The organism is Taibaiella koreensis, from assembly GCF_003545715.1.
Classification (GTDB): Bacteria; Bacteroidota; Bacteroidia; order Chitinophagales; family Chitinophagaceae; genus Taibaiella; species Taibaiella koreensis.
In genome coordinates this window covers 461,372-519,042 of record NZ_QVNU01000002.1, presented here as the reverse complement: position 1 = coordinate 519,042, position 57,671 = coordinate 461,372, and the positions used below count along the sequence as shown (strand labels likewise).

The 57,671-nt window shown below is 48.1% G+C and carries 52 protein-coding genes (2 of these 52 running past the window's edge); 28 read left to right on the top strand and 24 right to left on the bottom strand.

Features of this window, described 5'->3' with window-relative positions:
* The 8 genes from DZK30_RS09330 to DZK30_RS09295 form a co-directional block, all read left to right on the top strand.
* Positions 1-191, top strand: the 3' portion of a protein-coding gene (locus tag DZK30_RS09330; protein WP_118973857.1) for a DnaJ domain-containing protein. 112 nt of this gene lie to the left of the window's left edge; 191 of the gene's 303 nt are visible here — the last part of the coding sequence; the start codon falls outside the window, past its left edge; it ends in the stop codon at positions 189-191.
* An 88-nt stretch (positions 192-279) separates the two neighbouring features.
* Positions 280-1,167 (top strand): hypothetical protein, encoded by an 888-nt coding sequence (locus DZK30_RS09325; protein ID WP_118973856.1) that lies wholly within the window; start codon positions 280-282, stop codon positions 1,165-1,167.
* A 9-nt stretch (positions 1,168-1,176) separates the two neighbouring features.
* The gene (locus DZK30_RS09320) at positions 1,177-2,220 is read left to right on the top strand and encodes a hypothetical protein (RefSeq protein ID WP_118973855.1); all 1,044 of its coding nucleotides are present in this window, start codon (positions 1,177-1,179) and stop codon (positions 2,218-2,220) included.
* A 5-nt stretch (positions 2,221-2,225) separates the two neighbouring features.
* A complete protein-coding gene (locus DZK30_RS09315; protein ID WP_118973854.1) occupies positions 2,226-3,086 on the top strand; it encodes a hypothetical protein in 861 nt (286 codons plus the stop codon).
* Entirely contained in the window at positions 3,083-5,893 is a 2,811-nt protein-coding gene (locus DZK30_RS09310; protein ID WP_118973853.1) for a tetratricopeptide repeat protein, read from the top strand. Before DZK30_RS09315 ends, DZK30_RS09310 begins: the two co-directional genes overlap by 4 nt.
* 11 nt (positions 5,894-5,904) lie before the next feature.
* Complete coding sequence (locus DZK30_RS09305; protein ID WP_118973852.1) at positions 5,905-6,972, top strand: PKD domain-containing protein; 1,068 nt, start codon at positions 5,905-5,907, stop codon at positions 6,970-6,972.
* 32 nt (positions 6,973-7,004) lie between these two features.
* On the top strand, positions 7,005-8,312 hold the full coding sequence (locus DZK30_RS09300; protein ID WP_118973851.1) for a Fic family protein: 1,308 nt from the start codon (positions 7,005-7,007) through the stop codon (positions 8,310-8,312).
* A 4-nt stretch (positions 8,313-8,316) separates the two neighbouring features.
* On the top strand, positions 8,317-8,577 hold the full coding sequence (locus DZK30_RS09295) for a hypothetical protein (RefSeq protein WP_118973850.1): 261 nt from the start codon (positions 8,317-8,319) through the stop codon (positions 8,575-8,577).
* A 114-nt stretch (positions 8,578-8,691) separates the two neighbouring features.
* On the opposite strand, the gene DZK30_RS09290 is transcribed toward DZK30_RS09295, so the two are convergent.
* Genes DZK30_RS09290 through DZK30_RS09285 form a run of 3 tightly spaced genes read right to left on the bottom strand, consistent with a single transcriptional unit; the run spans position 8,692 to position 10,152 of the window.
* A complete protein-coding gene (locus DZK30_RS09290; RefSeq protein ID WP_118973849.1) occupies positions 8,692-9,015 on the bottom strand; it encodes a hypothetical protein in 324 nt (107 codons plus the stop codon).
* Between the two features lie 44 nt (positions 9,016-9,059).
* On the bottom strand, positions 9,060-9,260 hold the full coding sequence (locus DZK30_RS25785) for a hypothetical protein (RefSeq protein ID WP_162902980.1): 201 nt from the start codon (positions 9,258-9,260) through the stop codon (positions 9,060-9,062).
* A 46-nt stretch (positions 9,261-9,306) separates the two neighbouring features.
* Positions 9,307-10,152, bottom strand: coding sequence for an alpha/beta hydrolase (locus DZK30_RS09285; RefSeq protein ID WP_118973848.1), 846 nt, complete (start codon positions 10,150-10,152; stop codon positions 9,307-9,309).
* Positions 10,153-10,681: 529 nt separating this feature from the next.
* Between DZK30_RS09285 and DZK30_RS09280 the strand changes: the two genes are divergently transcribed.
* The 3 genes from DZK30_RS09280 (at position 10,682) to DZK30_RS09270 (ending at position 19,184) form a co-directional block, all read left to right on the top strand.
* Positions 10,682-13,939 (top strand): LodA/GoxA family CTQ-dependent oxidase, encoded by a 3,258-nt coding sequence (locus DZK30_RS09280; RefSeq protein ID WP_205529399.1) that lies wholly within the window; start codon positions 10,682-10,684, stop codon positions 13,937-13,939.
* Positions 13,939-15,072, top strand: a complete 1,134-nt coding sequence (locus tag DZK30_RS09275; RefSeq protein ID WP_118973847.1) for a tryptophan 7-halogenase — start codon at positions 13,939-13,941, stop codon at positions 15,070-15,072. Before DZK30_RS09280 ends, DZK30_RS09275 begins: the two co-directional genes overlap by 1 nt.
* A gap of 176 nt (positions 15,073-15,248) precedes the next feature.
* The gene (locus DZK30_RS09270; RefSeq protein ID WP_162902978.1) at positions 15,249-19,184 is read left to right on the top strand and encodes a CHAT domain-containing protein; all 3,936 of its coding nucleotides are present in this window, start codon (positions 15,249-15,251) and stop codon (positions 19,182-19,184) included.
* A 142-nt stretch (positions 19,185-19,326) separates the two neighbouring features.
* Here the strand turns inward: DZK30_RS09270 and DZK30_RS09265 are convergent, their stop codons facing one another.
* The 3 genes from DZK30_RS09265 to DZK30_RS09255 form a co-directional block, all read right to left on the bottom strand.
* Complete coding sequence (locus DZK30_RS09265) at positions 19,327-21,672, bottom strand: T9SS type A sorting domain-containing protein (RefSeq protein WP_162902977.1); 2,346 nt, start codon at positions 21,670-21,672, stop codon at positions 19,327-19,329.
* A gap of 114 nt (positions 21,673-21,786) precedes the next feature.
* Positions 21,787-24,687, bottom strand: a complete 2,901-nt coding sequence (locus DZK30_RS09260) for a sensor histidine kinase (RefSeq protein WP_118973844.1) — start codon at positions 24,685-24,687, stop codon at positions 21,787-21,789.
* A complete protein-coding gene (locus DZK30_RS09255) occupies positions 24,684-25,424 on the bottom strand; it encodes a LytR/AlgR family response regulator transcription factor (protein ID WP_118973843.1) in 741 nt (246 codons plus the stop codon). Before DZK30_RS09255 ends, DZK30_RS09260 begins: the two co-directional genes overlap by 4 nt.
* A gap of 337 nt (positions 25,425-25,761) precedes the next feature.
* Between DZK30_RS09255 and DZK30_RS09250 the strand changes: the two genes are divergently transcribed.
* Complete coding sequence (locus DZK30_RS09250) at positions 25,762-26,538, top strand: acyl-CoA desaturase (RefSeq protein WP_118973842.1); 777 nt, start codon at positions 25,762-25,764, stop codon at positions 26,536-26,538.
* A 70-nt stretch (positions 26,539-26,608) separates the two neighbouring features.
* On the top strand, positions 26,609-26,803 hold the full coding sequence (locus tag DZK30_RS09245; RefSeq protein WP_118973841.1) for a cold-shock protein: 195 nt from the start codon (positions 26,609-26,611) through the stop codon (positions 26,801-26,803).
* Positions 26,804-27,017: 214 nt separating this feature from the next.
* Here the strand turns inward: DZK30_RS09245 and DZK30_RS09240 are convergent, their stop codons facing one another.
* Positions 27,018-27,467, bottom strand: a complete 450-nt coding sequence (locus tag DZK30_RS09240; protein WP_118973840.1) for a cold-shock protein — start codon at positions 27,465-27,467, stop codon at positions 27,018-27,020.
* A gap of 461 nt (positions 27,468-27,928) precedes the next feature.
* Between DZK30_RS09240 and map the strand changes: the two genes are divergently transcribed.
* Both map and DZK30_RS09230 read left to right on the top strand, forming a co-directional pair.
* Positions 27,929-28,693 carry a type I methionyl aminopeptidase gene (gene map / locus DZK30_RS09235; protein ID WP_118973839.1) on the top strand — a complete coding sequence of 255 codons (765 nt, stop codon included), beginning with the start codon at positions 27,929-27,931 and terminating at the stop codon, positions 28,691-28,693.
* A 114-nt stretch (positions 28,694-28,807) separates the two neighbouring features.
* On the top strand, positions 28,808-29,014 hold the full coding sequence (locus DZK30_RS09230; protein WP_118973838.1) for a hypothetical protein: 207 nt from the start codon (positions 28,808-28,810) through the stop codon (positions 29,012-29,014).
* 119 nt (positions 29,015-29,133) lie between these two features.
* Here the strand turns inward: DZK30_RS09230 and DZK30_RS09225 are convergent, their stop codons facing one another.
* From DZK30_RS09225 to DZK30_RS09190, 8 genes are all read right to left on the bottom strand, one after another.
* Complete coding sequence (locus DZK30_RS09225; protein ID WP_118973837.1) at positions 29,134-29,913, bottom strand: helix-turn-helix domain-containing protein; 780 nt, start codon at positions 29,911-29,913, stop codon at positions 29,134-29,136.
* 7 nt (positions 29,914-29,920) lie between these two features.
* Positions 29,921-31,051: an MBL fold metallo-hydrolase gene (locus DZK30_RS09220; RefSeq protein ID WP_118973836.1), complete on the bottom strand. Its 1,131-nt coding sequence runs from the start codon at positions 31,049-31,051 to the stop codon at positions 29,921-29,923.
* Entirely contained in the window at positions 31,048-31,704 is a 657-nt protein-coding gene (locus tag DZK30_RS09215; protein WP_205529398.1) for an NAD-dependent epimerase/dehydratase family protein, read from the bottom strand. Before DZK30_RS09215 ends, DZK30_RS09220 begins: the two co-directional genes overlap by 4 nt.
* Before the next feature lie 79 nt (positions 31,705-31,783).
* Entirely contained in the window at positions 31,784-32,812 is a 1,029-nt protein-coding gene (locus tag DZK30_RS09210) for an SDR family oxidoreductase (RefSeq protein WP_118973834.1), read from the bottom strand.
* 121 nt (positions 32,813-32,933) lie between these two features.
* Complete coding sequence (locus DZK30_RS09205) at positions 32,934-33,581, bottom strand: response regulator transcription factor (RefSeq protein ID WP_118973833.1); 648 nt, start codon at positions 33,579-33,581, stop codon at positions 32,934-32,936.
* A gap of 23 nt (positions 33,582-33,604) precedes the next feature.
* Positions 33,605-34,366, bottom strand: a complete 762-nt coding sequence (locus tag DZK30_RS09200) for a sensor histidine kinase (RefSeq protein WP_118973832.1) — start codon at positions 34,364-34,366, stop codon at positions 33,605-33,607.
* Positions 34,359-34,997 carry a hypothetical protein gene (locus tag DZK30_RS09195; protein WP_118973831.1) on the bottom strand — a complete coding sequence of 213 codons (639 nt, stop codon included), beginning with the start codon at positions 34,995-34,997 and terminating at the stop codon, positions 34,359-34,361. Before DZK30_RS09195 ends, DZK30_RS09200 begins: the two co-directional genes overlap by 8 nt.
* Before the next feature lie 20 nt (positions 34,998-35,017).
* Positions 35,018-35,557 carry a hypothetical protein gene (locus DZK30_RS09190; RefSeq protein ID WP_162902976.1) on the bottom strand — a complete coding sequence of 180 codons (540 nt, stop codon included), beginning with the start codon at positions 35,555-35,557 and terminating at the stop codon, positions 35,018-35,020.
* A gap of 301 nt (positions 35,558-35,858) precedes the next feature.
* Here DZK30_RS09190 and DZK30_RS09185 point away from each other — a divergent pair, with 301 nt between their 5' ends.
* The 4 genes from DZK30_RS09185 to DZK30_RS09170 all read left to right on the top strand — a co-directional run bounded on the left by DZK30_RS09185 (position 35,859) and on the right by DZK30_RS09170 (position 38,319).
* Positions 35,859-36,353 (top strand): hypothetical protein, encoded by a 495-nt coding sequence (locus DZK30_RS09185; RefSeq protein WP_118973829.1) that lies wholly within the window; start codon positions 35,859-35,861, stop codon positions 36,351-36,353.
* Positions 36,354-36,816: 463 nt separating this feature from the next.
* On the top strand, positions 36,817-37,029 hold the full coding sequence (locus DZK30_RS26570; protein WP_118973828.1) for a helix-turn-helix domain-containing protein: 213 nt from the start codon (positions 36,817-36,819) through the stop codon (positions 37,027-37,029).
* Positions 37,026-37,373, top strand: a complete 348-nt coding sequence (locus DZK30_RS09175; RefSeq protein ID WP_118973827.1) for a HipA N-terminal domain-containing protein — start codon at positions 37,026-37,028, stop codon at positions 37,371-37,373. The genes DZK30_RS26570 and DZK30_RS09175 overlap by 4 nt, the downstream gene beginning before the upstream one ends.
* Positions 37,342-38,319, top strand: coding sequence for a HipA domain-containing protein (locus tag DZK30_RS09170; protein WP_118973826.1), 978 nt, complete (start codon positions 37,342-37,344; stop codon positions 38,317-38,319). The genes DZK30_RS09175 and DZK30_RS09170 overlap by 32 nt, the downstream gene beginning before the upstream one ends.
* Positions 38,320-38,384: 65 nt before the next feature.
* Here DZK30_RS09170 and DZK30_RS09165 read toward each other — a convergent pair whose 3' ends face one another.
* A complete protein-coding gene (locus tag DZK30_RS09165) occupies positions 38,385-39,467 on the bottom strand; it encodes an NAD(P)-binding domain-containing protein (protein WP_118973825.1) in 1,083 nt (360 codons plus the stop codon).
* 13 nt (positions 39,468-39,480) lie between these two features.
* Positions 39,481-40,503 carry an LLM class flavin-dependent oxidoreductase gene (locus tag DZK30_RS09160; protein ID WP_118973824.1) on the bottom strand — a complete coding sequence of 341 codons (1,023 nt, stop codon included), beginning with the start codon at positions 40,501-40,503 and terminating at the stop codon, positions 39,481-39,483.
* Between the two features lie 388 nt (positions 40,504-40,891).
* Between DZK30_RS09160 and DZK30_RS25780 the strand changes: the two genes are divergently transcribed.
* The 4 genes from DZK30_RS25780 to DZK30_RS09140 all read left to right on the top strand — a co-directional run bounded on the left by DZK30_RS25780 (position 40,892) and on the right by DZK30_RS09140 (position 44,061).
* On the top strand, positions 40,892-41,368 hold the full coding sequence (locus DZK30_RS25780) for a hypothetical protein (protein WP_162902975.1): 477 nt from the start codon (positions 40,892-40,894) through the stop codon (positions 41,366-41,368).
* Between the two features lie 155 nt (positions 41,369-41,523).
* A complete protein-coding gene (locus DZK30_RS26410) occupies positions 41,524-41,919 on the top strand; it encodes a Crp/Fnr family transcriptional regulator (protein ID WP_240432891.1) in 396 nt (131 codons plus the stop codon).
* 339 nt (positions 41,920-42,258) lie between these two features.
* The gene (locus tag DZK30_RS09145; RefSeq protein ID WP_118973822.1) at positions 42,259-43,011 is read left to right on the top strand and encodes an SDR family oxidoreductase; all 753 of its coding nucleotides are present in this window, start codon (positions 42,259-42,261) and stop codon (positions 43,009-43,011) included.
* Between the two features lie 462 nt (positions 43,012-43,473).
* Positions 43,474-44,061 carry a YdeI/OmpD-associated family protein gene (locus tag DZK30_RS09140; protein WP_118973821.1) on the top strand — a complete coding sequence of 196 codons (588 nt, stop codon included), beginning with the start codon at positions 43,474-43,476 and terminating at the stop codon, positions 44,059-44,061.
* Between the two features lie 59 nt (positions 44,062-44,120).
* Here the strand turns inward: DZK30_RS09140 and DZK30_RS09135 are convergent, their stop codons facing one another.
* The 4 genes from DZK30_RS09135 to DZK30_RS09120 form a co-directional block, all read right to left on the bottom strand.
* Positions 44,121-44,762: a DNA alkylation repair protein gene (locus tag DZK30_RS09135; protein WP_118973820.1), complete on the bottom strand. Its 642-nt coding sequence runs from the start codon at positions 44,760-44,762 to the stop codon at positions 44,121-44,123.
* Positions 44,763-45,007: 245 nt separating this feature from the next.
* Positions 45,008-45,673: a ClpP family protease gene (locus DZK30_RS09130; protein WP_118973819.1), complete on the bottom strand. Its 666-nt coding sequence runs from the start codon at positions 45,671-45,673 to the stop codon at positions 45,008-45,010.
* On the bottom strand, positions 45,670-45,921 hold the full coding sequence (locus DZK30_RS09125) for a hypothetical protein (protein ID WP_118973818.1): 252 nt from the start codon (positions 45,919-45,921) through the stop codon (positions 45,670-45,672). Before DZK30_RS09125 ends, DZK30_RS09130 begins: the two co-directional genes overlap by 4 nt.
* Positions 45,911-46,417, bottom strand: a complete 507-nt coding sequence (locus DZK30_RS09120; RefSeq protein ID WP_118973817.1) for an RNA polymerase sigma factor — start codon at positions 46,415-46,417, stop codon at positions 45,911-45,913. Before DZK30_RS09120 ends, DZK30_RS09125 begins: the two co-directional genes overlap by 11 nt.
* 213 nt (positions 46,418-46,630) lie before the next feature.
* On the opposite strand from DZK30_RS09120, the gene DZK30_RS09115 reads away from it, so the two are divergent.
* Together DZK30_RS09115 and DZK30_RS09110 are read left to right on the top strand one after the other, a co-directional pair.
* Positions 46,631-47,428: a helix-turn-helix domain-containing protein gene (locus DZK30_RS09115; RefSeq protein WP_162902974.1), complete on the top strand. Its 798-nt coding sequence runs from the start codon at positions 46,631-46,633 to the stop codon at positions 47,426-47,428.
* A 207-nt stretch (positions 47,429-47,635) separates the two neighbouring features.
* Positions 47,636-49,309, top strand: coding sequence for a S41 family peptidase (locus tag DZK30_RS09110; protein ID WP_162902973.1), 1,674 nt, complete (start codon positions 47,636-47,638; stop codon positions 49,307-49,309).
* A gap of 114 nt (positions 49,310-49,423) precedes the next feature.
* On the opposite strand, the gene nadC is transcribed toward DZK30_RS09110, so the two are convergent.
* The 3 genes from nadC to DZK30_RS09095 all read right to left on the bottom strand — a co-directional run bounded on the left by nadC (position 49,424) and on the right by DZK30_RS09095 (position 54,605).
* Positions 49,424-50,263 carry a carboxylating nicotinate-nucleotide diphosphorylase gene (gene nadC, locus DZK30_RS09105; RefSeq protein ID WP_240432890.1) on the bottom strand — a complete coding sequence of 280 codons (840 nt, stop codon included), beginning with the start codon at positions 50,261-50,263 and terminating at the stop codon, positions 49,424-49,426.
* A gap of 402 nt (positions 50,264-50,665) precedes the next feature.
* Entirely contained in the window at positions 50,666-52,528 is a 1,863-nt protein-coding gene (locus tag DZK30_RS09100; RefSeq protein WP_118973813.1) for a hypothetical protein, read from the bottom strand.
* Between the two features lie 472 nt (positions 52,529-53,000).
* The gene (locus DZK30_RS09095) at positions 53,001-54,605 is read right to left on the bottom strand and encodes a hypothetical protein (RefSeq protein ID WP_118973812.1); all 1,605 of its coding nucleotides are present in this window, start codon (positions 54,603-54,605) and stop codon (positions 53,001-53,003) included.
* A 256-nt stretch (positions 54,606-54,861) separates the two neighbouring features.
* Between DZK30_RS09095 and DZK30_RS09090 the strand changes: the two genes are divergently transcribed.
* The 3 genes in view from DZK30_RS09090 to DZK30_RS09080 are tightly spaced (at most 14 nt apart) and all read left to right on the top strand, a layout consistent with a single transcriptional unit that may run on beyond the window.
* Positions 54,862-56,289, top strand: a complete 1,428-nt coding sequence (locus DZK30_RS09090; protein ID WP_162902972.1) for a hypothetical protein — start codon at positions 54,862-54,864, stop codon at positions 56,287-56,289.
* On the top strand, positions 56,276-57,376 hold the full coding sequence (locus tag DZK30_RS09085; protein ID WP_118973810.1) for a hypothetical protein: 1,101 nt from the start codon (positions 56,276-56,278) through the stop codon (positions 57,374-57,376). The genes DZK30_RS09090 and DZK30_RS09085 overlap by 14 nt, the downstream gene beginning before the upstream one ends.
* Before the next feature lie 14 nt (positions 57,377-57,390).
* Positions 57,391-57,671, top strand: partial view of an RHS repeat-associated core domain-containing protein gene (locus DZK30_RS09080; RefSeq protein WP_162902971.1) — the 5' end (the start) only. The gene runs 724 nt beyond the window's last position; only the first 281 of its 1,005 coding nucleotides appear in the window; it begins with the start codon at positions 57,391-57,393; the stop codon falls past the right edge of the window.

The window sequence follows — 57,671 nt, the reverse complement described above, 5'->3', positions numbered from 1 at the left end:
ACCCTGCTTTGGCTAATAAATTTAAAGAGGTCAATGAAGCGCATCACGTGCTGGGCGATAGTATAAAAAGAAAGGCTTACGACAGGCAGCTGAATAATGATAGGATACCGCCCGGAATGCAGGCAGGGTCCGACGATCAAAGGTCTGCCGTCAACGACCTGCTGAATACTTTCGACAAGTTTGATTTTTAGAATACTTAAATCTCGGTATGGGAAACATTGACCGGATTGTGGAACCAGGCACCAAAGACCACCTGCCGAAAACCAAAACGATATAACCATGAATCTTTCTTCCATCCGGATACTGGCGCCTGCCATTTTTATGTTTGTGCTACCCGCATCTGGTTATGCACAATCGAAGCACAGCTCTGCCGATACGACAATAAGAAGCAGGCTTAACGGGACATGGGTCCCGCAGCTGGGTGATGGCGAATACCCCAGGAGATCCAGGGGAAAAAGCACTATGATCGCCAATTACTTCTACCTGGAACTCTCTTACCCGATCACCAACAATAGTTTTAATAATCCTGCAGCCTCCGGTCAGATCGCGGCTATGCCTTTCTCCTTCAGCAGCCCTATCTCCCCCAATTTTAAGGGAGGCCTGGGTATTGGCAAGGTGGCCCATTTCCTCGATATCGCGACGCCAAGAGTACGCCTGGGTATCAATGTGGACTTCAGCGCTCAGGCCTTTGGCAAAGGGGACAATAGCAGCCATGACTCGGCGTATCAGGCAGAAAGTAAAGGAACATATATCGCTTCGCTGGGTGTTGGTCCCCAGGTTACCTTCAGGCCGATGCCTTTTATGCAAGTGGGTGTCTACGGGAGGATCGGTATCTCGGGGCTTTACAGCAATTACCAGAATACTGAATTCCTTAAAAATCCGAAGGGGGAGATACAACGTTACGATGCCGGTGTAAACATGTATAACTTCTCCATTAACCAGGATCTGGGTATCGACATCACCATCTATAAGCTTTTGGTGGGCCTCAAATGGACATTTCTCAAAAGCAGGCCAGGCAGCAATCAGTTCTATACCGAAAATGATACCGATAACCGCGTCCTCTTCTTCGCCGATAAGGAGGGTAAGAAAAACGTCGGTACCCCGGCCCCTATTGATCAGGCAGTAAGCTTCAATCGTATTTCCATTTTACTGGGTATTACCCTTTAGACCAAACCTATGCGCAAATTATTTCTTTCCTGTCTTTTGATCCTGTTCCTTACCCGCCTGCAGGCGCAGAATATAATCGGCGATACCATCAGGGTATTTGATCAGGCAGAAACAAGCATTTTGTTCCCTAAAGATGCCGTTATACGAGACATTCAGCTTACCGACAAGCAAGGTTTTTCCGTCAAGGTCAACCCCGGTAATAAGATCATGATTACGGCTGGCGCCGGCGCAGAGACATGTGGCATGTCGCTTGCCGAGGTGAAGAAAGGCACGCAAAAGAAGTTGAGACAGCATTATTTCCTGCTTGTGCATGAGCATGCACTCTGTACCAGGCCCGATGTGCTTTACCACGACTTGTCCACCACCGAAAAGATAAAAGCCAGGATAAGGGATATGCATGAATATGATGGCAGGCAAGTACAGCGGCCGGCCACGGCACGCCCTTCGGAGGCCAATGCGCCGCCGCCTACTGCTATTGCTGCCGGCAATAAACCTGTAATAGCAATCGCCGGACCGGAGCAGGAGGATACTTCTATGATCTCGCTTGGCGGGGATCTTCGAATCAGTAAAGAGGCCTTCCGGCAAAAGGCATTTATCAAAACGAAAAGACTAAGCACCTTTTTATCCTTTTTGTGTAATAAAGCGAATGCTCCTGATGCCTGTAACGAAGCTATTGAAAGCGCCCTGAGCCTGTTCATTAATGAAAATGTGCTGATAGAAGTTTCGTCCAAAACGACCGGGGAAACAGAACCCAAAAAAGTAAGGACCTACCTTAAAGATATGGTGGCGCTACGTTACAGCAAAGTCGAGCTTAGCTGGAGTAAGCTGCAATATGTAGGAAAGCTGGAGATGCAGCCCGACAGCACCTTGCGGGGCTTCGTGGAATTTGAGCAGCGGTTCAGTGGTTTCCTGGATCAGAAAATAGTCTATAGCGATGTCACCAGGAAAAGGGTAGAGGTTGTATTGAAATTAATGAAAGTAAAAGAAGGCGGCGATTATCGTTTGCTGTGGGATGTTCTTTTATCGGATATCGGCGTAGAGTCGACAAACTAAGTATAATGACGCTTCTGAGAATAATATTTTTCCTGTTGGTCCTTCTTTCCGGCACTGCTGCCCGTTGTCAGTATGTTACCGACGATGAAATAAGGGAAAAACTGTTTACCCTTGAGGTCAAACAGATTGATGAATTCCTGGAACGTTTTAACGACGAGCATTTCTCGTTCATCAGGGAGCAGGCCAATAAGATCGGGACCGGGCACACGCTATCAAGGCCGCTGCTTGTAGCCAAATTATTCAACCTCGATGCACAGTGGAATAAGGATACTGTGCTGGCGTTTCTGCATTTGGTTTTAAATCCTGAGAAACCCGTTCTATTATCTTTCACAGATAGCAATTGGTACGCTCAGGCCGAATGCCGGTTCTTGTATAAGGGAAAGAAAGTGAATGTACCGCTCTTTCTTCGGGTAAGTACGACCAACCCAACCGGCGCCCGTTGGGCGATTGCGGGCGTTGGCAACCCCAGCTTCTTCGGCCGGCTGCCGGCTGCTCCGCTCCCGGCCCCGTCGTCCGGCACTTATCACTTTATTCCATCCTCCAGCCACATCAACAGATTTTTGAGTCTTTACAGGGCCTTTGGCGATACAACAAACCTGGTGGAATACTTCGATCCCCTGGCCTTGACGGATAGCAGCGTCAATAAGTTGATCACCGGCCTGCACAGCAGGTCGTTGAAATTGATCGCGGTCAAGCAGGTTATGTTCCATTTCTTCCAGATTGATGGCTGGTTCTTTACGGTGGAACGGTTTGAACGGAATACAACGAACAAAGGATGGCTGATCAACAGGCTGATCAATATACCCGAATCAGAAAAAGGAAGGCTGTTGAGCGGTTTATTGCACCCAATTAAATTCAACAGATGAAGCGATTAAGACTTATTGTCCTTTTAATGATTACAGGTTCCTGGTATGCGCGGGCACAGGCCGACGGGCTCACGGCCAGGGATACCATGAACATCAACAGGCATGCGATCAATACGGTTTCGAGTCTGTCCGATTTCCTGAACTTTATCAGCACGCATTACGAAGAGGGGGATATAAATGCTACGTTAAAAAATGCATTCTCGGTCAATAAACTGTTCAGCGATAGCACAGCCATAATCGAAAGCAACTTGTTGCCCGAGTATGGCTTAGGCAATAGCGCTGTACTTGCTATTCCAAAGTATGTGAAGGATTTCAATATTCTATATGAAAAAAGCGATACCAGCTCTGTATCGATCATCATAAAGCAGATCTTACCTGTCAGGAAGGGAGCTTCGTACAAATACCTTCAGGTGATTTGCCAGGAAACATTTGTAAATAAATATAAACCGACCGGTGAATCCTATTCACCGGCCACTATTGTGATCGAGCTTAAAATTGAAAAGCCTGTAAGGACATGGGAAACGACGATTACCAGGATCGCTTTCTTTGACCCGGACAAGTATAATAAAGATACATTGAATAATATACCGGTGCTGCTGGCCGGGGATAATCTGCAGGAGACCGATTGGCAGGAAGATCCTACCGACTACAACCTGACCCTTAGCAGGGGTAATGCCTTTTACGATATCCATGATTTTACCTCGGCTTATCTCGAATACCGGCAGGCCAGGCTGCAAAGGCCATACGCTGCGGAACCGCTACGGAAAATGCAAAAGATAAGGGAAGTGATCAAAAGCAATGGCGACGACGCCAATGAATACCTCTATGAACAGCTCGTTTCAAGGGCGCTTATGTGCGAACGGCGGAGCAGCTTCGGGAAAGCAGTTGGCTATCTTGATCTCGCTAAAGAAGTGTTGCCGGATAGCGCCATCGTGCTTGACCGGTCAGCAGAAAGGATAAACGCCCGTGCGCAACGGATAAACATCTTGTCGGAGCAATACCGGTTGGGTCAGTTCCGGGATGCTATAGGCGTTTATGACGATGCGATCAAACAGTCGCCGCAGAATGGCGACTATTATTTGTTACGAGGCGAAGCCCTGGAACGATTGGGTAATCTTAAAAAAGCGCTTACAGATTACAATGCCAGCCTGCAATACGATGCAACCAACCTGGCAGCCCTTCTTAAAAGAGGTAAGCTGCACAGTAAGCGCAAAGAATACCTTGAAGCCAATCTTGATTACGATCAATATATCGCGATCGACAACCAGGATCCCGAAGCCTATATTCAGAAGGCGCTGAACTATGAGGTGAATAACAATACGGCAGAAGCCCTGGTAGAGCTGGATCGTGCGATAAAAATATTACCCAATGCAGCTTCGCTTTATTACGCCGGCGCAGATATCCTTTTCCGTAAAGGCGCTTATACTGCAGCCCTGGGTAAATATGAGCAAACGATACTCAGGGACCCCGATCATGATCAGGGACGCGCTTTTCTCAAGCAGGGCTTGTGTTTTCTGGAACTAGCCGATGTGGGTCATGCAGGCGCCGCTTTTCAGCAAGCGCTTAGTCATGGTATCGACAGGGCTGGTGTGGCGTTGATCAATGGTAAAGCAGAAGCGTACCGGGTGCATTTTTTGGAGATGTTGTCTCTTGTAAGACAAAATGCAAGCAAGGCAAATATCGACTCGGCCCTGGTTACAATAGACAATGCGCTAAAGATAATGCCGGCATCGCCGTTAAGTCATTACCTGAAAGGCATGCTGTATCATACCATTGGTAACTATCGGGGGGCCGTAGACGGCTACAGCAAGGCGTTGACCTACGACCGGAATTATGCGCCTGCTTATTATCAGCGGGGTGCCATCTACCTGCTATTGCAGCAAAACGAAGATGCAGCGACAGATCTCAGCCAGGTATTACAGATCAATGCACAGGCGTCGGCCGACAGTCCCGATGAGCTTGCTTTGTATTGCGACGCGGTGCACCTTAAGGCCCAGGCGCGTTATAACCAGGGTAGGTTCGCCGATGCTATTATGGATTGCAACAATACCCTTTCCAGGATCGGAACCGAGCGCCTGGCCATTGATCGGCATCATGAGGCCATGATCCGGAGCGTTCTGGCTAAAGCATACTATGCTGCGCGTAGAACAATAGAAGCACAGGCTCAGGTCGATAAAACCCTTGACCTGGATAAAAATTATGCCGAAGCTTACTATACTAGAGGGCTGATCCGTAAAGATCAACACAGCTATGATGATGCCGTGCGGGATTTGTTTAAGGCGCTGGAATCCGACAGGAATAATCCCGTTTGGAACTATGCATTGGGCGAGGTGTTTCGCTTGAATGATAACTACGCCGAGGGCAGGAAGGCCTATAATGTATGTTGCCGGTACGATACCCTGCTCAACTATCCCATGGCTTTTTATTACAGGGGCTACTGCTCTGGTCAGATGGGCAGCTACGTGGAAGCATTGACCGATTACCTGGCAGCTAAAGATCTTCACCTCGATGAAAAGACAGGCACATTTTATACGGAGCTGGGCGACGTTTACCTTAACCTGAACCGTTTCGATAGTGCTGCCGCGCAGTATACAATAGCTTATAGCCGCAACAATGCCGATGCCGGCGCCTGCTATGGCCTGGGCAAGGCCTGTTATTTTCAGAACAGGTCAAATGAAGCGCAAGGCTGGATGGAAAAAGCTTTTGCCGGCAGGTCAATTTCCCGCAGCAGGATAAAGAGCGATAAAATGATTGCCAATATGAGAGAAGAGCAGTGGTTTAAGAAACTCATGAAGAAATACTATTAACCAGGAAAGATATGCACCTATTCAACTTTTTCTTGTCGGAGCATCGTACCGGCCTTAATGGTAAGGGCTGGACGCTCGTCGTGCTGCTGGCGCTGGCGTCCGGCCTGGCGGGTTATCTCTTTATGAAGCCCCGTGCCTGCCCCGGCTTTGTTATATACTGCAATGACCGCCCGGTCGGAGATACCAATCTGTTTTATGTCAATGCTGCCGTCGCCTTCTCGGCCGGAGAAGGTGCAGGGAATAATATCAGCTGGGATTTTGGGGATCAGACGCCAAAGTCTATTGGCGCCAGGACAACACATTTCTTTACCGCTCCGGGACAATTTACCGTACGGGCCATTTACCAGGCAAAATGTATTACCGTCGTTCAGGTGATTATCCGTGACCAGGTAGCTGCCCTCGTCGCAGATAAAGCCGGCCGGACGGTGATCCAATCACCGGATGTGTTGCTGGCCGGGCAATCGTTGAACCTTGATGCGGCCTATGGTAAATGGCGGTTGATCAATGTAGCCGACTCACAGGTGCAGCAAGTAGAGCGCGGCAGGGTAACCTTTACCACACCGGGCACGCGTATCCTGGAACTGAGAACAGAAAAGGATTCGCCAAAAGTATACCGCAAAGAGATCCGTGTGGTTTCCCCTCCTGCTTCTGCTCCTGTAACCACCCATGCTCCGGCCCGGCCCGCTGCGACGCCGGTACCGAAGATAGAAAATACCTGGGATGAGGTGGAGCACGCCGCCCCGAAAGCCCCGCCGGCAGCCAATAGCCGGAAAGAGGTGAAGGTAGAACCCACAGCGAACAACACCGTATGGGTCATTGCCGACCAGGAGCTTAAGGATAAGCTTAACGACATTATCGCCAACCAGGAACACGCGCAGAACCTTGTGGCCTACCTGTGCGGGGGATTAGGTACCAGGGTGCTCGCCAATAAGCAATGGTCGGATATGCAATCGTTCTGCCGTATGGTGGAGAATAATAAGCGCTATGAAGTGACCGCCGTCGAGGCCGTAAGAGATAGTAGGGACAACTGCATCAACTATATCAAGATCACCTTCAAAAAAGCATTCCTTTCGCTTTAAAATAAGATAAGCCCCCCTGAAAACGATCTACCATGAAGCCCTTTCTGAAAAGCGGAGCAACAATCTTATTGACACCGGATCCCGGTTGGCACTGGGTGGGCTGGGATGGACGGCTTACGGTTTACTCAGCGATCAAGCCGCTGCATCTTTCCGGGGACAATATCATTATCGGTACCGATGTACCGCTGTTTACGCTTATCTCGATCCGTGCTTATGCTGCCGATTGGTTTTCGGATATACCGGGCACCATAGCCCTGGCGACATTTGCTGTGGATGAACCGACGTTATCCGACAAGATAAAAGTTAACCGGTCGGAGCCATTGCTGATCTCGACAACGGGTACCTTCAGTTGTAGCTTTACAACACCGTCCTTTAAAGTCGCGCATACCCTTGTCCCCGACACCCAATTCCTGAAGCATGGCACCTGGAAAGTGGTTGTGCCCAATCAGCAGGTGTTTTTCAGGAATCAGATTGGCCCTGAAATACCCCCTTGTGTAGAAGAAGAGGTGCCGAAAATGACGAATTGGCAAAAGCGAAAGGCCGCTATGATGCAGTCTCATGTAGGCAGGGCTGTAATGGAAGAGCTTAAAGAACTGGCAGAACCTGAAAATATAGCAATAGCCGTAGGCGTTGGACTTGCTGCTATTGCCCTTTTGCCAGCAGAAGGAGTAGCTGCTGTATTTGTTGCAGCCGGAGCACTATTCTCGGGAATTGAAATGGGCAAAGGCCTTGCCTATTTGGTAGATTTCAATAACAAAGCGGAAAACGCACAAACCTGTAGGGATATCAGCGAGGCTGCAGATAGTTTTAGTAAAGGCGCCGCACAATTGGGCATAGGTGGGATTGGAGCGATCTTATCGCTGGGTGGTCTAAAAATGATGCCGAAAATTCCCAAAACGGAAGCTATCTTTAATTCTGAATCCATAGAAGCAAGTGCTGCTGTGCTGGGAGAAGAGTCAATGGCGGTGGCGGCTGAGACTGAAGCTATTACCCCAGAAATGGGATTTGATGCTTCATCGTTTGCAGATGAAATAATTGCTTTTAATAAAACAACCGATGGTGGTGGCCATTTGATAAGCGGAACTCCTTCCTCTGCAATCGATTCTGCGATGTATTATGAAACCGCTCCAGAACAAGGAGCAGCAATATTCAGATCAATATCTAGGAATCATATGTTCATGAATGGGAATAAAAGAACTGCTGTCGCTGCGTTTCAGTCGTTTGCCAAGCAACACGGGTTGAATACTGTAGGACAGGAACAAATGATGGATATTGCAACACAAGTTATAAATGATAAGGTAACCGATGTATCTCAAATCGCAAAAATGTTAATCAAATAGAGATATGAACATTATTAAAAGAACAATAGAAAAGCCGAATCCTTCTTTTGAAGAATTAATTCTTTGCTTTGAAGAAATAAGGACAAATGGAGACGTTGCCGTAATAAAATTTGATGGGGAGAGGGATAAAGATGAATATACTGTGTTTGTTTCTTTCCCTCGAAATAAAAGAGAGATGATTCGTGTTGATGGGAGTGACTTAAAAGGAACTCTAAAAAAGATACTTGCTGAATATATAGAGGAAAATTCACGTGCTGCGACCTAGACCCTCAAGTATTGTAAAGAGTTAATTATGGTATTGTCTATCAGCAAATTGCTTTGCAAGTATTCATTCCTGATACCCTGCATCATAATATTTGCATTTGGAAGATCATCTCTCTCAATACTGATCATTTTGATAAGGCGCAAAATCTTCCAGCCGGGGCAGGGGCCTGATCAACACCTTTTTACTGGTATTGCTAAGCACCTTATCCGTCTCATAGTTCTCGACTTTTTGGATACGGGTACCGGTTGACAGGTTGAAATCGGTCGTATATAGTCTGCCTTGTCCGGAGGAGCTGGTCTCCGTATAGCCGATCAACTCAAAATGACCGTTCTGGTACCGGAATATATGAGTATAATAGCCGCGGAGCAATTGCTCGCTGATGCTTAGCACACCCTTGTCGATGCTCACCTCATCCAGCTCTTTGCCATCGCCGGCCACTGCTTTCCCGGGTTCTATAGCTTTAGTACTACTAACAACTAATTTCAGCTGGCCGTCCGGCTGGCTGAGATAGTGTAGGTTCCCGCACTGCTGCCGGCATCCTGCATTACCGTAACCAGGTCATCTTTCCCGTCTTTGTTCAGGTCGCCTTTGACCTTTTTTACGACTACATTAAAGGTCCCGGAGGATTGTCCCCAGGTGATAACGGCGGGCAACAACAATAATAGAAGTCCTGCTTTTTTCACGTTTTTTTTGTCAAAGGTAAACAGGCTACAGTAAACATCAGACGGGTCATTTGGATACCTGGCCCTGACCTGTGATGCCGGGATCAGTGTTTTCGGGATAGGAGACCGGCTGATCCTGGAAGTAATTCAGGATGATGCTGCTGATGGTATCTGCTTTGCTGAAGACCATCAGGTGCCCGCCGCCTTTGATGCTGTAGTCGGGATGTACGAGCCTGGAAGCGATTACCTTATCGGCCGTTCCGTGTATCTGGATCGTGTGCCCGGGCATTTCCCTGTTATCCCAGTGGGCAATGCTTTTAAGTCCCCAGCGGAACAGCGGAATATCGGTACCGCCCAGCAGGTGCGTGAGCGCCTTCTTATCCCTTTCGGTATGGGCGCCAAAATAACGATAGGTAAGAAAATTGGCATGCTTGATCATGAAGCCGGGGATGATCCGGTACATACCCAATCTCATAAAAAAACGGTTGAACGGGTTGAGCTCATCCCTGGTCCTCACCGAGGAGATCAGGACCATTTTCTTTACAGCTATTTGTTTGGAAACTTCTACAGCAACGATCCCACCGAAGGAGAGCCCTATGATATAGGGATCGGTTACCGTGATCTGGTTACTGATCCTCCCGGCATAATGCTCCAGGGATTCGTTGGCCAGGGGTGGGATCCAGGAAATGTATACCTTGTTATAGCCGGGGAGATGCAGGTTTACAAAAGGGCTTGAATCGGCCCCTAGCCCGCTGAAAAAATAAATAGTTCCCTTGTCCTTGCCGGTGGCATCGGTAGGGATTTTGGAAAAGGCAAAAGAGCCCGGCAAGAGCAGCAACGCAACCGGCAGGAATGCTTTCAAGCGCCGCACAGCAGCTGTTATTGTCCCGGTAAAATGAGTAAGGTACACCATTGCAAATTTAAGATCCGCTAACGCAGATTTTAGAAAAGGAGGCTGTGTCAAAAGGGATAATTTTTGCCTTGATGAGCGAAGCCGAAGCACGACAAAAACGACGTTTCCAGCTTGTTTACATTTCGAATCGCTCCATGTGAAAGGCTTGATACCTTTTGAGACAACCGCTCCTGCGCTGTAAAATAGCGCAATATTTCTTAGCGGTTAACTGAATAACAACATCGTCTTTCCTTTATGGTTGAGGGGTTAGTTCTCTTTATCAAACAAATGATGATATTTTCGACTTTAACATGCAGAGCCCGCCGCACTCCGGAGGGAAGCGCTAAACAAGCTGCCGGCGTACCCGCCCTGCTTCAGCCCCTTCGCTACCCACCCCGGCACATCTCCACCTTTGACCGGCTATAATAAGATAGGTTTACCCGCCTTTACCCCCATTTTTACTGAGAAAAAACAGGTAGAAATACGGGCGGGAGAAATGTGGAATTGTCGCATTTTGCGCAGGTGAAGCTTCACAATTAAAACCAAACACATGGCCAAAAAATCAAAAGACAATGGGCAACCTATGCCTAAAGGGCAAGCTTCGGCTAACAAAGTCGCTTGCTGGGACAGCGATGGCGACATTAAGGTCGTCACACAGCGCCTGAAGGAAATGTTCGTTGAAATGGGTCAGAAGACCCGGATCGAAAGAGGGCAGATGCCCGCCGAACGCGCCGTTTTCCGTAAACAACATGGCATCGCTTATGGCAGGTTCATTGTTAAAAAGGACATTAAACCCGAATTCAGAGTCGGCATTTTCGCAGGCGATGCTTACGAGTGCGCCGTAAGGTTTTCGAGCGATACCGGGCCTACCTCTCCCGATCTGCATTCCACGCTGGGCCTGGGTCTGAAGCTCTTCGGCGTTGAAGGCCCCAAGCTCTTCGGCGAAGGCAATAATGCCGATTTTATTTTCCAGAATATCGATCGCTTCTTTGCACGCGACGCGCAGCAAATGTGTGCCTTTACTACCGCCGGTGTAGTAGATGGCGACTACGATGCCTATATCGATAAGCATCCCGAGCTGGCCAGCATTCTCAATGCGATGTCGAAGGTAGAAGCCAGCTGCCTGAGCGCCGGTTATTGGGCTATACTTCCGTTTAAGCTGGGAGAAAGCAATATAGTCAAGTACCGCCTGGTACCGGAAGATACCGATCGCGGTGCGCCTTTCGACGACAATAACTACCTGGCCCTGGACCTCCAGCAACGGCTACGCAACAAGGAAGCCCGGTTCCGCTTCGAGATACAGCCCCGCACCAACCCCACAACCATGCCATTGGATGATGCGCAGGAAGTATGGAGCACCGAGGAGAGTCCCTACGTCTGTATCGCAGAACTTCACCTGCCTCAGCAGGATATCTGCGCTATCGGGCAGCCGGAATTTGGCAGCATGCTGGCCTTCAATATCTGGAGAACATTGGCGGCGCATGAGCCTCTGGGTTCCATTGCGCAGGCCAGGAAGGTGGTATACGCCGCCAGCGCCCAAACGCGCCACCAGGCCAACGGGCAGCCTTCGCAGGAGCCGGACAGGATCAACCCGCACTTTACCGGCAATACCGATGAGGACAGCGATTGTATCGTTACCGCGGGCATCTATCCGCCCATAGGTGTTATGCGCGTAGGCAACAGCGAGGAGGAATACTTTATAGGCCCGCTGGTTACGGAGCCGGAGCCCAGGCTCGACGAGCATGCCTACAGGGACAAGACAGGCGCTCTGAAACGCCAGGCAGCCCAGTTCAGGATATATGGCTTCAATGCCGCAGGTAAAGCGGTTAAAGAGTTGACGGCGGAGGATGCCCACATCGTATGGCATGCCCACCTGGCCAATCAGAAAGCTTCCTGGTACCAGTTCCAGATGGCGCTCGATATTCCCGATGCTGCTACCGCACCACCATCGCTGCTGAGAAATATTGATGTAAAAGACCGCAATTCCCTGATCATTGACGGGGAAGAGCAAACCCTAAGCGGAACAGGAATTACCAACGGACCTAAGTTTACAGGCCGCTTCCAGGGCAAAAAAGTGTACTTGGGCGAGATGCACACCGACGAAAAAGGCCGCCTGATCATGCTGGGTGGTCATGGCGTATCGGAGAACCTGAACGGCGATATCGCGATCACCTTTGCCAATAACGAAGGATGGTACGACGATATCTCCGACGGTCCGGTTACGGCCGAAGTGGAATACAAAGGCGTAAAGCTAAAGGTCGATCCGGCCTGGGTGATCTGCGCCCCACCCGATTATGCGCCCATGCAGAAATCGGTACGCACCATGTGGGATCTCATGAGGGATGTTGCTGTTAAAGCCGGTATGCTTACCAGGCCTGCCCGCCCGTCCTTTACCAAAGATATTCTGCCCATCTTTGAACGGCTGACCAATCTGCAGTGGGTAAATGCCGGCTTTGCTTCTGCATTCGGCTGGGGCGGCCAGTTTGACTACACGACCTCAGCGTGGACGGTTAAGCTCAACGATCCCTCGCCGGCCAACCTGGAGATGCGCCGGACCATTTCCAATAACTTCCGTCGCTACGACATACCGGGAGCCGATGCACCGCAGCTGTGGCCATGGCTATACGGCGATGCCGTCGCCATTCCGAGTACCGGCTCCGTGCGCCAGCATGCGACACTCAGCGATTTGCAGCTCTCATTCCTGGACCAATGGGTGAAAGGCGATTTCGATGCCGACTATGTCGACCGTACCGGTTGCCCCTTTGTGCCGCCGCCCATGAATATTGATAAGCTGCCTGTAGCCGAGCAGCCGGAAATGCTGACCAGGGCAGCGATGGAATTTTGCCTGGCCGACGCCTTCCACCCGGGATGTGAGATGACCTGGCCCATGCGCACCGCGGGTATGTACATGGCGCCTTTCCGCCTGAAACATTCGCCCAAGCTGCCCTTGGTAGATACTTCGTACTACGGGCCGGTGATGAGCAGCGATGTGTTCACGCTCGCCAAAGGGCCATTGCTGGGCGGACAAGTTGCCGGCGGTGTGACCCGCTGGATGGCGATACCCTGGCAGACAGATACCGCCAGCTGCAGGGACGGCTATACCTCGGAATACGATCCCTACCTGCCTACCTTCTGGCCGGCACGGGTACCCAACAATATCCTGAATGAAGAGCGGTATAAAGAGGCCATGGACCCCAGTCTTTCAGAGCCGACCCGTAAGCAGGCTTTTGCCTACCGGGCTTTATGGCTCAATGACCTGCCGCTCGACGGCCTGTCGCCCACCTATACCAACCAGATCAACAGTATGATCAAATACTTTGATAAGCTGGCTGTGGTACAGGCACGGCCGGGCACGCCCGACAACGGAACCTTTCCGGCTACTATGCAGGTGGGCCTGATCCCCAGTGCCGAGCAGGAAGCCGCATTGCTGGCCGAAGCCCGCGGTGAGCTGGATGCCATCATCAGCCGTAAGAACATTACGGATAAGAAAGTGACAACCCTGCTGAAATCTGCTATGACGGGTCTGTCGAAGAAAAACCTGCTGACCGAGCCCGATATGCTGAGCGACGCAAAGGCCACGCTGCTGTCCCTCGTGGAGCATGAGCTGAGCGAGGATTTTAAATCGTCGTCTGTGATCGGGAGATTGTTGCGATTGCTGGAGTCGAAAATGCACAAGCCCGTGAAGTCCCTGGCTATGAAGCCGCAGGGCTATACGAAGCGGGAGTTGGGCGAAGGCGAAAAAGGCAGCCGTTTCCATGCGTATACACTCTATACGCTTCCTATTGAAAAACCAGTGCGTGAGCGTTAATGAAGACCGACCTGGCTTATAAGGCAGACGTTGCGATCGTGGGCGGGGGCATAGCCGGCTGTACGCTGGCCATGGCCCTCGCCCCTTTGTATTCCGTCGTGCTTATCGATAAACTACCGGAACCGGTCGCGCGCGTTGGCGAATGCCTGGCGCCCGCTGCCCGCCGGATATTGCGGAAGCTGGACCTGCTCGGCGGTATTGTACAACAGCCTGGTGCCACGCTTTATTTGCCCCATCCCGGAACACAGTCGTATTGGGGCAGCGCCAGCCGCCATGTGGTCGATCACCTGCGTAATCCCGATGGCCCGGGATGGCACCTTGACCGCAGGGCTTTTGAGGCTTATCTTAGGAAAGAGGCCTCGGAGAGAGGCGTGCTATGCCTTTGGGGCGCTAAGCTGCACAGTAGCCATTATGAAAAGGGTCGTTGGCAGCTGGTAACGAAGTCGGCCGATGAAACGGAGGAAGACAGGATCATCCCGGTAACGGCAACATTCGTGGCAGATGCCGGTGGCCGGCTATCGGCTTTTGCCAGGCAGGCAGGTGTGCACCGAACGCATTTTGACCGCCTAGTAGCACATTGGGGCATCTTGCCCGACCGCGAAGAGATCCGCATGAGTACCATATCGGCAGCGGCAGCCGGATGGTGGTATAGCGCTCCGGTGCCCGGCAATAAAAGAGTGATAGCGCTGCATACAGATCCGGACCTGGTAGACCGCCGCGCGGTGAAAGAAGCCGGTTGGTTTATAAATGCAGCAAAGGGCAATCTCGAAATGGCCAAAATTGTCGCTGCCGCTGACGGCGATGTCCAGTATTGTGGTGTGGTGGCAGCCAATTCGACACGGCTCAGCCAGGTAGCCGGTAAGCAGTGGGCCGCCATAGGCGATGCTGCGATGAGCTTTGATCCGCTGTCTTCGCAGGGCATGTTTAACGCTATGGCCGGCGCCCTGCAGTTGAGCGAATTATTGTTGTCCGGGGAGCGGGCATTGGATCACCCGGAGCATACGGAATACATACAGGCGGAATATGGTCTGCAAATGGATCGTATCTGGGACCGCTATGTGCAGCATAAGCATCTCTTTTATGCCCAGGAGCAGCGCTGGAAAGACGCTACATTCTGGCAACGGCGGTGTTGAGCACATTTTGAAACAGGTGTCTCTCTTCCGGCCACTGCAAAACTTTTGCTGCGTTAAGATCTGCTCCGCGAAAAGACCGGGAGGGCATTTTATTTTTGGATTATATTTTTTGAAACGATCGGCTTTATCTGTGTAATGCGATAGTTTAACCTGTGATATAAAACACCATGCCCACCATGATTATTAGCGAAACCCTGCCGTATGAGCAAGCTGTTGACACGCTCAGTACTTTTCGGACCTATAAAGAGCTGTATGGCTTCTTTGAAGTGAACGAAAACCTGTTGGATCAAAACCTCCTGGATGAATTGGAGCTGCGTCGCTTCCAGACAGAAGATGCCGGACAGCAGATCTTCTATAGCGGTCTCGCAAAAGAGATCCATAAACTGTTTTGCAAAAAAACGCTCGTGACCTTCGTCAATATGGACGCCGACGATGCCATAGCCTTTTTTTATGACCATTACCAACAGCTTGTCCATGAGGAAGCTCACAATTTCTTCCCGCAGATCATGGACCAGGTGGCGGCAAACAAGGATATGCAAACCCTGGTGTCGATCAAAGAGCTGATGCTGACCCAGTTGATTGCGGACCATTTTTTGTTTAAGGGCGACCGGTATTACCGGTATCATGTATTGCTCAAGGGCCTGGTATGGCTCGGCAAACCGGCTGCGAAAGACTGTTTTACCCGGGCCGCCGCTATTGATGAGCAATGGCGTAATAGGGCCTCGCAACTTTCAACCTTGGTATCGGAATGCGAGACGGAGGGTGCTTTGGCCCGCCTTTATCATGAGATAGGTCCCGGCCTTGAAGCCATAGCAAAGGCCGGTAGTGAGGAAAGCATGAAGCTGTCCCAGGTATTGTTGGAAATTGCCGGGGATGCGCATCGGGAATTGTCTGCGCTGCTGTATGCCAATATAGGCAACCAGCTGAGAACGCTTGGGGTCCAGGGAGACAGGCGTACCTTCTGGAATGCCGTATTCGCTTACCGCGAGTCGCTGAAACTATATTCACTCGAAAATGATGCCGAAGGCGTCGCGCAGTGCCATCGCAATCTGGGAGAGCTCTTTTTCGATACAGCATTTGGCGACCGGGATGAGAACAGGATGACTGCAATCGCTGCACTCGGGCAGGCACTTGCTTTCTTCACGCCGGAAAATAAGCCGGAGACTTATGCCGGTATCCATTATAAGCTCGGCGATCTTTATCGCGATCTGAAAACGGAGGCCTATGCAGAGCACATGGAGCTGGGTATCGAAGCATACCGGAAGGCATTGCAACACTATACCAGGGGTACGGATCCCGGGGTATATGGAGATATACAGAATTCGCTGGGAACAATTTACCTGGAGCGTATCAGGGAAAATCCCATTGAAAAGACAGAACTGGCGATTACGGCGCTGTTGGCGGCACGGGAGGTTATTGACCCTGTTTCGGAGCCCGATAAATGGTCTACCACCGCCAATAACCTGGGGAAGGCCTATGCGCGCAGGACAAAAGGTGTTAAAGCGGATAACCAGGAGCGGGCGATCAATTACTACAGGGAAGCGCTGGCCGTTCCCGAAGCGCCGGCTTTCCGTTCCGTTGCCATGCAAAACCTGGGTTGCCTGTTCCGGGATCGTATACAAGGAGATAAGAATGAGAACCTCGAAGAGGCGAAGGAATACCTGGAAGACGCGCTGGCGATAAGGACTGAGGACCTATTGCCATTGGAACGTGGCAATACGCTGACCAACCTGGGCGCTGTGCTGATGGAACGGCTCAGCGGCAACAGGATCGAGAATATCGAAAAGGCTCTTGAATATGAAACGCAGGCGGCAGCAATTTTTGCGCGGATGAAGCGCCCCGTCGACTGGGCATTGGCACAACGGAATCTTGTTGTTATGTATCGGGAGCGCTTTCGTGGGGATGCTGCCGAGAACAATGAACGGTCGTTGCGTGCGGTACAGGAGGCGTTGACGGTATATACCGCTGCCAGCTTCCCACAGCAGTGGGCCGAGCTTCAGAAAGACATAGCCTTATCCTATCAAAAAAGACAGCGTGAAGAGAAAAAGCAAAATATTATAGCGGCTATGGCCGCCATTGACAATGCCCTTGGCGTTTTTTCAAGCGAATACTATCCTTCGGAATGGGCCGAGTGTCAATCGATAAAAGGTAACCTGTTGATGAGCCTTTCGGCAGCAGAGGGGATTGACCATATAGAGCAGGCGCTGGAAGCGTTCAGGCTTTCCGCTTTATGGTACAAGGAAGCGGGCGACGATATCAAATGGGCCCAGGTACAGCATGATATGGGAATTGCCTATTATCGCCGCAAGCAGGGCGCTAAGAACGATAACCTGAAAGCCGCTATTGAAGCCTACAGGCATGTGATCCGCATCTTCAATAAGGATTACTTCAGAGAAGCCTTGTCCAATATATATAATAATCTCGGCTCCATTTATTCCGGATACGAGGATGGGAATACGGAAGACAATATCAAAACAGCCATTGATTACTATCAGCAATCACTGCTCCTGCGCACGCTGGAAGAATTCCCGCAGCAGCGAAGGGATACTGCATGGAATTTTGGCAATTTCCTGTACAGGCTTGGGCGATGGGAAGAGGCTATCGCCGTGTTCTCTATAGCACATGAGGCTATACAGGCCACGAGGAACGATTCAAAGAACATAGAAAGCCTCGCAAGAATAGCGAAGGAGAATGCCGAGATGTACCGGAAGCTGGTGACCTGCCACCGCAACATCAATGCCATCGAAGGCGCGGCGAAATACGCATTGCTGGGAAAAGCACGTACACTGGCAGAACTGCAAGGGGAGCACCAGGCATGGGAACAGCTGAAAGCAAGCGATCCGGCCCTTGCTGCCGGTTTTCTTGAGATCGAGCAAAAGCAGACCTTGCTGGATGAAGCCCTGGCGCTATTGCAATACGAGAAAAAAAGTAAGAGGCTCCCGGCAGAGAAGCTGGAGGTCTTTGAGCAGGAGCAAAAAGGGATCATCGCCCGTTTCAGACACGATATCAGCCGTGGCTACGATGAGCTGCTCTTTAAGCATCCTGAGCTTTCTGCATTCCGTGCGCTGCCCGATTTCTCTGTTGCTGATCTGCAGGCAGTATTACATTCATGGCATAATATGACCCTGGTCGAGTATGTGCAGCATGATCAGGGATATACCGCTTTTCTTTTCCGGGACAATAAGATCGCATCCATCGACCTCAGCCCGGAATTGATGTCGCTGCTGGGGCAAAGCGTTGAAGATATAGTAAAAGATGAATTCTGGAAATCACCCGCCGGCTCCGAGGCAAGGTTAAGGCAGATGCATGATTTGCTGATCACACCTATAGCGCATCTGCTTCCGCCGGATGGGCCGGTTATGATCGCGCCGACCACTTTCCTCCATCTGTTACCCTTCCAGGCCTTTCTAAGTCCGGAAGGGCAATATCTTTCAGAAAGATTTGCGATAACGTTCGTTCCCGGTACGATCGCGCTCCTGGCAGTGGCCCGAAGAGCCGGACAAGCACGCCCTGCGTGCAGCAGCTTATTGACGGTTGCTCATTCCGGTTATGGCGCCAGGTATCTCAAGAATGTACTTCTGGAAGTAGAAGCCATCAGCCAGTCATTTGAGCAGACAACCAACCTGCATGAAGAAGCTGCGACTGCTGAGAATATTATAACACGCATCAACGGGGAGCTCTTCGATGTGATCCATTTCAGCTGCCATGGCCTGTATAGCATACAGGAACCCGGACAATCGGGATTGGTGATTGCCAATGAGAACATACTAACGGTCAACGAAATCCGTACGAAGCTGAGCATTAAAGGAAATCCATTGGTAAGTCTAAGCGCCTGCCAGACAGGCCAGATCAAGCCCGAATTCGGAGATGAATCTATTGGTATTGCCTGGTCCTTTTTAACGGCGGGCGCTTCAACTGTCCTGGCCAGCCAATGGTCGGTCCCTGATGAGGAAACAAGGATATTGTTCGACTATTTTTATTGGATAAGAAAACAAACCAATAAGAGCTATGCCGAATGCCTCCAGCAGGCTATCGCGGAGCTCCGGAGCAACGACGAAAGCATGTCGCCTGCCCGGTGGGCGGCATTCCATACAATTGGTCTGCCACTTTGAGCTACGATACGGAACCTGTGTGGGTATGACCATCGGGCCTGAGACCGGGCTACCGGAACAGCCCGGGCAATAACCAAGGTTGCCTCCCTTGCTTAACAGGCACAGGAGGCAACCTTTTACTTTTGTAGCGCACCACTGCAGCTTACAGCCGGCTGATCTTTCCTTTGTAGACCATTCCGCCGCTTTCCAGCTGGTAATAATACATGCCGGGGGCCAGGCGGGAAACATCAAGGATCGCTTCATTGCTTCCCTGCTGCTGCACCTGCGACTGTTGCAGAACGGTTTTACCCAGCACATCGGTCAGCTGTATGCGGGCATCGTTTTCAGCATTGCCGGCTTGCCAGCTAAAGTGTATTTGCTCGGTAGCCGGATTAGGAAATACCTGGATGTCTGTTGCATCGGCATCTCCCGTGAAGGGATTGGATGCTGTAGATCGCCAGGTATTTCCAGGTGCATTGCCATCAATGATCCTGAAATAGGAATACCGCTCGATTATACCACAAGGTGTGGTATTGGCGGCCAGGGTTACCTTAAAGTAGGCATTGTTCTTGATGGTATTGTAATTAAGGTAAAACCAGAGACTGGGATTGAGGCTGTTGAAGAGATAGTTATTGAACGGAGTTGTCTGTGTCGCCGTCGCAATCGGCGCACCGATCGCATTTCCGGCATTATCTACCTGTTGTACAGACAAAGTATAATCCTGGATGGTGAGGTTGCCGGTGATCACATAGCTGGCTTGCTGAATACCGGCACTGAGCGCGCCCAGCCAACCGTCTTTACAGAAAACACTTGTGGCCGGCTGGGTGTAAGGATTGGAATTGGCCAGCTGACCAATGCTGGTTACGCGGTTGAGCGCCGGACATCCTGATGGCCCCTGCAATTTGAAATCGACTACCAGTCCTACCCTGGCGATGTCGAAGGTTTGCGTAATGGTTGCGGTCGTGCCACAGCTATTGGTGAAGGTAAGCGTAAACCGTACGCCGCCGGTATAAGATCCCAGGCCGAACAACGATCCTACATTCACATCGCCTTCCATGGCTGGAGCACCCAGGGGATTTCCCTGTACGGCTATAGGAAGCCCGACCGCGGTAAAGGTATTCCCGTTAACCGTACCTTTCTGCAAGGTGATCCCGGCGCTCGTAATATAGCCGCCTGTATTGAAGTGAAGCGTCAACGGGGTATTATCGCAAAGGACTACCTGTGGAATGATTGAAGGGCTGCTCTGCGAAATACCGTTCAGCGTATAGCTTGGCGATAAGCTGTTGTAGCGGCTGAAGCTCTCGCCGTCGATCTGCGCCTGTATCTTGTAGCCAAAGCCTGTTCCCAGGCCGGCGCCGTTGGAGAAGGTATTGATGTATACCTGCGTCGTATTGTTGATCTTTGCCGGCTGGATAGTGCTATTGGTTATATTGACCACATACAGAGGACCAGTAGTCATACTGTTATCGCCCAGGCCGGTATTGGGATTGGTAGCCAGGTAAAGCTGTCCGTCCCTTCCCCGCTCAATTTCCGTATAGCCCCAGCTTAGCTGTGAGGTTGTAACAGGTAATGTAATGGTTGAGAAGAGGCTGATGGGTGTAGCCGGGTTGGATATTTCGACATAGTCTACGCCGCCTGCTGTGGGGCCGCTGCCGTGCCAGCTGATGTACACACGGTCAGGACTGTTAGTCATCGGTACGTATTCATAGCCGTGAATATGCCGTCCTGTACCTATTGGAATACCTGCCGTAAGCTCGGCAACCGGATAGCCGGCCGTGAATACATCTACCGACCATACCTTACCAAAACGATCGCTGAAGATAACATATTTACCATTGGGGCTCACCTCCATTTGGTTGTAGGTTTCAAAAACGGTAGCGCCCAGTGTGATATAACGCAGGTGCTGTACGGCGCCTATACCACCGGTTGCAGAAATGGTAACCGATTTGAGCGCATTGTTTTTTGCATCGTAAAAATAGACAAGCCTGGTCCCGTCGGTTCTCAGCGGGGCGATCGCCACGGTATTGGAATGCTGGTCGTCCGATTGCTCCGAAAACAGGTCGACGCTATCCGTTTCCACGACAGCAGCAGGGTTGGTGGCATCCAGCTTCCTGAGCACGAGCCGGCTGTTTGCCGGGAAATGGTTCAGGTACCATTCTACGGCATAGAATTTCTTACAAAGGCCGGGTATCGGAAACACGTTCCGGTAGCCCTTGCCGGCCACACTCGTACCGGAAAGATTGTAGGTGCCGCAGTTGGGGACAAAGGCAAAGGCCGGGTCGCTTCCCGATGAAGTAGAGATCACCTGGGCAGTCTGGGTACCGAGACAACCTAATGTCGGCATAGCAGAGGCGACGCCATTGCCTCCGGAAAATTGAATGCGGGTCGCCGGTTGTATTACCCAGTCATAAGACTGAGCGAAGGCGCCAAAGCCCGCGGAGGACAGTAATGCTGCCGCCATAGCCTGTTTGAAATGGGTTTTCCAATGGAGTAAGTTTTGATTAGCCATGTGTTTTAAATGTTTAGTTTGGGCTAAAACTAACATGGCCGGATCACCTTCCTGTGTTCAATTGTTGAACGGCAGCCTGCAATACAGGAACGGTAGGGTATAATTGTTAAACGGTCAGGACAGGTATTCAAGGGCCAGCCTTAATGTGGCCGCCGCACCGGGCCCGTCAGGGTTATCCGTCAGCCGGAAGCTATACTCTTTTCCCTGCATCTCGCTTAGCAGCTGCAGCCTGTTCCGGATCATATCCAGCCCTAGGCTCTTATGCGTTTTCTCCACTGTGCGGGTGCTGTTGAGCCCGGGACCGTTATCCTTCACGCATACCAGTAAGTTACCGCCATCGATGGTACAGGAAATGGTGATCATTACCGGCTTTTTCCCGGCCATTACACCGTGAATAACGGCATTCTCCGCTAAAGGCTGCAGGAGCATTACAGGTACCAGTATTGTATCGGCATTGACACCCGGTCCTATGTCGAACGTATAGCTTAGTCTGCCATCAAATCGTAATTGCTCCAGGTCCAGGTAATTGCTGATGTATTCCAGCTCTTTCGCCAGGACGCTCCTGGTTTCCTGACTGCTGTTCAGGCTGCCCCGCATGAGCTTCGAAAATTTGGACAGGTATTTATTGGCCAGGTACCGGTCGTGCTCGTTGATATAGCTTTGAATGGAGTTGAGCGCATTGAATACAAAATGCGGATTCATCATACCTTGCAGTGCACGCAGCTTGAGCAGGACTACCTGCAGCTTCATATCCCGTTCATTGAGCTGCCTTTTTCGCAACCTGGCGGCAAGATAATTACTGATAAGCAATATTAGCGCCAGGGCGCACAACAGCAAAGCCAGGCTTACCGGCCATCGCTGGAAAAAAGGAATGGGTATCTGCAAGAGCAGGATTTTTTCTTCCGACCATGCGCTGTTTCCCTTGCGGCAGCGGAGATATAGCTTTTTATGCCCTTCGAAACCCAGGGGAATGGAAAAAAAGGGACCGGATGTTTCGATAAAATTGTCGGAGCCCTCAAAGCAATAGGCAAAGGTTACCGGCGCTGTGTTCCCGAAGGCTATAGCGCTGCATTCCAGTCTTATCTCCTTACTTTCCCCGGGAAGATTGATCGTGCCCGTGGGATTGCGCCAGATCTGCGTTTTATTCTGGACCGAATGGATCAGCAGCCGCGGCTTATCCGGTTGCTGTGTCAGCGAGCCGATGTCCAGCTTTTGTAGTCCCTCTGCTGTTACAGCATAGAGAAAATCCTTGTCCCGGCAAAAGGACAGCACATTGTCCGACAGGAGGCCATTATTCTTATTGACCCAAAGTACAGGTCTGTACCGGTCTCCTTTACGGCGAAACATGCCTATCCCGGCTTCTCCCGCAAGCCATAGCTCGTCGCCATACATTTTGGTCCTGCTTACGGCGCCCCAATGCAATGCCTTGGGCTCGATGAGCTGCCGTACCTTACCCAGGGTATCGGCGATGGCTACACCTTCACTTTCGGTTGTGAGCACCAGGAGATTGGGTCCCGGCATTTTGATATCTGTGATACGCTGATGGAAAAAAGGATTGGAAGACGACAGCAGCCGGGGGCGCCCCTGGTATAGCCAATGCAATCCGTCGATATCGCTGTACCACACCTTACCCGGTGCGATATCGGGGCATATCGCATATTTCCGGCTGAGGCTTGTGAAGAGGGAATCGACCAACAGCCGCCCGGCAGCAATATCGACGGCCAGGAGGTACCGGATACTATTCAGGTAAAGCTTTCCGGTAGCCGTTATTTCTGCATCCTTCATAGGACATATCATGGGATGAAGGGAAGAGGCGACCTTTACCGGCCGGAAGGTGTTGTTATCGCCCGCCCGCCATACCAGGATACTGCCGCCGGAAACGATAACCTTTCCGAGATTGCTGTCGTAATATACATTTTTGACCATCATCGCCGTATTGGTAGAGTGGTGCAACACCGTATCCAGGCGCAGCTCTTTGCTGAAGCAGGCGACGCTGCCATTCTCAAAGCCGGTTACGAGCTGTGTGCCGCAGACTTCCATGTCTGTAATCACCTTTCCCGGCCATTGTGGCGAGAACCGGGTTGCCCGGGCATTGCCCTTATTGCCGGGATAGTAATACAATCCGTCGGCCAGCGAAGTGATCCAGATGCCCCCGTCTTTATCGGCCCAGGCGCGCCCCGGCGAATATACATCGGTGAAGACCCGCGATGAGACGACCACGCCGTTTTGTTCCCGCAGTGCGATCACCTTGCCGTTGTTGCAGGTAATAAAGAAACGCCCGGGAGATTGTACTTCCAGCTTCCAGGGATCCAGCTTATCCTTCCAGGTAAACAACAGCTGTTCCCTGCCTTCTCTGAAGCGGAAGAGTCCCGTCGACTGCAGGTAATAGCAGGCATTCCCCCTGGCAACCACCGTACCCGAACCGAGTCCTTCCCTGAGCTGGAATAAGCGTCGTCCGTTCTTATAAATAAAGCTATCCATAAGGTAATAGCTATCCATACCGTCTTCCCAGTAAACACTCGCTTTATAAGGCATTACTTTGCAGGATAAAATGCTGTCGGCATTTACCTTCAGCTGTGCATAGTTCCCGCCTATTCCCAGCACATGATTGATGTTGTTGCGGCCCTCGTAAAAGCGGGGGGAATAATTCATAAGCCGTATCCCGGCAAGCGCAGGGGTATTGCCGGGATGGAAGAAGCGGCCTTTATCGTAGTAGCCGATCCTTCCGTTAAAGCAACAGAACCATACCCGGCCATATTTATCGATGCAGATCTCCAATACTTCGTTATCCGGCAACCCGTCCTTGGTATGGAACTGGCGGAAATGAGTACCGTCGAAGCGGTACACACCTGTATTGGAGCTGATCCACAGAAAGCCTTCCTTGTCCTGCACCACATCATAAATATAATTGCCACTGAGGCCGTCTGCCGCCCCATAACGGATATAGGTACCCGGCTGCGCCGGAGCAAAGCCGGTCAGCAATACACAAAGCAAGACAATGAAAAACCGTTTCAAGAACCCAGCTTTTTGGACAACTCCAGGAACAAGGATAGCTTTCTGCGGCTGACGGGAACCTCGTAACCCTCAGAGAGCAGGGCCGTATACCCGTTTTTAGACGAATAGCCTTTCAGATGCCTGAGGTTGATAATATAGGACTTATGAGAGCGAAAAAAGAACGGGGAAGCCAACAGTGTCTCGTAAGATCCCAACTGCCTGGATGCAATGATCTTCTGCGCACCTTCAAGATAGAATGCGGTGTAGCTTCCCTCTGCTTCCGCAAAAAGAATGCGGGACTGGTCAAACAATTCAAAGCCGTCATCGTGGTTGACGATAACCTGCTGCTTACCGGTATCGGAAGCCGGGGTTTGCGCTACCGGCGCCGGCCGCGTGCTTTTGAGGAAGCCGGTTGCTTTATCTACCGCGAGTAACAGCTCGTCGATATCAATGGGTTTAAGCAGGTAGTCTATAGCCCGGGCCTTAATCGCTTTAAGGCTGAATTCTTCGTGGGCTGTTACAAAGATCAATGCCTGGTGCCTGCCCGTACCTTGCTGCAGCAGATCAAATCCGGTCTCAGTGCCGAGGTTTACATCGAGAAATAAAATGTCGATCTCGTTTTCCTGCAGCAGGCGGGCGGCCGTAGGTATATCTCCGGCAAGAAAAAAGGCGCTCAGTTGCGTACAGTGCTCGGCAAGCAGCCCATGCAGGAATTTACGGGCGGGTGCTTCATCATCTAATATCAGTGCGGAGAACATGTTGGTGTGTTTGGGTAAGCATGGTTTGGTATTTGTGCTTTACAAAAGCTTTGACAAATAAAATCAAAACTTTAAATATAATCATGCTGAGAAAGAGAAATAATGTATGCCCGTAAAAACCGCGGACAGTTGTCCCTGGCTGTTAATACGGGTTTAATGCAGTAGCGGAATCGGCGATGTGATTTTATTTAAGATAAAACAATGGCCAGGGCGCAACATCTTTCCGGTCTTTACGTTATAATTGCACTACAGGACTTCTTCTCTTTCTCTTTTCAGCATTCATTCGCTGTCATGTGCAATTGATCCCGTTCTAATATCTTAATCAATTGCCCGCTATATGATCGTGATTGCTTTCTTTATTGCGCACTGGTACCTGTGCTTGTTCAGCCAGACTTTTTTCCTGCATCGATATGCTGCGCATGGCAGTTTCCGCATGTCTACCTTTTGGGAGCGTTTCTTCTTTATCTTTTGCTATGTCGCCCAGGGCGCCTCTTACATTAGCCCCAGAGCTTATGCCATCGTGCACAGGATGCACCACGCCTATACCGATACAGAAGACGATCCGCATTCTCCCGCATTCTCCCGCAACGTATTTACCATGATGTGGCGCACCAGGGACTTTATCCTCGGCGTCTTACGCGATAAAATGCCCATAGAGGCACGGTTTAGTAAAAATGTACCGGACTGGAGGACTTTTGATCTTATTGCCAGCCATCCCATTTCAAGATTTGCATGGATAGGCGCCTATATCGCATTCTATATTGCATTTGCTCCTTCCGCATGGTTTTATTTATTGCTGCCGGTGCATGCGGCCATGGGCGCTGTTCAGGGCGCTATTGTCAATTGGAATGCCCACAGAAGGGGATACCGGAATTTTGAAGTCAATAATCATTCAGAAAACCTGATGCGGGTAGATATTTTCTTTTTAGGCGAATCGTACCACAACAACCATCATAAGTTCCCCTCCAGGGTCAATATGGCGATGAAACGGTTTGAATTTGACCCCACCTACCAGGTCATTCGCTTTTTCAACTGGCTGGGCATCCTCCGGATCGTTTCCGATAAGCGGGTATCGAGGCCCGGCCCGGAACCGCAGCAATTATTGCAGGCATAAGGAAAGTTTTACAAATATTTCTAATATTTTTTGTATCTTTGTTCTTTATTCATTTTTTCAATTTAATCTAATGCAAGAAGGAACAGTAAAATTCTTCAACGAAACTAAGGGATTTGGTTTCATCACACCTGCTAATGGCGGAGCCGATCTTTTTGTTCACGTTTCTGGTCTGTTGTCACAGAGCATCCGTGAGAATGACAGGGTATCTTATGATTTAAGAGACGGACAGAAAGGGCCAAATGCAGTTAATGTAAGGGTAATCTAACTACTGATACTGATATGTTAATTGAGAAAAGCATGCCTTTTGGCATGCTTTTTATTTTTTGGTATCTCCGGTTCCGGTGTCATACGATTCCCGAAAGCCCGACTTCCGATGACTAACCTTTAAGGCATAGAAAATAGAAGGGATGTTACCTTACCGGTTTATGCTTATAGAAAAAGTCTCCGTTATCCATGTGCCTGCTGCCGTAAAGAAAGCATTAGCCCAGCTTTCGTACCAGGATCGCTTTCATTCCTTTTTGTCCTCTGGCTACTTCAAAAACCACCTTGTCGTTTTCCTTGACCGGCGAAGAAAGGTCGCTGTTGTGTACAAAAAAGCTGTCGGAAGTATCCGCATCTTTAATAAAGCCAAATCCTTTCACCAGATCGAAGAAGGTTACGGTACCTTGTCTTTCGGTTGGCTCCCGGTCATTGTTTCCTGAAGCAGAAAGCGATATGTCTTCCGGTTTGATTTCTTTCTTCCGGCGCGGATCCGGTGGTTGGGTAGAGAGATTTCCGTTCTCATCTACGTAAGCCATCATATCTTCAAGGTCTTTGCCCTTGCTGGTGTTAGATTGCCGTAATTCTTTTTTTTCGGCTTTGGCTTTTTGCTTTTCTTTTTTCTTTTTGGCAATTTCTTTTTTGCCACTCGTTTCGTGTGATCTTCCCATTAAGTAAGTTAAAGTGATAAATAGGCCGTTCCGGTTGCATAAGTGAGACAGGAAATAGAGGATACCGGCGGGAGAAAAGCCTGGGTGTCTAAAGGATGAATCAGCAATATAGAGAAGGGGCAGCCTTGCGTACAAAGGTCGGATTATTTGTTCACAAATCCTATTTGTTGCCTGCCAGCCGTGTCTATAGGTAGATAATTAAGATGAAATAAAGCACAAAACCTGCTCCCAGAGCAGGTTGGGAGATATAGGCCTGGTGGGACATAATGTCATTTATTACCAGGCCTGATCCAGGTAAATGTTCAAACCGCATTGCTATAGTGCCGCTCCAAATAAGCCGCGGCGATATTTTCATAACTTTGTTATAGGTTGGACACAGTGGCGGGGCCAGATGCTGCCGTATTCCCCGGAGCCGGCTGAAACAATTACATTCATACGCTGTAACGGCGAAAAAGCAAGATATGTCAATAACAAAGGAATCGGAGTTACTGGGTATGCAAAAAGCGGCTGAAGCCGTTGCCTGCACCTTGAAAGAAATGGTCAATTATGCGCAGCCGGGCATGAGCACTAAGGAGCTGGATGAATTTGGCGCGAAGATATTGTCAGGCTATGGCGCCAGATCGGCGCCGTACCTGACCTATAAATTCCCGGGCTGGACCTGCATCAGCGTTGGTGAAGAGTTTTGCCATGGCATCCCAAGGAAAAGTCGTATGCTGAAAGAAGGCGATCTGATCAATGTGGATGTCTCTGCCGAACTGGATGGGTTCTGGGCCGATAATGGCGCTTCTTTTGTGCTGGGGGCAGACGTTAACCAACATCAAAAGCTAGTCGATGCGTCAAAGGATATCCTGCACAAGGCCATCGGCAATATCAGGGGCGGTGTGAAAATAGCAGACATAGGCTATCTGATGGAAACAGAAGCGAGGAAGCAGGGCTATAAGGTGATCAGGAACCTGGGCGGCCACGGGATCGGCCGCAGCCTTCATGAGGCGCCGGATGAGCTGATGAATTACAGGAACCGTTACGATCACAGGCGGTTTACGAAGCATTCGGTAGTTGCCATAGAAACCTTTATCGCTACCTCATCTACCTATGCCGTGGAGCGCAACGACGGTTGGACGATGGTGGGTAACAAGGGCGGCTATATGGCCCAGCACGAGCATACTATCGTCGTTACCGATGACCAGCCCATCATTCTGACCGAAAGAAACGGGATATGGAATTGAGCGGCTGTTCATCCGCAGCCCTGGTTGTATGCTTTTAACCGGAAGGTAACGTCCGGGCCGGCGCCGGATTTGTGCTGATGAAGTAAATTTGAAAGACAAAAAACCAAACTATTTATGAAAAAAGCCAAGCTGAACCTGCCGGCATTAAAGCTGCGGAAGTACATTATTGTTGACCTTAAGGGTGACCAGGTTAAAGGTGGCGGCCCCGTTTCTATCGGTTGCCCTCCTACCGATCCCGGGCCCATTACCGGTACCGTAGGTACTGTAAGATGCACCATCTTCAATTCCTGCGATTCCTGCACCTTCAATTGCTGCGCTTAAGCTTTTTCGAAAGATCCTTTTAGGTTACCATAGAGCCACTGCTATAGTGGCTCTATTCATTAGACGCCACTTTGCACCAACGGGTATATTGGCCGCAAGGGATAACGAAAGGAGCAGGCCTACAGGTCGCGCGCCGAAATCCCAAATGCTTTCTTGAATGCAAAAGAAAAATGAGACAGGTCTTCAAAGCCCAGATCAAGGTAGATGTCGGTGGGTCGTTGCTTTTTTTCTTCGATCAGGAACCGCGCTTCCTGCAGCCGTCTTTGGATCAGCCAGCGATTGGGGGTTTCATTAAATAGCTTTTTGAAATCCCTTTTAAAGGCCGACAAGCTGCGTCCTGTAAGAAAGGCAAAACGTTCCATGCTTACATTGAACCTGTAATGCTGCTGCATAAACGCTTCGAGATCTAAACGTCCCGGAATGCCGAAGTCAAACAATATGTCCGATAGCCCGGGATGCAATTGCAGCAGGATGAGCAATAGCTCTTCCCGCTTTAAATCGGAAAATACCGGGCTGATATTCCCTGAAGGGTTATAATAGGGTTCCAGGGAAAGCAGGAAGCTGTCGATAAGCTTATCCCTTTTCAGCCGGATAAAGGCATCCTTAGATCGATGCTGCTCAAAAGATATTCTATGTGTCCGCTGAAAGTCTTTCAGGAAAGCTTCATCAAAGAAGATAATCACTTTTTCAAAAGCATCGTTCACTTTTACTTTGTTGTACCGGGCCAGCCTGTTTTTACGGACGATACAGCTTTCTCCGGGTTTGAGTATATAATGCTTGTTGCCGTCATAGCCGTTCATGATCCCTTTTGCCAGGAACAAAAAGAAATGTTCGGCTATAAATTGCTCCGGCGAGATCATCGGACCCACAAAGCAGGATTTTATCTCCGTTATTTTCATGGCTTAGCTAGTTTGTCTTTTTCCACCATTGTGTGAATTGCTGCAGGCTGTCGTTCAACCTTACCACCTCACCAATCATCGGTGTAGCAAGGTGGTAAGCCTTTGCTTGCGACAATACCGTCATCTGCTCCAGCGGCTCCTTCCAGGGATGGCGGGCCAGCGTGAACTTGGAATGATGCACGGGCACGAGGTTTTTCGCTTTCAGCTCCAGGGTGGCCTGCGCTACTTCTTCAGGCAGCTCATGTACGCTGTGCCAGGCTTTATTGTACTGACCGCATTCCATTACGGCCCAGTCGATAGCCGGGTATTTCGCGGCAATATCTTTAAACCGGTCGCTGTAGCCGCCATCACCACTGTAATAAATATTCAGTGCCGGCGATTGTATGAAAAACGAGAGCCACAGGCTTTTGTCGCTTGTAAAGCCGCGCCCCGATCCGTGGTGCGTGCTTTCGGTAAAGATGTTGAAACCGGGTTTCACCGCCACGGTATCGCCCCAGTCTTTTTCCAGGATCTGCTGTGCCGTATAGCCCCATCTTTCGTAATGAGCGCCGGCGCCCAGCCCGCAAATCACATACTTTACTTTGGGCCGCAATGCTTTTACGGTCTCGTAATCGAGGTGATCGTAATGATCGTGCGATAGCAGCATATAATCTATCGGCGGCATATCGCCGGCAGTGTATCTATCGCTTCCTTTGTAAGCCTTAACACCCCAGGGTAGCGGCGAGGCTGTCCTGCAAAAGACGGGATCGACCAGTATCTTTATGCCATCTACCTGTAAAAAGAAAGAGGAATGGCCAAACCATACCAGCACATTGCTGTCTGCCGCTAGGGTTTTTAAATTTGTTTTGACAGAGGGCAGCGAGTCGACCGGTTCCGTATGTGGATAGATTTTCGTTAAAGAGTTCCATATTTCACCCCAGAAGCTGAAACCCGCTGCGATCGTGGGTTTTTCTACGAGGTTTCTGAATTTCCCGTCTTTATAATGTGGCGATCTTTTTACCAAGGCAAGCCTTTCCCCTTCGGGTAAAGCGCCGAATTGTGGCCGTTTCATATAGAAATAGGTAACGATGGCCAGCACCACAACCAGGGAGCACAAAACGATAATCGTGCGTTTAAGGATTTTTAGAAACCGTTTCATTTTTTAGCTTGTGCTTTAATGTCCCTCACTTCCAGGACCGGCTGGCTGTATCCTCTGGAAACACAGTGGATCATGGCCAGGCCCACTTCTTCCATCGTGCAGATCCAATTGGGGAAAGTCAGGTACCATAAAGGTGATAAAGCATCGAACACCCGGTAGATCCACCGGACATTTTTTTGTCCCTTTACCGGCTTCATAAAGCCGGGGCGGAAAGGATAAACGGCTTTGAAAGGCAGCTTCAGCAAAGCATTTTCGGTTCGGCCTTTTACCCTTGCCCACATTGCCTTTCCCTGTCCGGTACTGTCGGTACGGGCTCCCGAGACATAGATAAAGGTCATTGCCGGATTGATCCGGGATAAGGTTTCTGCAAAGGGAACCACAAAGTCGAATGTTTTCCGGGTAAATGATTCTTCATTTTCACCAACCGCGCTGACGCCGGCACAAAAGAAGCAGCCATCATAGCCGTCCAGTTGTTCTTTATAGTCGCCGATCGTCGAAAAATCTTTTACGATCAGCTCTTTCAGTTTTTCATGTTTCAGGGCAAGTGGTCTCCTGTTGATCATAAGTACCTCTGTGACCTGGGGATGTTCCAGGCAGACCAGCAAAACGCCTTCTCCTACTAATCCGGTAGCGCCGGTAAGAATTATTTTCATTTGTATGGATTATTTGATTTAGACGGCCTCTTTCCATTCCCCCGTTACAAAGATGAAAATAGGGAATATTTCCTTCCTGTTAGCGTACAATGCCCAGTTGGATCAGGCTATTTGCCGTAGCCACGATCGCTTCTTCGGTGGTGCGGGGTTTCCACCCCAGCATGCTAATAGCTTTTTCGTTGCTTGCTCTTTTTACCATGCCTAAATAAGGGGCTACCGCTTTCAGCTTGGGGTTAAATACAGCCAGCAGTTTAATGAGCCAGCTTGGCAATTCTTTGGCAGGCGCTTTAGCTGCCTTGTCACCCAGGTTTTTACGTAATACATTGGCGATATCCAGGAGCGAGAAACCTTCGCCGGCGACGGCGATAAAACGTTGCCCCTTTGCCTGCGGCATCGTCATTGTTTTAAAGTGCAGATCGGCCACATCGCGTACATCTACATAGCCCGAAATAATCTTCGGGCAGGCTTTCATATCACCGTTCAGCATTTGCTTCATATTTTGAATCGAATGCGAAAAATCATCAGACAGGACGGGGCCCAGAACGCCGGTGGGATTGACCACGGCAAGCTCCATACCCCCGCCTTCATGCCGGATGAAGTCCCAGGCGGCCTGTTCCGAAATGGTCTTTGACTTTTGATAAGGAAATACGGTATCGTTCAGCACGGTCCAATCTTCTTCTGTATAAGGCGTCTTTTTTATAGTGCCAAAACCTACAGCGCCAAAGGCGGAAGTGAGCACTACTCGTTTTACGCCGGCTTTTTTTGCGGCGCGCAAGACAAAGAGCACGCCGTTTCTCGCCGGGATTACAAAATCATCTTCCGTTGTGGCATCCGTATGAGGTGTGGGTGAAGCAACGTGGATCACATACCGGCAGCCTTCAACGGCTTTTTCCCAGCTGGCCTCGTTCTGAAGATCGGCTTCGGCAAAGGACAGATCTTCGAAAGACCGGATACCGCCTTCCTGCAGCATTTGCTTTACCAGGTCCGCCTTTTTAAGCGAGCGCAGCGTTGCTTTTACTTTATAACCATTGCGGAGTAAAGCAATGATACAATAAGAGGCGATAAAGCCTGAGCCTCCGGTTACCAGAACGGTTTCTTTCTGTTCCATTGTCTAAAATTTGATAGGGCAAATTTCAGCAATGAATGGCAGTTTTAATTTGTTGAAAAGGCCAATTTAATTTGTTGAAAGGGTCAGCGAACATCGTCGGTCTTTTAAAAGCCCATCGGCGCTACAGCTTCACGATATCATGCTTCACGGCATATAAGGCAAGACCAACCCTGTTTTTGACCGATAATTTTTCAAACAAAGCCTTGCGGTAACCATCTACGGTTTTGGGGCTGAGATGCATGAGGGCTGCGATCTCATAATAGGTATATTCGCTGCAGGCCAGGCGCAGGAACTCGGTCTCCCGCTCGTTTAAGGGCGACAGGCTTCTTCCATGCTCATCATATTGCTGCAGGGTGCTGATGAGCTTACCTGTAATGAAGTCGGTATAGTAATAGCCGTTATTGGATACGGCATGTATCGCTTCGCCGAGCTCTTTGGGTTCGACGTCTTTGCTCAGATACCCTTTAATGCCCATTTTCAGCATCCTGATGATGTACTCTTCCTTATCCATCATAGTAAGGACAAGCACCGGTACGGCAGGATAGGTCTCTTTGAGCCAGAGCACGCTATCGAAGCCATTCATGTCCGGCATGTTAATGTCCATAATGATAATATCCGGTGCCGTGGCGGAGCCGATCAGTGCTTGCAGCTCCAGCCCGTTAGCAGCTTCAAACAGGATCTGTACGGGCTGGGTACAGGCCATTTCTATCAAAGAGATGATGCCTTTGCGAAAAAGCGTATGGTCGTCTACAAGGCCTATATGGAGCATGGCGTCTTAGTAATGTTGTAGGATTAGGTGAAAGTAATGGTTACGGTGGTACCTGCTGCTTTTTTGCTGGCGATCTTAAGCTCTGCATTGATCAGGCGGGCCCTGTGGCGCAGGTTGCTGAGACCGGAGCCATCGCCGGATGTCGGCTGATTGATGTCGAAGCCGATACCGTTATCCTGCAGCTCGATTATGGAGGCGCCATTCCTGTAACAAAAACGGGCGTCCAATGCTGTTGCCTGGCTATGCTTGATGATATTGTTGATCGCTTCCTGCATCATCCGGAATATCATCAGGCTTTTTTCCTGTTGCGGCTCGACGAAATCGTTGGAGACCAGAAGCGTTGCGGCAATGAGGCCGGTTTTGTTGAGCTGTGCAATCTCATTCCGGGCTACTTCAAGAAAGGATTGATCGGGGCTTAGTTTGTGTATGCCTACAGACAGTATCTTGATGTCGCGGGTAAGCCGTCGCATCAGCTTCCGGGTCTCTTCAATCTTGTCCTCTGTCTCCTGCGGCAAGAGCGTTGTATTGATCGTGTTCAGGTTGATCTTGATCAGAGAGGCGATCTGCCCGAGGTTATCGTGCAGCTCCCGGCTCACATGGTGCAGGATGTCCTCCTTGATCTCCAAATGAACATTCCGGATCTCCAGCAGGTAGCTCGTTTTTAAAAGCTCATTTTCTTTCTTCCGTTTGCGGTAGCGAACAGCCAGCGATATCGAAAAGATAAACAGCAGGGTGACAAACAGGGCGAAAGACAGGATACTGATGATCTGGTCACTATTATTCATAGGCTGGCGTTTCGGCTTTTAATAACATGGCTACCCATAGCAGGCTATAGTAAGTATAATTGGAGAACAGGTGAATGCCCCATACGGACCGGAGCATTCGCGGCGCAGAGACATAATCGTTAAACAATCCAAAGAACAGATAGGAAACCAGGTTGAACCACATGACCGCGATACAGACAATAAAGCTGCTTTTCAGAAAAATATTTTCCCGGGCAGGCAAGTCCAGGAGCTCGGAAAAAAGACAAAAGGACCAGAACATGACCACCACGCTTTCGAGCTTGGTAAAGTTGCCGGGGAATACCGTTACCGGCTGAATGACCAGCGTATTCAGGATCGAGAACAAGAACAACAGGAGCCACAATGGTACTACGGTTTTCCGCCATCCCGATCGCATATTCCGGTAAAAAAAAACAGCCCATAAGGTCAGCTGTATGGGCTGGTACACATGATAAACAGGAATGTTGTTATGAATGGTAAGCGCAAGCGCCTTACACAATATTTCGCTGCAGGCGGTAATCCCCAGTAACCATACAACAGGTTGGATGGTTCTTTGCCGCCTGAGCCTGTAAAGGCCCGTAGTAAAGGCGGCGCCGATGATAACGACATAGATCACATAATGCAGCGGGAACATAGGCAGGCTTGATCCTGGTGTTAAGGTGCTATGGGCGCGCTTTCCGGGCGGTCTACATATTCTTTTCTGCCTTCGGCCCCTTTGCAGAACCACATTTTATCCTCTTGTATATCATTTGGATCCATCCAGTAGTATTTCTCATTTTCGGGCCAGCAATTCAGGCTGGTCTCGGAGAAAAGCGGTGCACAGATACTGGGGCAAGGTTCCAGCGTATTCACGATGGGCGCCTTTTGGGTACCGGCGTCGCCCAGGTTCAGCTCGCCGTTTTTACCTATAGGTGCAGCAATAATATTGAGGTTGCCGGAGGCCTCGCGGCAAAAATGCAGGCGGATACCTTGCTCCGCATATTTATAGAGCAGCTCGAGGTCGTCCTGATTGATGGAGAAACTGTGGAGTACTTTCAGCTCTTCCGCCATGCTCTTTTCTACAGGCGTATACACGTATGGTCCGTGCTCGAGGTACTCCAGGTGCCGGCTCCTGGCTTCCTGCAGGCTGATGGGTTTATTGTCTGTGGCAGATAATTGCAAAACGATTTTCGTTTGCGTTGTCGTGTTGTCCATTGAATTGCTTGCTTTATGGTTTGATGCGAAGGATTTCAAAGGTAACTGTCTGACTGCCACTAGCAAAATGTTAGCATGAAAAACAGGGTTTTTCCTGTATAGCGCTAAAAACCCTGTTTTAAAAACCGGATTTCTCATCTTGTCTGCTACGGCCCCGATATGGACTTTTGTCCCCGCAAGCTTGTAACCCAGCAATGGCGTGGAGCAGAACCCACGGTTAAAAAACGGACTGGCCGTAACAGCAAAAACGGGGTCTCATTCCGAAAAGCCTTATGAGTAGGAAATCATCCAAACTATTTTTATGAATCAGAATCTCACGCTAGCCCAGAATGGCAGTGTACACACCGATTATGAATCTGTACTGTCCTCCGTTAATTGGTGTACGCCCAACCTCATGGGCTTCAGCCTGTGTGTCAATGCCTCGGCCAGCGGCGGTATCGTAATACTGCAGCTTAACCTTCAGTCGCCCTTCGGCAGCTATTCCAAGACATTCAATATTAACTCCAATGCCTGCTTCAACTGGAACCTGCCGATCAAGCTGGGCCCTTCCATAGAGATCTGTGTCAGCAATCTAACCACCGGCCCCAGGGTGAGCTTCTCGCTGCGTGTTGGCCTTTGCCTTACCTTGCCTCTTATCGGCAAGAAATGTGCTACATGGTCGCATGATTTTGTGCTGCCCTTTATGAACGAATCCATGTTGCGTTCAGAACATGTCAGCTCTGAAGACCTGGCTGCCCTGTATGTATTGCTGGCGCACAACGCCGCTGCCGATACGCCGGTATGCAATTGCCATTAAGCAAAAGCGAATAGTAAAAAGAACCTATCCGGCAGGAAAATACCCAAAGCGCTTAAGAAGAGCTTTGGGTATTTTAGATTTACTGACTATCCCGATATAGGAAACATGAGTCAAATTTGTCTTGATAACGGTGGCTGAGCCCGTCGGAGCACCATTTATAGCTGTCCTTTCGACGTGCTCAAGGACCGGAGATTATTTTGTTTCCTATATGGGGATAGTCCGTTAACATTTTTTATTTCTTAGAATCTGTTCAATATATAAAAAATGCTGTCGTTTAGCTTGTCTTCTATCGTGTGGACATATCGCAAGCGCCAATAGAGAATGTTTTCGGTAGTATACTGCTGAAAATGATATTTTTTGAGAATGGAGAGATCTGAAGAAATAAATCGGCATTATATTGCCGATTTTATCTATTGCTTGAAAAAATTTACTAATTTTACCTAAAATCGGTATTATAACGCTGATGTGCGAAAAGGAAATAGGATTAGCGATCTCTTTAAGGAGAGAAAAGCTTGCGCTAAATCAAGCTGATCTGGCGGAGATGGCAGGTGTTGCCATCAGAACGGTTTATATGATTGAAAACGGGAAAGGGAATCCCTCCCTGAATACCTTACAAAAGGTAATGAATGTTCTCGGGTTGGAATTAACTATTGGCATCAAACAAATACGACAATGAGAGGATTGGTATACAATAATGGTGAGCTGGCAGGTTATATCGTTAAAAATGAGCTGGGGCATTTCAGGTTTCAATACAACGATGCGTACTTCTTTAACGAAGCCAGGCCTCCTGTCAGTCTATCCCTTCCGAAGTCGCAGCAGGAACATTATTCTGAAAAATTATTTTCCTTTTTTTTCGGCCTGCTTTCTGAAGGCGTCAACAAAGACATACAGTGCAGGGCCTACCAAATAGACGAAAGGGATCATTTTACAAGACTTCTGTTAACTGCAGGTGATGACACCATAGGTGCTATTACCGTAAAACCCGAAAATGATGAGCTGTTCAGGGTGCTATACGGATAAAGGCGGGGTGTATTGCTTAAAATGCAGGAAGGAGCTATTTAACGGCGCAAAGGTCCCTGCAGTGCTTGATTTCGATGCTCCCAGGGATACAAATCTTGCCGGGTACCAGAAGCACACGAAGCATTTATCCATTTCCGGGGTGCAATTGAAATACTCACTTCGCCTGGATGCCAATCGCTTGCTGTTAACAGACGAAAAAGGACAATATATTTTAAAGCCGGTTCCCCCATCGAGACAATTAGCCGCCATTGACGATGTTCCCGAAAATGAGCACCTGACGATGCAAATTGCAGCACAGGTATTTAACATCACTACGGCAGCCAACGCGCTTATTGCCTTTAAAGATGGACAAGTAGCCTATATCACCCGTAGATTTGATGTAAAAGCCGATGGTGGCAAGTATCAGCAGGAAGATTTTACACAGCTTTTAAACAAGACCAGCGATACACACGGTGAAGCCTATAAATACGAGGGCAGCTACGAAGAGATAGGCATATTAATAAGGAAGTATGTTGCAGCCGCGCTCCCCGCTTTGGAACAGTTTTTCCGGCTGGTAGCTTTTAATTATATCATCTCTAATGGAGATGCGCACTTAAAGAACTTTTCGCTCATCCGCACTGATTCCGGAGAATATCAGCTAACGCCTGCTTATGATCTTATGAGCACAGTTCTTCACACGCCACAGGAATCAGATACAGCATTGGATCTATACGAGGGGAGTATGCATTCTCCTTTCTATGAGGCCTATGGTTATTATGGCAGCGCTGATTTCCTTGAATTAGGGAAGCGGCTTGGTGTTCTTAAAAAAAGAGTAGCCAGGATACTGGATGATTTTATGCTTAGAGAACAACAGGTAATAGATTTGGTCGGGCGCTCGCAATTATCGCCAGGTAGTAAAACTATATATGTAGATAATCTGAAGGAAAGATTGAAAAGGTTAAGATAAGCAATGGGCAGCGCCGCTCTGGCGGAAGAAGGCAGCGCAGAACAGCTATCCCCGTTATAGCCTTGTTACATTCCCAGCGTAATCATCAGTTCCCTGGCCGCGGCCGCGCCGGCACGATTGGCGCCAATGGTAGAGGCCGAAGGGCCATAGCCCGCCAGGTGAATGCGGGGCTCCCTGGCGACCTCGGTGGCCAGTCTTCCGGCCATCAGGATACCGCCGCCTTCTTCCCTCGGTAGTACCGGTTTTAAATGTTCCAGGGCGCTTTTAAAACCCGTATTCCACAAGATGACATCTGCTTTCTCTTCTCTGCCATCTTCCCATTTCACACCCTCCCTGGTGATCTCGCTGAACATGGGAAGCCGGTTGAGCACGCCTCTCGCTTTCATATCCAGGACTTCGGGTGAAAGAGGTAGTCCTGTGACCGAAACCACCGATAAAGGCGGCAGGCCTTGCCTTACCCTTTCTTCTACCATCGCCACCGCATTATGGCCGGCCATATCGTCAAAAGGTCCTTGCCTGAATTCGGGCGGCCGGCGGGTAACCCAGGTGGTGGTTGTGACCTTGGAGATCTGGTCCAGCAACTGGATGGCAGAAATCCCGGCGCCTACGACGATCACATGCTTGCCTTTAAAATGATCGGCCGTTTTAAAGTCCCGGGTATGCAATTGCTCCCCCTGGAAAAGACGGGCGCCCGGGTATTCGGGGATATAAGGATTCTCCCAGGTGCCGGTCGCATTGATGATGCCTGCGGCAGAAAATAAAGTCCGGGCCGAATCAATATAAAACCGTTCCTGATGAAGATAGACCTGCTCGACCTTTAACGGCCGGTAGACCTGGATACCAAATTTCTTTTCGTACACATCGTAGTAATACGGTACGGCAGCATTGGCCTGTACGGCCGTATCATGCGTCCCAAGCGTTTCTTCGAAAGACAAGCCGGGCAGATCGTGGATCCTGTTGACCGTGCTCAGCGTAAGCGAAGGCCAACGGTACTGCCAGGCGCCACCGGGTCGTGGCGCTTCGTCGAGAACGATGAAATCGGCCCCAATGTTCAAACCCTGTTTCTTCAAATGATAGGCAGCAGATAGTCCCGCTTGTCCCGCGCCGATAACCGCGATTTTTGTTTTGTACCTGATTTTGCTGACCATCGATCATTTCTGTTTACCGCCAGCCCAGCCCGGGCGCTACATGTTCCAATATTGCAGAAAGCACGTGCACGTTATAATCCACACCCAAAGTATTGGGGATTGTCAGCAGCACGGTATCCGCCTCCTGTATCGCCTCGTCTTTGGCCAGCTCTTCGATAAGCTGATCCGGCGCAGCGGCGTAGCTCCGACCAAAAATGGCCTGCCGGTTTCCCTCCAGTACGCCCACCTGGTCGCTGCGATCGGCCTCCTGTCCAAAATAGCGCCGGTCCTGGTCGTTGACCAGCGCAAAGATGGACCGGCTTACCGAAACCCTGGGCTCATGCTGGTGTCCCGCTTCTTTCCAGGCTTGTCTAAACAAGCGGATCTGTTCGGCCTGCTGCACATGAAAGGGTTTGCCGCTCTCATCAAATTTCAGCGTGGAGCTCTGCAGGTTCATGCCTACCTGGCCGGCCCATATTGCCGTAGCATCGGAGGCCGAGCCCCACCAGATACGTTCACGCAAACCCTGGGAAAAAGGTTCCAGGCGTAGAAGTCCGGGTGGATTGGGGAACATGGGATTGGGATTAGGCTGCGCAAAGCCCTGTCCTTTCAATTGCTCAAAAAATTCCAGTCCTTTGCGGCGGCCCATATCGGCATCGGTTTCCCCGGCAGCCGGTTCGTAGCCAAAATAGCGCCAGCCCTCGATCACCTGTTCGGGCGAGCCCCTGCTGATACCCAGCTGCAGCCGTCCGCGCGAAATGATATCGGCAGCACCGGCGTCTTCGGCCATATACAAGGGGTTTTCGTACCGCATATCGATCACGCCCGTACCGATCTCGATCTTGCTTGTCCTGGCGCCAATGGCCGCCAATAAAGGGAAGGGGGATGCCAGCTGTCGGGCAAAATGATGCACCCGGAAATAAGCGCCATCGATGCCCAATTCTTCAGCCGCTACGGCCAGCTCAATAGACTGCAGCAAAGTATCGCTCGCCGCTTTGGTGCTGTACGCCGGATGGCTGGCCCAATGTCCAAAGGACAAGAAACCTATTTTTTTCATCTAAACTATATAAGCCTCAAATGTAGTAAATGCGGATGTCTTCATGTCTATGGTTGTATAGACAAACGCTAACTGTGTGAGGCGGTAGCTCTTTTTGAGGGGTGTTCCTTATGCCAAGCCCAAAAGAATAAGTGTATCGTGCGAAAGGGCACACGCGAGGGCACGCCAGCAGGTATAGCGGCAAAAGCCTGGCCCGATCTGTCTATGGATCACATGATATCTGCGAAAGGCACATCGTACCCGTTACATTTTTTCGGAGCAAGGGTCAAGAAAATACTGCATACAAATCCGGATAGCTAAGCCAATATTCAGGTGGTGAATCTATCTATTGAAATATTTTGTAATTTTCTCATCAACCACCACAAAATCTTTTAACCGCTGTTACGACATGAAACGAATCACCTCTCTTTTGGGAATACTAGCTATGATTACCGTATTTCTTAGCTGTAGCAAGAAAGACAATCAACTCCCCACAGATGCCGTCTACTCTTATTGGACGGTCAATAGCGATACTATTGCCTATAGCAACATCGTCGTAAACTCGGCTCCTATACTTACTGAATTACGTGTAATTTCCTTGCCATTATCAGAGAGTGGGCTGTCTTTCGCTTTTCAAATGGGCAGTTTACCGCATTCCGGGACTTACAAGGTGGATTATGTTGGCTCCGGACCTAAAATGTGCAATGTTTATGTTGATTACAATGGTGCTACTTACAATGTTGATCCGATGTATAATACAACCACCATCAAGGTAAGCACACTGTCTAATGGTAAAGGAAAGTATGCACTGGAGCCTACGTGGTTTTATAGGGATTTGGTTCCATCCGATAGTATCCTCGTGGAGGGCGTAATCGTTGAGCCCTGACTATCGCAGCTAATACCCGTCCCCGTGGGTGTTTTCTTGGAATTATTTAGAAAACCAGCAGTGCTGCCGGCATTACGTCCAGACCTTTGCGAAACGTAAACGACGAATAACGAAATACAAGTTGCAGATAAATCTTAATTTAGTCCTTACTTCTTATGGGAGATGGGACAGCCTTTCGCTTCTCCACTTTGCATTATCTTCCAGTTTACATCATGGCCATGGAGCAATTGAGGGAACATATTTCAAAAAGAGTGCGGTTTTCAGACGAAGAGCTGGATGTATTTCTTTCCTGTTTCAAGGAGAAAAGGGTAAAAAAGAAACAATTTATCATTCTTCCCGAATCTATTGCAAAATACCGATCCTACGTTGTCAAGGGCGCCTTCCGCTCTTATGTAGTGGATGAAGAAGGTATAGAACATACCATTCAGTTTGGTATAGAGGACTGGTGGATATCGGACTATAACAGCTATATCCTACAACAGCCTGCTACCATGTTTGTGGTGGCACTGGAGGATAGCATTGTATTGCAGATCCACTATGAAACGAAGTAAAGCTGAAAGCTGCCGGGCATGTTTACGAAACTTTTTTCCGGATAATGGCGGAAAGGTCCGCTGCCTTTCAGCAGCGCCGGGTGATGTCCAATTTAATTCAAAATGCGGAACAGCGATACCTTAGTTTCATGGAACGATACGACAACATTGCCAACCGTGTGCCACAATATGCATTGGCTTCTTATTTAGGCATGACCACACAATTCCTTTCTAAAATTCGCAGTAAAAGCCTGAGAAGTTAATCTACATTCACTTAATTCCGTAAACTGGTTTATCTTCTGATAATGGCCACCCGGGTAGCTTTGCCTCTTTATTTACATCATAAAACAGGCAAAGAACATGTCGTTAAAATTAGAGAACAAAGTAGCCGTCATCACCGGCGGCAGTGCCGGAATAGGATTGGCAACAGCTAAGCTGTTTGCAGCCCAGGGCGCGAAAGTGGCTATTACCGGCCGTAACAAGGAAAATCTGGACAAAGCCGTGGCAGAAATAGGTAGCGGCGCCATTGGGATTCAAAGCGACTCGGCCAACCTTGCTGATCTTGATCGTCTTTATTTTACCGTCGAAGAAAAATTCGGGCGGATAGATGTTTTGATTGCTAACGCAGCCGTATATGTCCTGGGACCATTGGCCGACTTCACGGAGGAAATGTTTGACAAGCAAAGCAACGTTAACTTCAAGGGGACCTTCTTTACAGTTCAAAAGGCCTTGCCTTACCTGAATGATGGCGCAGCCGTTGTGCTGTTATCATCTGTTGTAAACGAAAAGGGCATTCCTAACCATGCTTCCTATGCGGCAACCAAAGCGGCGATACGTTCTTTGGGCAGAAGCTTTTCGGCAGAATTACTGCCCCGTGGCATTCGGGTAAATGTAATAACACCCGGGCCTGTTGACACAAATGTATTTGCTCAGGTAACGGCTACACAGGAAGAAGCAGATGCTTTTAAAGCTGGCATGGCCGAATTTACGCCCATCAAACGTGTAGGTAAACCGGAAGAAATTGCGGCGGCGGCATTATATCTTTCATCACCGGAGTCTGCCTTTATGGTGGGCGCCGAATTATTGGTCGACGGAGGATTGCGCTCCCTGTAAGGAAGTACAAAGCGATGAGGCTGTTTCAAGAGGGGTAATTTTTGTCGTATTGAGGCGCAGTCGAAATACGGCCAAAATTATATCTCAGGCCTGTTCACATTTCGAGTCTCTCGATGTGGCAGGCCTGAAACCTTTTGCGACGGCCTCATTCTTTAGCATCAATAGGCTTGGTTGCGGCTGATCCGGGGGAGCAAGACTACAGTCGGATTTATGCCATTGCTCGTGCCCTGGCTTTAGGCAATGGCACAAGTATTGCCTGTTCTTGCCATACAGTTGGATGAAAGAAATCCCGGCGTATCATAGCGTGCTCTTCGTTGCTGCGGCCCGCTCTGAGATTGTAGACCTGCTATGATAGTGTAGGCCCCTTCTCTTATGCTATGGTGTCCCGATGGGCTATCTACCCCGATCAAAACATTTCCGTAAATTAGTATCGGCTGCCCTGCTTTAAACAGACAAATTTATATGAGTGCTCTGGAAAATAAGAAAGATGTACCCACCCAATCATTTGCATCCGCAAGTGCCTGGGCAAAATGGCTTGCTAAAAATCATGCGGAGCCGGATGGTATCTGGCTGCGCATCTTCAACAAAGAATCGGGTGAGAAATCCGTTACTTACGCGGAAGCGCTTGATGAAGCACTCTGTTATGGCTGGATCGACGGACAAAAGAAGAAAGTTGACAGCGATTCCTGGATCCAGAAATTCACACCACGCCGGGCACGAAGCATGTGGTCGAAACGAAACATCGAACATTTTGAACGGCTTGCCAGTGAAAAGAGAATGAAAGCTCCGGGATTGAAGGCCTTTGAAGACGCAAAGAAAGACGGGCGACTGGCAGCTGCATACGATTCACCCTCCAATGCGACAATCCCCGACGATTTTCTCAAACGCCTTGGAAAAAATGAAAAGGCAAAAGCTTTTTTTGACTCGCTGAACAAGGCCAACAAATATGCGATCACCTGGCGGCTTCAGACCGCCAAAAAGCCGGAGACCCGGGAAAGGCGTATGAGCATTATCCTGGAAATGCTGGCTAAGGGCGAGAAGTTTCATTAAAAGCAGAATGCTACTCCTGCTTGCAGGTGTATAAGCTGTCTGAATAATAGTTGTATGTCTTACAAGTTTCGCTTGCTGCTTTCAATGGTAATGAACTCGGGTAAGTATTCCGGAGTACATCCTTTTGATACCATCTTGCCTTTGTAAAGACCTGTTTTTTCTCCGAGTGCAATACAACGATTTCGCCACTTTTTGTCATAAACCCCAATCCACCCTGCAACAAAATTCATTGCCCATTGGACTTCCGGTTCTTCGTTTTCAATTTGGCTTTCAATTGTAGACAATAACGCTTCATTATTTGGAGGAGGCGTTTGCCCCATCCATCGTAAGCGACCTTGATAATACCAGAATATCCGTCTCTGAAGCTTAGAAGTACTATTTTCCCAAGACAGAATCAATGTAACTGCCTTTTTGCTCTTGGCAAGCTGATTGGCCATTAGCCAATCTGTTAGCTGATTTCTCTCATTCAATGGATGAGTCTGTATATCCTTGTCAAGATTGTTAATCAAATCCTGGGAAAGAAGCTTATTGTCCATAATCAATAGGGCCAATTGCCTGGGCAAAAACTTTTTGGTTGACCATAGTTCCATCGCCAGCTCGTGATCTTTTTTGATATCATTGGCAATCTTCCGCAAGTCTCCCAGCTTCGTTTTGGCATCGATTTGAGCCAGGATATGTTCAGCGCGTGAGGAACGTTTCATAGCAGTCTTTTTGGGGGAAAATAAATAAATTCTAGCTTTAAACAATCCTCCGCTTCGTAGTTGAATGCTTTGAGGTTGATTCCCATCAGGAATTAGAGAAAGCTTAACTGATTATCGGTGAAGTTACACAGCCCGATAGAAGAAGCGCTTTGGATAGAAGTCAATGATCCTTCCGCTCAAAATACTCCGGGAGGCGGCTTCTAAAATAATTTAATCCCCCAAAATCTCCCTTGACATCCGGCAGCTTATGCCGGATGCTGCTTGAACCCGATGGCTTCCCGATCCTTCACCGGCGCCTGAAAATGAATTTTGGTCTGCATCTCGTCCAGTGCGATAAGGTCGCCGGTATCTCCCAGCACCTCATCGATAAAGCCATAATGCAGGGCCTCCACGGAGTTCATGAACCGGTCGCGGCGGAACAACTCTTCTATCTCTTCCAGTGTGCGGCCGGAGAATTTTCCCATCAGGTAGAAGATCTGGTTCTGCAACCGTTCCTGCTCCTTATACGCGATGCGTACATCTTCCGTATATCCCTTTGCGCCGCCGCCGGTGGGGTGCATGTGGATTGTCGCGTGGGGCAGGGCATAGCGCTGTCCTTTCTGTCCCGCCGTTAGCAGGAAGGTGCTCATGCTGCCGCAGAAGCCCACGGCTACCGTGGCTACCGGCGACTTCAGCTTGAGCATGGTATCGTATATAGCAAGGCCACCATAGACTATCCCTCCCGGGCTGTTCAGGTAGAGCATGATGGGATTGTGGTTCTCGCTATCGAGGTACAGCAGCTGTGCTACGATCAGGTTGGCGACGTTTTCTTCTATGGCCGTTCCAAGGTAGACGATCCGCTCTTTCAACAGCAGACTATAGATATCGTAGGCGCCCCTGGTTGCGCTGTCGATGACGGTTGGGATAATCATATGGTTTTAATTTTATGGGCAAAATCGGGCTCGTCCAGCAGCAGTTGATATATTTCTTCGAGCCGCCGTCGCTCCTCCTTCAGGGCGTAGCGACGGATCAGCCGGTGCGCCGTGCGCTGTGCTTCCAGTTTTTCTGCGATGGCTTCATCCAGCAGGAGGCTGGCCTCAAACACCTGTTCTTCTTCTTTGCTAAGCCGGCCGAGCAGGTATTGGTCGATCAGGTATACCTCGTTCAGTTCACTGCGCATAAGCTTGTGTGGTTTTTATTGCCTCCCTGACCTTCTCCAGGCATTTGTATTTTTGGACCGTAGCCGACCGTCTTCCATTGAAGCCAAAACGGTTGGCGATGTCCTGCATGGAGCAATGGTCATAATAGAATGCCTTCAGAAGGTCCATGCATTTTTTCCCGCTTCTCACCAGGGATTCCAGGAGGCTCTGCTCCCTTTCTTCTTCGTTTGTATCTTCCGGCTCCGCCGCTTCGTATCCTTCAGGCAGTTCCGATATGGGTACCTTGCCCCGCGTATGTAGCCAGCATATCCTGGCCGTGCCCAGCAGGTAAGCCTTTGGCGAAGAATGAAGGTTCAGCTTCCTAGCCCTTTCTCTCTCTATATAGATCAGCAAAGCGTCGTGAAAGGCGTCTTTCGCTTCTTCGAGACTTCCACCCATGCGCCGGATCATCCGCGCAAAGTCGGGGAAGCTGTCTCTGTACAGACTGGTGATGGGGTCCTCTGATTGTCTCGTCATTGCGTGCCGTTTTAAGTAAGTGTATAAAAAGGTAGCATGATCACCGGAAAAACACAAAAAAAGATACAGATGACGGAAGATTGTCTTCCAACTACTCACTGAAAGTTCTTAATAGAAAATCGGATTTGTTCGACCTATATTAAGCCTTCGGGTGTTTAAGGTAATGATTCGTAAAATAAAAAGTAATTTAGAACGCAATATGAATGAATGCCAATGAAAAAAATACCTTCAAAAACGTTCCTGGGAAACACCTCCGTTTCAAAAGCAATAGGCGGCGGTTTGGTTGCATTGACGGAGTATGCTGATGACAAAATTTTTGAAGAATGGCATAGTCATGAAAATGCCAGTATCAGTTTTCTTATCAACGGCATCCACAAGGAAGATCTTTTAGGGAAACACTACAAAAGAGTCCCCGGTGATATAAAGTTTATTCCAGCCGGCGAAATGCACCGTTGCAACGACTATGCCGCCGGTACAAAAAAGATCAATCTGGATCTAAAACGGAGCCTATTACAGGCAATGGAATTAACTGAAGACATGTTATTGGAACGACTGCTTCAAAATCGTAAAACCAAGTTTACGCTGCTTAAACTGTATCATGAAATTCATAATAGGGTCGACTACGGTCAGGCATCGTTACAATTGCTGCTCTACGAATTGTTCCACCCAATGAACGCTGACAGGAAAAATAGCAGGTTGCCCGGGTGGACGCTGCGGCTGAAAGAAATACTTAACGACGAATGGGATACGCCTTTTGAATTGCATGACCTTGCGCTTAAAGCGGGGGTTCATCCTGTAACGATTTCCCGCTATTTTCCGCAGTATTTTAGTGCTACGTTAAGCAGCTATCTTAAGTCCATCAGAATTGAGAAGTCGATCAACCTGATAAAAGCAAGCTCATTATCGCTTACCGAGATTGCCTATGCCTGCGGGTTTGCCGACCAGGCACACTTCACGCGCTCCTTCAAATCCTGTACAGGTTTTCTCCCCAAAGACTTTCGTAAAATCTGATTTGCCCACTGCTAAAGGCTAATTACATTCAATTATTCTTTTGGTAATGCACATACATTTGCAGGCATAGCCAAACCATCAGGCCTACTGTAAATGAAAAGAGCTGCCTTCAATCCAATTCTGTTTTTCCTTCTATTCATTTTAAGGGGGGGTCTGGCCAGTGCCCAGTCCCCAACTTACAGCGAGTCTGTTGATAAGGCAAAAAAGTTGTATGATGCAAAGGATTACAGGAATGCGGCTATTGCTTATTCCGCCGCCAACAGATCGGTCACGGAACCAGACCCGTCCGACGTTTATAACGAGGCCTGCTCCTGGGCCCTGGCTATGGAGCCGGACAGTGCTTTCAAAAGTCTTAAAACGATCGTTGGCGTAAGCTTCTTTAGATATACCTTATTAACTACTGATAAGGATCTGATCACACTGAGAAAAGATAAGCGCTGGCAGCTCCTGCTTTATAAAATTGAAAAAACCAGGCTAATCAGGTTGAGTAAGGCTAAATTATATCAGGACTTTGACTTAATGGTGTCCTCATTGAAAGAAGCCCATACCGGCCTTTACTGGTATAATTCAAGACCGGCTTTTGACAGTATATGCAATGCCCGGCGGGCGCTGATAAGAGACGGCATGAATGCGTTGCGCTATTACAATATTATAGCCCCGGTTGTTGCATCCACCAGGGAAGGCCATACTTACACCAGGTTGGGTGACCAGGCATCGGCTTTTATGGTATTTAGCGCTACATATTTCCCTTTCCATATTAAGTTTTTGAATAGCCTGCCGTATATCATTAATGACCTGGGCGCTATAAAAGTAAAAGGGCTTGTGTTGTCCAGGATCAATGGTGTCCCGATGGACGAGATCATGAAGCGGTTTTTGAGCCTGGAGCCATCGGACGGATTTAACATGACCAGCAAATACAGATGGATAGAAGAGAACGGCAAATTGTCGACCTATTACGCCTACAGTTTTCCGACAGTGGGTCATTTTACCATCGAAGTAAGTGACCCATCTACGGGGCAAAAGCAGGTTTTCTCAGGTATTCCATCTGTTACTTACAACTCGTTTGCTAAAAGCTATCGTGAAACGGTTGGCAACATACCCAATGCGACGTACACCGTGCCTGCGAGCCTTAAGTTTGACAGTACCGCGCACAGCGCTATCCTTACCTTTAACTCGTTTGCAAGCGATGAGTATGATGCTGTTAAAATGGAATTTCACCAATTTGTAAAAGATGCCTTTGCACAGATAAGACAACAAGGTGTAACCCATCTCATTATTGATATCCGGAATAATGGCGGGGGAGACGAAGGCTTTGAAGATTATTTGCTTTCGTTCCTGATCAGCAAGGATTATACCAAGTATAGATATGTCCAGGCCTCGTCTTTCAGCTATTCATTTTATAACAATTCGGATTATAAGTTCGACTGGCAGAAGCTGGAGAAAATGCTGAAAGGCGAACATTACCTTGATAAAGATGGAAGCATACTGAGAAAGCCCGGAATAGAAGAACACGAAAAGCCACAGACGAATCCATACACCGGGGACCTTTATATACTGACGAGCGGCTTAACTTATTCTGGAGGGGCTGAATTTGCCACACTGGCAAAAAATTATACAAAAGCCATTTTTATTGGCGAAGAAACCGGCGGTGGCTATTATGGCAATACAAGCGGCAACCGGATTGTATTAAAACTGCCCAACTCACAACTCCGGATTGGCATACCCTTACTAAAATTTGTATTGAATACGCCGGACGAGTCCGTGCCTTTTGGTCATGGCGTGATCCCTGACTACCCCTTACAACCCACTATAGCGCAATACCTGCGCGGCGATGATGCAGAAATGGGTTTTGCAAAAGACTTGATCAGCAAAAAGAAATAACATAATAGGAAGACTTAATGTGCTATTCCGTTTCTTCCAAATGCGTTCTTTATTTCCTTCTACCTGTCACACCTGGTTTCAGGTTGCTGATGAATACAAAAAGGTGCATCTTCGTCATGCCAGTTGTGCCTTTAAACTCAGGTCCATGCTCACCGCTTGATTGGTGATAGCGCCGCACGATACATAATCGACACCCGTGCGTGCATAAGATACGATGTTATCAAGGTTGATACCGCCCGATGCTTCGGTCTCGTACCTGCCGCCTATCATTTCAATAGCCTCTTCCAGTAGTTCCGGCGAGTAATTGTCGAGCATAATGCGGTGCACATTGCCTGTTGTCAGCACACGGCGCACATCATCCAGGTTACGGGTCTCTACCTCTATTTTCAGATTGAGGTTGTTGGCCGCCAGGTATTCATTGGTCTTCTGTATGGCCAGCTCAATGCCCCCGCAAAAATCTATGTGGTTGTCCTTGAGCATGATCATATCGTACAGTCCCATGCGGAGATTGTACCCGCCGCCAATGCGTACGGCCTGCTTCTCAAATGCGCGGAACAGCGGGGTGGTCTTCCGGGTATCGAGTATCCTGGTTTTATAACCCTTTATTTTATCGACATACCTGTTGGTAAGGGTTGCAATGCCGCTCATGCGCTGCATGCAGTTGAGCACCAGCCGCTCGGCTTTCAGTATGGTATGCACACTGGCCTCAACGGTAAACGCTGTTTCGCCATGGCGCACCGCATCTCCGTCTTTTTTGTAAAGGGTGAATTGGGCCTCTTTTTCCAGATGATAAAAGATATCCTGCGCCACCTGCATACCAGCCAGAATGCCGTCTTCCTTAATTTTAAGAACCGCCTTCCCTTTTGCGCCCGCCGGTATGGAGGCCAGCGTAGAGTAATCGCCGCTGCCCACATCTTCCAGCAATGCTGCGGCAATGAATTCCTGTGTTGTCAATGGGTCTTGTATTTAAGGACGTAAAATTCGGTAAATACAGGCTTAACACCAAATAAGCATTGGAGATATTCCCAAGCTCAGCGCATCTATCTGACAGGCTATGTGAGGTGGTAAGAACTTTGCCTCAAGCGTTAATAAAATCCATTACCGGATATAGGACAGTAAATGTTGTGGGGCTGTTGTCGTGAAAAAGAAAGCCGACCCGGGAGGATCGGCTGTAATGTGTGCCCCTGAAGGGAGTGTAGTTAAACACTTTATTGTAATTTCCATCAGGATTTGGAACGATTGCTATTGATTATCAATCAGATTATGTAGTCTTTTTGATTTTTGTTTTCTTAAAGCTCTGTATAAGCTAATTAATGGTTGAAGGCAAAAAATTTTGTTTAAACGACTCAAGCACAATCAATAACTGTTAGGTATGACCTGATGATTATGATGATCATAACAAACATAGCGAATGATAACACCTAATTTTTTTGATAAATGGTTTAGGTATTTCAGTTCTATTTCCCCTGCAGGAAGGTGGGAAACAATAACAAATTCGTTAGTTAAGCATCCATCCGGAAAATAGGCATACTCCAATAATTGTCCGACTGCCACCCGAATCGAATATCGGCAATTAGGATAAGTTTTAACCTCGTAAAATATGTGTTTCCCATCGTTTGTTAGCTCTAATATATCGATGCGTGTCTTATCTCGTATTTTATAACTTTCCGTAAATATTTTGTGTCCAGAGGATATTTGTTCTCGCAGGTATTTAGCATACCCAGTTTGAACCTTGCGATGAACGTTCTCAAGTTCAGTTAAGTGGTGAGTATAATTTCTCGTTATTGTTTTCAAAGGCTGGTCTTCCATCTCGCTTCCATATATAATGGTTGTCACTTTTTCATCATCGTTTGACAAGGCCTTGAATTCTGGTAGTTTTTTTAACAAAGGAAGATTATAGTGATTAGATGGGATTTTGTCGGTGTCTCTAAAAGGTTCGTAATTATACAAGACTACATCTTCCGGACGAAATCGGACATTGAAACGTTTAGAGTCTCTCGTTTGCATATAATGAGTGCTTCCTACGTCAGAGAATGCGTCCAATTGGCTGTTCTGTTCCTCCAGCCATTTTTCACTCCTATATCGGCGGCTTATTTGTTCGGATATTTCAGAATCAATCACATAGGCGTTCTGAATTCTTGCAATCCAGAACCATTGTCCTTCTATAGATTCATGTGCAAATAAAGTAAGGTTATATGTTTCACCAATATGGTGATCTGCATTTACGGCCTCCATCCTAGCGTAATGAAAATCATCGAGAACTTTATCAAAATCAAAAAGCCATTCTTCTGGAGTATAGCCGTATCGCTTCTCTTGGGTGTCTGCTCTGCTGATGGATTTTCCTGATCTGCCTGAAGGCTTAACCCATTCCCGTGAATTCCAAGTAATTCGAGCAGCCATTTCAGGAGTACGGTTTCTTACTACTTGAATTGCCTCCAGATAAACATCGAAAGTACTGTCAATATATTGTTTTGAAAGAATAATAATTTCCTCCCACTGCAATTTATTATTCAATTCAATAAACTGCTTCTTAATATTTCTAGTACTTAATAAATCATCGAACACCTCTTGTTCCTCTATAGTCATTTTCGACCTGTAGCAATCGAGCTTAATTAGTAAGCGTGAATGCACAAAGCCGTGCAAAGGTGGGCCATCGACACCAACAGTGTAAAATACTTTTTCATGATGATAAACGTTATGATGGAGACGATACCAGGAATAAGCTTTGAAGGCTTGTTTGGTGCTATTATTCCGCTGTTCGTTCCAACTTACGCGGCCTTTTCTTTTAAAGTCTTTTATGTGTGTTATACGGTCAGCCCAAGCTTTTGATCGTTCCCAGATATATTGCGCGATAAAATCACCAGCATTCCTCGATATAGGGTCATTATGATCGTATGGAGTATTCACACAGTGATCAAAGAACAGTAACTCTTCATTTGTAAAAAAGCCTTCAGGATTTTTACGTTCGTTGCAAAGAATCGGAAATCCTCTTTTAATCAGAAAATCATTAGTTTCAGTTCCGCCACTAAAAGATGATGCTGGCCACTGCGTACCATTGGCAAAAATATTTGCGTAAGAGATAATTATTTTTGGCGGATAAATTCTCCTATCAAAGTACAAATTGTAATCTTTAGCTTCTCTACGTGAATTGTATCCTTGTTCGTTGACCAATTCGATAGCCTGTATAATATGCGAAGATTGAATGTTAGACGGGATCATATTGCTTGTGATTTTAAACGGTATTTTACCAATTAAAAGGACGTATCAAAAAGATGAACCAGTAATTTCTCAGTCTATCTTTGAGTATGATGGATTGTCAAAAGCTGCTTCTCAAGGTAAGAATTTAAATCTTTCACTTTTGAATAAATTAAATGGGAATAAATTTCTCAGAACTTCCCCCCTGCCGGCGGACGCGCTAGCGTGTTACACTTTGTCTCTAGATATAATAAAAACAAAACAGGCTCCTCCATCGAGAAGCCTGTTGTAGTTTTTGAGTGTTCAAGTACACTCCCGTTTGTGCCCCTCATGGGAGCGTACTTGAACACTTTGGGGATAATTCTATGCAAGAATTAGAAAGAATATTGTTGATTGTAAGTGAAATTATTAAATAATTGAGCTTAAATACAATCAAAATAAATAATCAAATCATCAATATGAATGATCGTTGTTCGATAAGCGTATCAAATCTTCATCAATCGTTTTTTACGTAGAATTTTTTGATTATATCCTTCTCTTTATTGAATCCGCTAGCTTCTAATAATTCAAGTAGATCGTTATGAGCATAGCCGGCATTTAGTTTCGATGGTTTAAGCTTGCTTTTATTCATTTGTTCAATGAAAGCCTTGCCGTCATCCCAAAAATTGGCTGATGTTATAAAGGTAGCTTTAATCGGCTTTTGAATAAACATGCTTTCCTTAATGTATTGTTGGGCAAACGGAAATGTCTTTCTGAAGAACCATTTTAATGTGGCTTTTGTATTTGCATCGCCTAGATTGATTACTGATGCAGAAGTGTAGCCTTTTAGCTCTACAATGACTACTTCAGCAGGGTTGCTGGAGTCTATTATATAATCATATTCATAGTAAACCTTCTTCCCATCCAGTTGCATTGATAGAGTGCGTCCTCGCTCCATACTGGCATTTGGATATAAGTGTGAAAGTATAGGATACATTAAGGCTTCAAATAGGACACCTTTTAAATCCTTCAGTGCATCTTCTTGGCCCGACTCTCGAATTGTGTTTAGGATTGATTCTACTGCCTCGTCAATATTATCTACATTAGAGAGATTATTAATTTCGTTTAACTCTTGTATTACAGAGTAAATTCTCGTTCCGAAAATGGAACCGATATCAAACGCAATAAAGCCCAGTTTTCCGATTTTATTTAAAACAAGATCTGAACATTCTTTGTAGATTATGATAGGCAATATTTTTCGATTGTGTTGAATTACAGAGTGCTTATTTATCTGAACCCTCGATAAAAATCCGTCTAAATTGTCTTGGCTATATTCAGTTGCAAGAACGACATCCAGTACAACTAAGGTTTGCTTTTCTAGCGTGTCGGCTTTCACCGCCACTGTGGGATTTATACCTGTTGCTTTTGTATAGCCAAATGCATCCCAAAGTAAATTATTATGCTTGGCACCTACCGAAGGAGTCTTCTTGTTCCTATAAATATTTTGTGATGTTCCAATTATATTTGTATTGTACAACCACTTTAAGATATCAGGAATAAAAGAACAGTCCAAAACCATTTTTGAATATTGTTGATTCATCAACGATAATTCCATTGTCTCTGGCAATGCTGCTCCATCAGCTTTATTTAAAATATAATTGACGTTATTGCTATCTGCCTTTTCATACACAATGTTCATTTTAGTAAGGATTTTTATGATATCCCTTAAAGATTGAACTTTTGTTGACGATGTTTCTTCTGGCGAAGCTGTGAGTTTTAAAGCCTCATAATATGAAACAATACCGCCGTTATTGTCCATATAATTCATAAGGCGGTAGATTGGAGGACGGTGTTTTTGGCAGATCGTTTTTATTCTGCTGGATGTTAGTTCTACATCAGGCAATAAATAAACATACTGTCTATTACCGAATGTATAGGGCTTAGACGATTTAATTGTATCTGAAGCAGAAGCCCGACTCACGATTTTTCTAGCATTGCTATCGGATATCGAAAACTTTTCAGCCAAGAGTCTGTTAAGCTCTTTGCCTGATTCAAAGAGCCTTTCACCCAATATCTCAAGTAAGAAGCTATTATATTTTTCCTGTTCTGGTATTTTAGTCATGTCACACTGCCCTTATTAATTTTATTTTTACTTATTAGCGAGTCCTCGTTTTTTTTGCTATTGCCGATTATTGGTTATTATATCATTGATAGTAAATGATTTACATTTTTGAAATGTTTAAAACACTCCAGTCATAAACATTAGTTATGTCACCGCTTTCTCAAAAATAAGCTTTTCCAGATACTTTACAATACGATTATTTAGGGTCTGCTGGCTTAGAGGTCGTCCTCACGGTAGCAAGCGCTTCGATATAAGAATGAAGCATTTATTTGAAAATAAAATATTTACCTTAGCCTCACCAAACCTAAAACACTATCAACCAATGCGAACACTGTTTTCGTTGGCTTTCGGCATTTTCTTTTCTTCGGCTGCTCTCGCCCAGAGCTGGCAAATGCCGCAATTACCACAAGAGCCGCAACCTGCGACAATTCAGCCTGCCAATGTTGTGCGATTTAATTCTGGCACTCCCTCAACCAGCCCAGCTTTTCAAAACAAGCAACCGGACGCAATGGCTATTTATGAAGCTGACCGCCGCAGGCTGGAACAAGAGCAACGGCAAGAGGCTTTGCAAAAACAACAAATTCTGGATGAAATTGCAGACGCATTTGGCCCCAAAACTGGCAGCGGTTATGCTGCTGCTACACTTCCGGGCAATCCCGAAGCTGCTGCCTATGTACAGGCATATAATCAGCTAAACAATATGCTGACGGGCCAACAGCCTGCCAGTCTGAAGCAGGCTGTTTTCATCGTCGAAAATGCATGGTTCGATAACAAGATGAATTATGCCGCATACGATCAGCGTATCCGCAATCTTGTTGAGTTTGCCCGGCAGAAAATGAGGCAGGATAAAGCAGATACGGGGAATGAAGCTAAAAATTACATGCTGTTTCGTCTTTTGAGCGAACCGCTGACGATCACCGACCCTCGAACCGGAAAGAAAGCGACAAGCACACCGCTCCATTATGACTTTGACGATTTCTATGGCCGTGAAGACTGGACGAAAATGTTCGTCACGAAGCTGCTAAATACAGGCTATGGGCAATGTCATTCCATGCCGCTGCTGTTCAATATACTGGCCGAAGAATTCGGCGCAAAGGCTTATATGAGTTTCGGCCCTTCGCATTGCTTTGCCAAGTATCAAAGCGGCAGCACATTTAAAAATGTGGAATTGACCAACGGGCATATAACAACCGATGCGTTTGTTCTGGCAAGCGGCTATATCAAGGCTTCGGCACTTCGCAGTCACATCTATCTTGATACCGTGGGCTTGCAACAGCAGATTGCCTTTCTTATAGGCGATCTGGCGGCGGGCTACATGCGCAAATTCGGGTCGGATTATTTCGTGGGCCGCTGTATCGAAACGGCGCAAAAATATTATCCGAACGATGCCCATGCAATGGCTATGAAAGCGAACTATATCACGGATATGTTCAAGCAAAGCCTTGCGCAGTTAGGTGGTATGCCAAAGGAACAGGTTTTGCGTATTCCGAACATGAAGAAACTCCACGATGCTATGCTTGCATCTTATGCCGATCTTGATAACGCCGGATATGCAGAAATGCACGCCGAAGAATATGAAGACTGGCTGAAATCTGCTGACGAGCAAAAAAGGAAACAGGATTACGAATTATTCCTGCACTATCAGAAAACGCATAAACCGACTTTATCCAATGGGGCTAATTAAATCAGGCTTTATCTTTAGCGTCTTTGTTCTGTTGCTTGGCTTTCAGGCGGCGGCGTACCGGGACAGTCTGGCTATAAAGGCAGATTATCAAACAGCCTTTAATCGCCTGAATACAATGCTTGAAAAGCATGATTATAATTTCAAGGATGCGGTCTATGCGGTTGAGAATGCCTATTTCGGCGGCGGCATATCATATCCCGCTTATGATGCCGAAATAAAGAAGCTGGCCGGGCTGGCAAGGTCCGTTCTTGCTGCCAATCCGATCAATTATCATTTCAAAGACAGCGCAACGGTAGGCATTTATGCCGCTATCTTCCGACTTATGACCGATAGCGTAGCACTTGCGACCGTGGACGGCAAAATATTATACCATCAGCCTTACAGATACAATTTTTCAGATTTTGACGGTTCAACCAATTGGGCAGATATGTTTGTGGCGACCTTGCTGGAAACGCACAAAGGCAACTGCCATTCTATGCCCTATCTGTACAAAATGATTGCCCATGAATTAGGGGCAAAGGCATGGCTGTCGCTGGCTCCGAACCATATTTATCTAAAGCTGCTTTCCGAGCAAGATGGCTGGTATAACACCGAGCTTACAAGCGGTCAGTTCCCGATAGACGCATGGGTCATGGCTTCTGGCTATGTGCATCTGAACGCCATTCAAAACGGCATTTACATGGACACGATTGGCGATAGACAAAGCATAGCCATGTGCCTTGTTGATCTTGCACAAGGCTACGAAGTATTGAAAGGGCTGGGAACGGATAGTTTTATGTTGCAATGCTGTATCACAGCCCTGAAATACTTCCCTGATCATATTAACGCCCTATTGCTACAATCTAAAGTCTATGAACGGCAATTTTCCAGCAATATGAAAGCCTCCGGGATTACTGATTTCAAAGCCTATATTGCCCGAGATACAAACGCTAAAGCCGATTACGTCCGTATGAATGATCTGGTAACAAAAATCCATAGGTTAGGATACAGGCGTATGCCGGTAAAAATGTATCTGGAATGGCTGGCAGAATTGAAGTCGCAGCAAAACAAATATTCAAATAAAAAAATCACTAATTTCACCGAGTAAACACCCAAACACCTATGCATCGCTTTATAACAATGGGCCTTGCCTTTACCCTATTAAACGGACTGGCTTTTGCCGGGGATGGCAATAAAGAAGTGCTGACCCTTAGCAAAGGAAAGTATGTCGAAATATTCGATCAGGACTCCACCGAACAAGTCGGCAATATCATCTATAATATCAACAGCGGGCAGATTGTGGGGTTTGCGCCCGATCAAGAAATAACCGCCGCTGCGATGCCGCCCGAAATCATAAGCCGCTGGCTGCAAATTGACCCGCTAGCCGCTAAATACCCGAGCAT

Bases quoted from the DNA above. Each gene is read 5' to 3' on its own strand.
- DZK30_RS09305 (WP_118973852.1), top strand. From the start codon at position 5,905: ATGCACCTATTCAACTTTTTCTTGTCGGAGCATCGTACCGGCCTTAAT.
- DZK30_RS09185 (WP_118973829.1), top strand. From the start codon at position 35,859: ATGAATCAGAATCTCACGCTAGCCCAGAATGGCAGTGTACACACCGAT.
- DZK30_RS09225 (WP_118973837.1), bottom strand. From the start codon at position 29,913: ATGAAAATAACGGAGATAAAATCCTGCTTTGTGGGTCCGATGATCTCG.
- DZK30_RS09145 (WP_118973822.1), top strand. From the start codon at position 42,259: ATGTCGTTAAAATTAGAGAACAAAGTAGCCGTCATCACCGGCGGCAGT.
- DZK30_RS09270 (WP_162902978.1), top strand. From the start codon at position 15,249: ATGATTATTAGCGAAACCCTGCCGTATGAGCAAGCTGTTGACACGCTC.
- DZK30_RS09165 (WP_118973825.1), bottom strand. From the start codon at position 39,467: ATGGTCAGCAAAATCAGGTACAAAACAAAAATCGCGGTTATCGGCGCG.
- DZK30_RS09320 (WP_118973855.1), top strand. From the start codon at position 1,177: ATGCGCAAATTATTTCTTTCCTGTCTTTTGATCCTGTTCCTTACCCGC.
- DZK30_RS09280 (WP_205529399.1), top strand. From the start codon at position 10,682: ATGGCCAAAAAATCAAAAGACAATGGGCAACCTATGCCTAAAGGGCAA.
- DZK30_RS09210 (WP_118973834.1), bottom strand. From the start codon at position 32,812: ATGGAACAGAAAGAAACCGTTCTGGTAACCGGAGGCTCAGGCTTTATC.
- DZK30_RS09215 (WP_205529398.1), bottom strand. From the start codon at position 31,704: ATGAAAATAATTCTTACCGGCGCTACCGGATTAGTAGGAGAAGGCGTT.
- DZK30_RS09090 (WP_162902972.1), top strand. From the start codon at position 54,862: ATGAAGCATTTATTTGAAAATAAAATATTTACCTTAGCCTCACCAAAC.
- map (WP_118973839.1), top strand. From the start codon at position 27,929: ATGTCAATAACAAAGGAATCGGAGTTACTGGGTATGCAAAAAGCGGCT.
- DZK30_RS09175 (WP_118973827.1), top strand. From the start codon at position 37,026: ATGAGAGGATTGGTATACAATAATGGTGAGCTGGCAGGTTATATCGTT.
- DZK30_RS25780 (WP_162902975.1), top strand. From the start codon at position 40,892: ATGAAACGAATCACCTCTCTTTTGGGAATACTAGCTATGATTACCGTA.
- DZK30_RS09315 (WP_118973854.1), top strand. From the start codon at position 2,226: ATGACGCTTCTGAGAATAATATTTTTCCTGTTGGTCCTTCTTTCCGGC.
- DZK30_RS09190 (WP_162902976.1), bottom strand. From the start codon at position 35,557: ATGGACAACACGACAACGCAAACGAAAATCGTTTTGCAATTATCTGCC.
- DZK30_RS09325 (WP_118973856.1), top strand. From the start codon at position 280: ATGAATCTTTCTTCCATCCGGATACTGGCGCCTGCCATTTTTATGTTT.
- DZK30_RS09310 (WP_118973853.1), top strand. From the start codon at position 3,083: ATGAAGCGATTAAGACTTATTGTCCTTTTAATGATTACAGGTTCCTGG.
- DZK30_RS09275 (WP_118973847.1), top strand. From the start codon at position 13,939: ATGAAGACCGACCTGGCTTATAAGGCAGACGTTGCGATCGTGGGCGGG.
- DZK30_RS09230 (WP_118973838.1), top strand. From the start codon at position 28,808: ATGAAAAAAGCCAAGCTGAACCTGCCGGCATTAAAGCTGCGGAAGTAC.
- DZK30_RS09220 (WP_118973836.1), bottom strand. From the start codon at position 31,051: ATGAAACGGTTTCTAAAAATCCTTAAACGCACGATTATCGTTTTGTGC.
- DZK30_RS09115 (WP_162902974.1), top strand. From the start codon at position 46,631: ATGAAAAAAATACCTTCAAAAACGTTCCTGGGAAACACCTCCGTTTCA.
- DZK30_RS09130 (WP_118973819.1), bottom strand. From the start codon at position 45,673: ATGATTATCCCAACCGTCATCGACAGCGCAACCAGGGGCGCCTACGAT.
- DZK30_RS09125 (WP_118973818.1), bottom strand. From the start codon at position 45,921: ATGCGCAGTGAACTGAACGAGGTATACCTGATCGACCAATACCTGCTC.
- DZK30_RS09085 (WP_118973810.1), top strand. From the start codon at position 56,276: ATGGGGCTAATTAAATCAGGCTTTATCTTTAGCGTCTTTGTTCTGTTG.
- DZK30_RS09245 (WP_118973841.1), top strand. From the start codon at position 26,609: ATGCAAGAAGGAACAGTAAAATTCTTCAACGAAACTAAGGGATTTGGT.
- DZK30_RS09255 (WP_118973843.1), bottom strand. From the start codon at position 25,424: ATGTTCTCCGCACTGATATTAGATGATGAAGCACCCGCCCGTAAATTC.
- DZK30_RS09195 (WP_118973831.1), bottom strand. From the start codon at position 34,997: ATGTTCCCGCTGCATTATGTGATCTATGTCGTTATCATCGGCGCCGCC.
- DZK30_RS26570 (WP_118973828.1), top strand. From the start codon at position 36,817: ATGTGCGAAAAGGAAATAGGATTAGCGATCTCTTTAAGGAGAGAAAAG.
- DZK30_RS09120 (WP_118973817.1), bottom strand. From the start codon at position 46,417: ATGACGAGACAATCAGAGGACCCCATCACCAGTCTGTACAGAGACAGC.
- DZK30_RS09170 (WP_118973826.1), top strand. From the start codon at position 37,342: ATGATGAGCTGTTCAGGGTGCTATACGGATAAAGGCGGGGTGTATTGC.
- DZK30_RS09205 (WP_118973833.1), bottom strand. From the start codon at position 33,581: ATGCTCCATATAGGCCTTGTAGACGACCATACGCTTTTTCGCAAAGGC.
- DZK30_RS09135 (WP_118973820.1), bottom strand. From the start codon at position 44,762: ATGAAACGTTCCTCACGCGCTGAACATATCCTGGCTCAAATCGATGCC.
- DZK30_RS09160 (WP_118973824.1), bottom strand. From the start codon at position 40,503: ATGAAAAAAATAGGTTTCTTGTCCTTTGGACATTGGGCCAGCCATCCG.
- DZK30_RS09285 (WP_118973848.1), bottom strand. From the start codon at position 10,152: ATGGTGTACCTTACTCATTTTACCGGGACAATAACAGCTGCTGTGCGG.
- DZK30_RS26410 (WP_240432891.1), top strand. From the start codon at position 41,524: ATGGGAGATGGGACAGCCTTTCGCTTCTCCACTTTGCATTATCTTCCA.
- DZK30_RS09265 (WP_162902977.1), bottom strand. From the start codon at position 21,672: ATGGCTAATCAAAACTTACTCCATTGGAAAACCCATTTCAAACAGGCT.
- DZK30_RS09140 (WP_118973821.1), top strand. From the start codon at position 43,474: ATGAGTGCTCTGGAAAATAAGAAAGATGTACCCACCCAATCATTTGCA.
- DZK30_RS09300 (WP_118973851.1), top strand. From the start codon at position 7,005: ATGAAGCCCTTTCTGAAAAGCGGAGCAACAATCTTATTGACACCGGAT.
- DZK30_RS09100 (WP_118973813.1), bottom strand. From the start codon at position 52,528: ATGATCCCGTCTAACATTCAATCTTCGCATATTATACAGGCTATCGAA.
- DZK30_RS09095 (WP_118973812.1), bottom strand. From the start codon at position 54,605: ATGACTAAAATACCAGAACAGGAAAAATATAATAGCTTCTTACTTGAG.
- DZK30_RS09250 (WP_118973842.1), top strand. From the start codon at position 25,762: ATGATCGTGATTGCTTTCTTTATTGCGCACTGGTACCTGTGCTTGTTC.
- DZK30_RS09240 (WP_118973840.1), bottom strand. From the start codon at position 27,467: ATGGGAAGATCACACGAAACGAGTGGCAAAAAAGAAATTGCCAAAAAG.
- DZK30_RS09295 (WP_118973850.1), top strand. From the start codon at position 8,317: ATGAACATTATTAAAAGAACAATAGAAAAGCCGAATCCTTCTTTTGAA.
- DZK30_RS09200 (WP_118973832.1), bottom strand. From the start codon at position 34,366: ATGAATAATAGTGACCAGATCATCAGTATCCTGTCTTTCGCCCTGTTT.